Annotated in this window: 48 protein-coding genes and 1 pseudogene; 20 read left to right on the forward strand and 29 right to left on the reverse strand. The window is 43.2% G+C overall.

Going from position 1 to position 57,671, the window contains the following annotated elements; all coding sequences use genetic code 11:
• From INT03_RS14890 to lgt, 5 genes and pseudogenes are all read right to left on the reverse strand, one after another.
• Positions 1-840 (reverse strand): annotated as a pseudogene (locus INT03_RS14890) (site-specific integrase); the annotation flags it as partial.
• Positions 840-3,293 (reverse strand): tyrosine-type recombinase/integrase, encoded by a 2,454-nt coding sequence (locus INT03_RS01755; RefSeq protein ID WP_193007326.1) that lies wholly within the window; start codon positions 3,291-3,293, stop codon positions 840-842. The gene INT03_RS01755 and the pseudogene INT03_RS14890, both read right to left, overlap by 1 nt.
• Entirely contained in the window at positions 3,290-4,525 is a 1,236-nt protein-coding gene (locus INT03_RS01760; RefSeq protein WP_193007327.1) for a tyrosine-type recombinase/integrase, read from the reverse strand. Before INT03_RS01760 ends, INT03_RS01755 begins: the two co-directional genes overlap by 4 nt.
• Positions 4,526-4,567: 42 nt before the next feature.
• Positions 4,568-5,230 carry a thymidylate synthase gene (gene thyA, locus INT03_RS01765; protein WP_264298305.1) on the reverse strand — a complete coding sequence of 221 codons (663 nt, stop codon included), beginning with the start codon at positions 5,228-5,230 and terminating at the stop codon, positions 4,568-4,570.
• Between the two features lie 74 nt (positions 5,231-5,304).
• On the reverse strand, positions 5,305-6,189 hold the full coding sequence (gene lgt / locus INT03_RS01770) for a prolipoprotein diacylglyceryl transferase (protein WP_055125348.1): 885 nt from the start codon (positions 6,187-6,189) through the stop codon (positions 5,305-5,307).
• Between the two features lie 277 nt (positions 6,190-6,466).
• Between lgt and INT03_RS01775 the strand changes: the two genes are divergently transcribed.
• From INT03_RS01775 to INT03_RS01785, 3 genes are all read left to right on the forward strand, one after another.
• Positions 6,467-8,098 (forward strand): DUF4139 domain-containing protein, encoded by a 1,632-nt coding sequence (locus INT03_RS01775; protein WP_226950356.1) that lies wholly within the window; start codon positions 6,467-6,469, stop codon positions 8,096-8,098.
• 96 nt (positions 8,099-8,194) lie between these two features.
• Positions 8,195-9,079 (forward strand): NRDE family protein, encoded by an 885-nt coding sequence (locus tag INT03_RS01780; RefSeq protein ID WP_193007329.1) that lies wholly within the window; start codon positions 8,195-8,197, stop codon positions 9,077-9,079.
• A 232-nt stretch (positions 9,080-9,311) separates the two neighbouring features.
• On the forward strand, positions 9,312-10,406 hold the full coding sequence (locus tag INT03_RS01785) for an NAD(P)-dependent alcohol dehydrogenase (protein WP_193007330.1): 1,095 nt from the start codon (positions 9,312-9,314) through the stop codon (positions 10,404-10,406).
• A gap of 96 nt (positions 10,407-10,502) precedes the next feature.
• Here INT03_RS01785 and INT03_RS01790 read toward each other — a convergent pair whose 3' ends face one another.
• Entirely contained in the window at positions 10,503-11,024 is a 522-nt protein-coding gene (locus INT03_RS01790; protein WP_045452438.1) for an RNA pyrophosphohydrolase, read from the reverse strand.
• Between the two features lie 519 nt (positions 11,025-11,543).
• On the opposite strand from INT03_RS01790, the gene INT03_RS01795 reads away from it, so the two are divergent.
• Complete coding sequence (locus INT03_RS01795; protein WP_055125345.1) at positions 11,544-11,957, forward strand: OsmC family protein; 414 nt, start codon at positions 11,544-11,546, stop codon at positions 11,955-11,957.
• A 14-nt stretch (positions 11,958-11,971) separates the two neighbouring features.
• Positions 11,972-12,397, forward strand: coding sequence for an MAPEG family protein (locus INT03_RS01800; RefSeq protein WP_193007331.1), 426 nt, complete (start codon positions 11,972-11,974; stop codon positions 12,395-12,397).
• Positions 12,398-12,450: 53 nt separating this feature from the next.
• Here INT03_RS01800 and INT03_RS01805 read toward each other — a convergent pair whose 3' ends face one another.
• The 7 genes from INT03_RS01805 to INT03_RS01835 all read right to left on the reverse strand — a co-directional run bounded on the left by INT03_RS01805 (position 12,451) and on the right by INT03_RS01835 (position 18,762).
• Positions 12,451-13,476, reverse strand: coding sequence for a tRNA dihydrouridine synthase (locus INT03_RS01805; protein ID WP_193007332.1), 1,026 nt, complete (start codon positions 13,474-13,476; stop codon positions 12,451-12,453).
• Positions 13,477-13,580: 104 nt separating this feature from the next.
• Positions 13,581-15,080, reverse strand: coding sequence for a UvrD-helicase domain-containing protein (locus INT03_RS01810; protein ID WP_055125342.1), 1,500 nt, complete (start codon positions 15,078-15,080; stop codon positions 13,581-13,583).
• Between the two features lie 218 nt (positions 15,081-15,298).
• Positions 15,299-16,183, reverse strand: coding sequence for a twin-arginine translocase subunit TatC (gene tatC, locus INT03_RS01815; protein ID WP_193007333.1), 885 nt, complete (start codon positions 16,181-16,183; stop codon positions 15,299-15,301).
• Positions 16,183-16,878: a Sec-independent protein translocase protein TatB gene (tatB, locus tag INT03_RS01820; protein WP_193007334.1), complete on the reverse strand. Its 696-nt coding sequence runs from the start codon at positions 16,876-16,878 to the stop codon at positions 16,183-16,185. The genes tatC and tatB overlap by 1 nt, the downstream gene beginning before the upstream one ends.
• 41 nt (positions 16,879-16,919) lie before the next feature.
• The gene (tatA, locus tag INT03_RS01825) at positions 16,920-17,162 is read right to left on the reverse strand and encodes a Sec-independent protein translocase subunit TatA (RefSeq protein ID WP_045445916.1); all 243 of its coding nucleotides are present in this window, start codon (positions 17,160-17,162) and stop codon (positions 16,920-16,922) included.
• Between the two features lie 188 nt (positions 17,163-17,350).
• Positions 17,351-18,205 (reverse strand): bifunctional phosphoribosyl-AMP cyclohydrolase/phosphoribosyl-ATP diphosphatase HisIE, encoded by an 855-nt coding sequence (gene hisIE / locus INT03_RS01830; RefSeq protein ID WP_193007335.1) that lies wholly within the window; start codon positions 18,203-18,205, stop codon positions 17,351-17,353.
• A 113-nt stretch (positions 18,206-18,318) separates the two neighbouring features.
• Positions 18,319-18,762 (reverse strand): acyl-CoA thioesterase, encoded by a 444-nt coding sequence (locus tag INT03_RS01835; protein ID WP_055125338.1) that lies wholly within the window; start codon positions 18,760-18,762, stop codon positions 18,319-18,321.
• 598 nt (positions 18,763-19,360) lie between these two features.
• On the opposite strand from INT03_RS01835, the gene rpmI reads away from it, so the two are divergent.
• The 5 genes from rpmI to INT03_RS01860 all read left to right on the forward strand — a co-directional run bounded on the left by rpmI (position 19,361) and on the right by INT03_RS01860 (position 24,502).
• Positions 19,361-19,558 (forward strand): 50S ribosomal protein L35, encoded by a 198-nt coding sequence (rpmI, locus tag INT03_RS01840; protein WP_010197866.1) that lies wholly within the window; start codon positions 19,361-19,363, stop codon positions 19,556-19,558.
• A gap of 150 nt (positions 19,559-19,708) precedes the next feature.
• Positions 19,709-20,065: a 50S ribosomal protein L20 gene (gene rplT, locus INT03_RS01845; protein ID WP_025651520.1), complete on the forward strand. Its 357-nt coding sequence runs from the start codon at positions 19,709-19,711 to the stop codon at positions 20,063-20,065.
• A gap of 349 nt (positions 20,066-20,414) precedes the next feature.
• Positions 20,415-21,470: a phenylalanine--tRNA ligase subunit alpha gene (gene pheS, locus INT03_RS01850; RefSeq protein WP_193007336.1), complete on the forward strand. Its 1,056-nt coding sequence runs from the start codon at positions 20,415-20,417 to the stop codon at positions 21,468-21,470.
• A 71-nt stretch (positions 21,471-21,541) separates the two neighbouring features.
• Positions 21,542-23,956: a phenylalanine--tRNA ligase subunit beta gene (pheT, locus tag INT03_RS01855; protein WP_193007337.1), complete on the forward strand. Its 2,415-nt coding sequence runs from the start codon at positions 21,542-21,544 to the stop codon at positions 23,954-23,956.
• Positions 23,957-24,202: 246 nt separating this feature from the next.
• Positions 24,203-24,502, forward strand: coding sequence for an integration host factor subunit alpha (locus INT03_RS01860; protein WP_045445928.1), 300 nt, complete (start codon positions 24,203-24,205; stop codon positions 24,500-24,502).
• 234 nt (positions 24,503-24,736) lie between these two features.
• On the opposite strand, the gene INT03_RS01865 is transcribed toward INT03_RS01860, so the two are convergent.
• Entirely contained in the window at positions 24,737-25,093 is a 357-nt protein-coding gene (locus INT03_RS01865; protein ID WP_193007338.1) for a hypothetical protein, read from the reverse strand.
• 518 nt (positions 25,094-25,611) lie between these two features.
• On the opposite strand from INT03_RS01865, the gene INT03_RS01870 reads away from it, so the two are divergent.
• Positions 25,612-26,502 (forward strand): neutral zinc metallopeptidase, encoded by an 891-nt coding sequence (locus INT03_RS01870; RefSeq protein WP_193007339.1) that lies wholly within the window; start codon positions 25,612-25,614, stop codon positions 26,500-26,502.
• 202 nt (positions 26,503-26,704) lie between these two features.
• Here INT03_RS01870 and INT03_RS01875 read toward each other — a convergent pair whose 3' ends face one another.
• The 3 genes from INT03_RS01875 to trxA all read right to left on the reverse strand — a co-directional run bounded on the left by INT03_RS01875 (position 26,705) and on the right by trxA (position 29,646).
• On the reverse strand, positions 26,705-26,944 hold the full coding sequence (locus INT03_RS01875) for a hypothetical protein (protein WP_055125335.1): 240 nt from the start codon (positions 26,942-26,944) through the stop codon (positions 26,705-26,707).
• Between the two features lie 580 nt (positions 26,945-27,524).
• Positions 27,525-28,793, reverse strand: coding sequence for a transcription termination factor Rho (gene rho / locus INT03_RS01880; protein ID WP_055125334.1), 1,269 nt, complete (start codon positions 28,791-28,793; stop codon positions 27,525-27,527).
• Between the two features lie 526 nt (positions 28,794-29,319).
• Positions 29,320-29,646 (reverse strand): thioredoxin, encoded by a 327-nt coding sequence (gene trxA, locus INT03_RS01885; RefSeq protein ID WP_060491956.1) that lies wholly within the window; start codon positions 29,644-29,646, stop codon positions 29,320-29,322.
• 369 nt (positions 29,647-30,015) lie between these two features.
• On the opposite strand from trxA, the gene INT03_RS01890 reads away from it, so the two are divergent.
• Positions 30,016-30,729 (forward strand): RluA family pseudouridine synthase, encoded by a 714-nt coding sequence (locus INT03_RS01890; protein WP_193007340.1) that lies wholly within the window; start codon positions 30,016-30,018, stop codon positions 30,727-30,729.
• 54 nt (positions 30,730-30,783) lie between these two features.
• Complete coding sequence (locus INT03_RS01895; RefSeq protein ID WP_193007341.1) at positions 30,784-32,409, forward strand: flavin-containing monooxygenase; 1,626 nt, start codon at positions 30,784-30,786, stop codon at positions 32,407-32,409.
• 34 nt (positions 32,410-32,443) lie between these two features.
• Here the strand turns inward: INT03_RS01895 and INT03_RS01900 are convergent, their stop codons facing one another.
• The 3 genes from INT03_RS01900 to INT03_RS01910 form a co-directional block, all read right to left on the reverse strand.
• Positions 32,444-33,385, reverse strand: coding sequence for a D-2-hydroxyacid dehydrogenase (locus INT03_RS01900; protein ID WP_060491953.1), 942 nt, complete (start codon positions 33,383-33,385; stop codon positions 32,444-32,446).
• A gap of 199 nt (positions 33,386-33,584) precedes the next feature.
• Positions 33,585-34,541, reverse strand: a complete 957-nt coding sequence (locus INT03_RS01905; protein ID WP_193007342.1) for a response regulator — start codon at positions 34,539-34,541, stop codon at positions 33,585-33,587.
• A 79-nt stretch (positions 34,542-34,620) separates the two neighbouring features.
• Positions 34,621-36,933, reverse strand: a complete 2,313-nt coding sequence (locus tag INT03_RS01910; RefSeq protein WP_193007343.1) for a sensor histidine kinase — start codon at positions 36,931-36,933, stop codon at positions 34,621-34,623.
• A gap of 656 nt (positions 36,934-37,589) precedes the next feature.
• Here INT03_RS01910 and rapA point away from each other — a divergent pair.
• Together rapA and INT03_RS01920 are read left to right on the forward strand one after the other, a co-directional pair.
• On the forward strand, positions 37,590-40,478 hold the full coding sequence (gene rapA, locus INT03_RS01915) for an RNA polymerase-associated protein RapA (protein ID WP_173936729.1): 2,889 nt from the start codon (positions 37,590-37,592) through the stop codon (positions 40,476-40,478).
• 496 nt (positions 40,479-40,974) lie between these two features.
• Positions 40,975-41,877 (forward strand): acyl-CoA thioesterase, encoded by a 903-nt coding sequence (locus INT03_RS01920; protein WP_045452453.1) that lies wholly within the window; start codon positions 40,975-40,977, stop codon positions 41,875-41,877.
• A gap of 62 nt (positions 41,878-41,939) precedes the next feature.
• On the opposite strand, the gene mutY is transcribed toward INT03_RS01920, so the two are convergent.
• Genes mutY through INT03_RS01935 form a run of 3 tightly spaced genes read right to left on the reverse strand, consistent with a single transcriptional unit; the run spans position 41,940 to position 43,828 of the window.
• Positions 41,940-43,172: an A/G-specific adenine glycosylase gene (mutY, locus tag INT03_RS01925; protein ID WP_193007344.1), complete on the reverse strand. Its 1,233-nt coding sequence runs from the start codon at positions 43,170-43,172 to the stop codon at positions 41,940-41,942.
• A gap of 15 nt (positions 43,173-43,187) precedes the next feature.
• Positions 43,188-43,616 (reverse strand): PIN domain nuclease, encoded by a 429-nt coding sequence (locus tag INT03_RS01930; protein WP_193007345.1) that lies wholly within the window; start codon positions 43,614-43,616, stop codon positions 43,188-43,190.
• Complete coding sequence (locus tag INT03_RS01935; RefSeq protein WP_193007346.1) at positions 43,613-43,828, reverse strand: type II toxin-antitoxin system VapB family antitoxin; 216 nt, start codon at positions 43,826-43,828, stop codon at positions 43,613-43,615. The genes INT03_RS01930 and INT03_RS01935 overlap by 4 nt, the downstream gene beginning before the upstream one ends.
• A 258-nt stretch (positions 43,829-44,086) precedes the next feature.
• Here INT03_RS01935 and INT03_RS01940 point away from each other — a divergent pair, with 258 nt between their 5' ends.
• Entirely contained in the window at positions 44,087-44,788 is a 702-nt protein-coding gene (locus tag INT03_RS01940) for a tetratricopeptide repeat protein (RefSeq protein ID WP_193007347.1), read from the forward strand.
• Between the two features lie 295 nt (positions 44,789-45,083).
• Here the strand turns inward: INT03_RS01940 and ylqF are convergent, their stop codons facing one another.
• The 5 genes from ylqF to INT03_RS01965 form a co-directional block, all read right to left on the reverse strand.
• Positions 45,084-46,040, reverse strand: a complete 957-nt coding sequence (gene ylqF / locus INT03_RS01945; protein ID WP_045452455.1) for a ribosome biogenesis GTPase YlqF — start codon at positions 46,038-46,040, stop codon at positions 45,084-45,086.
• Positions 46,041-46,176: 136 nt separating this feature from the next.
• Positions 46,177-49,182: a DUF2339 domain-containing protein gene (locus INT03_RS01950; RefSeq protein WP_193007348.1), complete on the reverse strand. Its 3,006-nt coding sequence runs from the start codon at positions 49,180-49,182 to the stop codon at positions 46,177-46,179.
• Between the two features lie 153 nt (positions 49,183-49,335).
• Positions 49,336-49,806 carry a hypothetical protein gene (locus INT03_RS01955; protein ID WP_193007349.1) on the reverse strand — a complete coding sequence of 157 codons (471 nt, stop codon included), beginning with the start codon at positions 49,804-49,806 and terminating at the stop codon, positions 49,336-49,338.
• Positions 49,807-49,944: 138 nt separating this feature from the next.
• The gene (locus INT03_RS01960) at positions 49,945-50,736 is read right to left on the reverse strand and encodes an SDR family NAD(P)-dependent oxidoreductase (RefSeq protein WP_193007350.1); all 792 of its coding nucleotides are present in this window, start codon (positions 50,734-50,736) and stop codon (positions 49,945-49,947) included.
• A gap of 287 nt (positions 50,737-51,023) precedes the next feature.
• Positions 51,024-51,764 (reverse strand): dienelactone hydrolase family protein, encoded by a 741-nt coding sequence (locus INT03_RS01965; protein WP_193007351.1) that lies wholly within the window; start codon positions 51,762-51,764, stop codon positions 51,024-51,026.
• Positions 51,765-52,079: 315 nt separating this feature from the next.
• Here INT03_RS01965 and INT03_RS01970 point away from each other — a divergent pair, with 315 nt between their 5' ends.
• Positions 52,080-52,553, forward strand: a complete 474-nt coding sequence (locus INT03_RS01970) for a YcgN family cysteine cluster protein (protein ID WP_226950348.1) — start codon at positions 52,080-52,082, stop codon at positions 52,551-52,553.
• Between the two features lie 79 nt (positions 52,554-52,632).
• Here the strand turns inward: INT03_RS01970 and INT03_RS01975 are convergent, their stop codons facing one another.
• Positions 52,633-53,994, reverse strand: coding sequence for a DUF4105 domain-containing protein (locus INT03_RS01975; protein ID WP_193007353.1), 1,362 nt, complete (start codon positions 53,992-53,994; stop codon positions 52,633-52,635).
• A gap of 261 nt (positions 53,995-54,255) precedes the next feature.
• Here INT03_RS01975 and INT03_RS01980 point away from each other — a divergent pair, with 261 nt between their 5' ends.
• The 3 genes from INT03_RS01980 (at position 54,256) to INT03_RS01990 (ending at position 57,594) form a co-directional block, all read left to right on the forward strand.
• Complete coding sequence (locus INT03_RS01980) at positions 54,256-55,155, forward strand: CBS domain-containing protein (protein WP_193007354.1); 900 nt, start codon at positions 54,256-54,258, stop codon at positions 55,153-55,155.
• A gap of 243 nt (positions 55,156-55,398) precedes the next feature.
• Entirely contained in the window at positions 55,399-56,982 is a 1,584-nt protein-coding gene (lnt, locus tag INT03_RS01985; protein WP_193007355.1) for an apolipoprotein N-acyltransferase, read from the forward strand.
• Between the two features lie 180 nt (positions 56,983-57,162).
• Entirely contained in the window at positions 57,163-57,594 is a 432-nt protein-coding gene (locus INT03_RS01990; protein ID WP_193007356.1) for a hypothetical protein, read from the forward strand.
• The last annotated feature ends 77 nt before the right edge of the window (positions 57,595-57,671 follow it).

A 57,671-nucleotide genomic window follows, 5' to 3' on the forward strand; every position in this document is an offset into this window, starting at 1 on the left:
GTTGCTTGTATCAAATCTTTCTAAAGAGTTAGGATCTGATATCTTTGCTGAAGCTCCTATAGCACTTAAAAAGTCAACTATAATAAAAGAAGCCATTTTCGAGAGAGATTCAAATACTAGATCTGGCAGTACTTGTTCTTTTTTCGAACTATTAGTATTAGCGAGTTTTTTCCATTTCAGGCTATTTAACTCTACATAAGCGATAGGTTTTTCAAATACATACTGAACCGAAGCTGGACTGCGTAGATATTTGAAAAATTTATCTAGCTCTATATCTTTTACACGATCATAGTTTTCAGCGGCTTTGGAATACAGTTCGGGTGTTATATCGGAGAGTGTTCTGATTTTTTCCTGAACAAACTCATAGCCTAGCTCATGAGATGCTTGTTTAAATATTTCATTAATAAATGCTAAACCTCTTTCGAAAATTGCAATCAACGAGTTCGCTTTTAATGATTTTTTTATTCGGGTTTTCCCTTCTTTTCCCTGAGGTTTGAAAATCGAATTGTTTAGCAAGGCCAACTCGAATATAACTTTCATTTCTGTTAAAACGAATATTGGGATCTCTGTATGCTTTGAAAAATTAATGCGGAGCTTTGCACCTTGGACATTTTGTGCAGCATTAGGATAGTCGTTATTAAAATTCCAACACATGTCAGAAAACTTTGATAATTTCGATACAGGTTTGTCCATAAGGTACGTCACATACTCTATGTCATCTGTGTAATTATTTTGAAGGTGTTTCTTCTTTTGAACTGTAGCGTGGTCTAGAGCATCTAAAACATATAAACGATGTTCTGCAAAATCTGTTAATACATTCAGCTTTTTTTCATAGTCCATTAGATTACTCCATCAACTAGTGTGGTCGTTTCAATGTATTCTGCTAAACGCCGCCCATTTTCTAATTCTTCTAAGGAAAAATTAGATAGTTCTGGTTCTGTGATGCCTTTTATCAGCTCTAAATTCTCTGAAATGACATGCCTATAGGGTGTGTCCATGACACGGGAATGCTCTGTCAAAAGCGTATAGTCACGCTTCATTGCAAAGATTTCAGGGAGGTTTTTAGCTGTAATAATGACATTGTCACAGCTCAAGCACTTGTTATATTGTGAGCATGGAGTACCAGGTATGTAGGATGAAAGATTTTTTACAAAATCCGGCGGGTCAAAAATATTTCTGCACTCAGCTAATGGAGTATGAAAGCTCGTTACTAACTCATCATTGTTTTTGGACTTTATATCTTCTGGCAACTTCTCAACTTGTTTATCCAGAGTCGCTTGATGTATCTCTTTTAATTCATCATTTATCTTCATTCTACTCATGGAGTTAAAATCTAGAGAATCTATATAGCCAAGAGTCGTTTGGAGTGAGGAGTGGCCCAACATGAGCTGAATTTCACGTACAGTTACGCCATTTCTAAGCATCTCACTAACAAAGGTTGGTCTGAACCGACTTATTGTAAGAGTTAAGGGGTTTCCTGCATCATTTTTTAAATTATATTTCTCAACAAACCTAGACAAACTAGCTCCCAATGCTTTTGCATTTTTTTCTTTATTTCCTAATATTGGAGATACTCTGCCGTGCTTTTTTGTACTATCCGACTGATAGATGAACAATCTATCTTTAAAAGCATCATCTTTAATATCTTGTCGAAAACTACCAGTTAATTGGTCCAGTTCTTCAAAAATAACTTTTATTGACTCAGCTTGAGATGATGTAAGCCATGTCAGTTCTGCATTAAAAAGATCAAGGTGGTACTCTTTGTGACCATCAGATCGCTCTTTCCAATATCTAAGGCAAGGTCGTGATGTTGCTGGGTGGGAGTCTACGTAATCATTCATATTAAGAGAAAGTAAAGGGTCTGCATTTAAACCAGTGATTTGAGCAAGCCTTAAAATGTAAGGCGTTAGTGTATCCATATTTATCATTGGGGTAACGCCCCATTCATTGTATGTCTCTATTAAACCCGTACCTGAATTCTTAATAATTCTTAAGAAAGACTTCTCGATAGGTGAATTAGCTGTATTATGATGAATTGGTTTACACATTAAGGCATTTTCAAAGAGCCATCGCGCATTCTCTAGTGTCGAGAGACCTCTTATGATCGAACATTTCTTGTCCAAAGGATTCCTACCTACACCCGTCTTCTTGTAAGGTGTAAGGGCTGTTCTGGATTCACTCAATCCTTTTTCGATAGCATCTAATATTTGGAGCCGCTCGTTCATAGTAAATGGCTTTTTAACGTCTGTTTCTCTGCTTACAGAAAACCCCTCTATATCAAAAAAACTGTATTCCATATCGGGCACTTGTTCTAGTCTTTGTAATGCGTTGCGTGCAGCACTTAGATTCGTATTTGCGTAATGGCTTGAGGTTTCTTTTTTTTTTATTTTTTGCTGCAAATATTTCCGATATCTAGGCAAGAGATGCGCGTCAAAAGTTACCTTGATTCTCAACGGTCCAGGTCCGTAATAATTAGTCAAGAATTCTATAAGCTGACTACAGGCATTTCTATAGTTTTCCTTACCTGAATCTGAAGTTACAGTCACACTTTGAGCAGCAAAAAGCTGCTCTACCTGAATGAAAGGTTCTAATTCTGAAGGAACGAGAAAATCTTCAGCAGCATTTAATTTTCTTGCTGCAAGTCTATTAAAACGGTCTATCTGACTTTCACTGGAACTTTTTCTATTGATATTCGCTTCGCTTGTTCTTTCAGCAACGCTTTTATAATTAGCATCAATAATTCCAAGTTTCTCTAGGTCTTGATGAATGAATTCCCAAGCATCTTTAACAACATTAAATTTCAAGGATCCTTTTTTTATAGGTAGTTGTTCTGAAGACATTTTTCCTATCGAAATCTTATTGCCGAAAATAGGTAAAGTGTGCTTTTCCTCTACAGATAGTTGTCTGTACCAATTCAATAGTTTCCTCGTGTTTTCGATGCCAGCCGCTTCGTAGCTTTCACTTGGTATTACTAGAATACCTTCTTCAATCATTTTTTCAATTAAAGGAGTCGTAATACCCCTATGTGTTTGTGCAACAGAGTATGAGACACCTACAGCACTTTGAATATGATTAACAGCTACACTGAAGCCTAAAGCATTATCAGCTTTACTAATTGGTATTTCCCATAGTGCTTCTGTATCTCCAACTGTTTTCGATACCCATTCTATAACAGCTGCTTTGGCGTCTTTAATAGGTTGCTTTTCTTCAACTTTCTTAAAGTCTGCACCTGAAATCCCTGGCTCAGAAAAACTCTCATAAACCTTATCAATGGTTATTCCATCGTTTTTCATTTGATGTCCTTAATGCCAATTCTTAATTGCGTCTGTTCAGACAAGCGCCTCATCTTCTCGGCTCTAGTTAGTAAGTCACCGTTCTCGTCACACATGCTGTTATAGATATCTTGGGGAATGCTTGTATATATCTGTGTAGTATGGAGATGGTTATGTCCTAAGTTTTTCTGCACAATAACAAGCCGATCTAAGTAATCGGCACCTAAATCATTTGACTGCAATATTGCATAAGCATTACCGTGCCTTAACTTGTGAGGAGAGATGCTTCGATCAAGGCAACCTTTCTTTATTGCACGTTCACTTATACGTTCAAGCAATTTGTTGATCGCACTAGGCGTATAGGGAGTACCTTTAGCATTAAAAAATGCTGGGGTTTCAGACGGGTCTACATATTTACGGGCGTGTTTTTTATACAGAGGAGATGCGTGATATTTCTGCACACGTTTGATAGTTGCTAAGCTCAGCAGAGTCCAGCGTGGCTTAATTTGATTACCACGGCCCTTACTTCCTTTGACTTTTAAAGGCGCATAATCAGCATGGATAGGCTGATCATTATCGCAGGAAATAAACTTTTCAGAATTGAAATTGTTAATATCTTTAAAGTCTTGAAGAGTAACTCTAGGTAGTTCTGAACGACGTAAGCCAGAGTCGTATAGAAACTGGAGTAAAGCTCTTTCTCGTTCTGAATCAGTAAACTTAATCAATATAAAAAGGTCATCAAGTGTGCAAGAACTAATGGGTGTTCGCTTTGGTGGTTTTGATAGCAAGCCATCGCTATATGGATTATCTTGTCTAAGCTTATCACGGTCTTCTGTAGGGCTACAAAGATATTCAATGAAAGCATGTATTGTCTCATCTCGACTTCTAACAGTAGATGAGCTCTTATCATCTTCACGAATTAAAAATGTCAGGTATTCTTGAATTACGTATTTTGGAACTGTAATAAATACTTCATCAGATTCACTGTCATTGTAATCTGTACGACTACGAATATAACTTAAGAAGTAGCTTAGGTTTCTACCATAAGTAACTGCTGATTTATAAGAGATTATTTGATGTTTGGTTCGATACGACAAATACTCAGAAACAAGAGGAAGGATCTTGCCATCATCATCAAATACTCCAACACCATTCACTGTTACGGTTTTGTTCAATGATAAATTTGGAATCTCATTGAGTAAACAAGACTCAGATAAATCTAACTTTGTATCAGAACAAACTTTAACATCCATAATAATCACTATCTCAATACATAGACTAAATTATGTATTGCATTATATACGATCTATTACTCCGTATTGTGCATTATTGTTATGGGGGTATAATAGGAATAAATCTGCTGAACGCTGATATAGCTGGCATGACAGTTTATTATCCGCAACAAAGAACTGAAATAGCGTATGGCAAGGCGGCAACGCAACTTGATCTGCTTCACCGGGATTCCAACCAGACACAATCAAACGTCTTGAATTGGGATTGGTTTTTATTTGCTCAATGACTTGGGTGATTTGATCGACACCATCGTTATTGTAGCTCCCATCTTCACGCTGGCTTGCGCCATAATTGCGCCACTGATGACCGTAGACAGGGCCTAAATCACCAGCAGGGCGGTTAAAGCGCGCTGTCTGTTCAGCCGTAGACCACTCATTCCAAATACGTACGCCATTGGCTTGTAGATAATCAACATGCGTACTGCCACTTAAAAACCAAAATAGCTCATAGATGATAGATTTAAAGTGGACTTTTTTGGTGGTTAATAATGGAAAACCATCGGCTAAATTAAAACGTAGCTGCGCGCCAAAGTGGCTCAGCGTACCAGTGCCAGTACGATCGCCTTTTTCAGTGCCTTCAGTCAGGACAAGACGCAGCAAGTCAAGATAGGCTTGCTCATTTTTACTCTGATTGTTGTTACTAATAATGGAGTTGCTCATGGTCATAAAATTGCTCTTCTACGCTATTAAAACGCATAGTTGTATTGTTTTTTAACAGGCTACTTGATGTGAATTAGTGCTTAATAAGCCGACTGCTTACCCCAGTCATAGATACCACGTTTGTAAGCGTATACCAGCATAATGAAACCAATAACAATCATGGGAGCGCTGAGTATCTGCCCTTTGGTCATCCAGCCTAGTAATACAAATCCTTGGTCCGCATCGGGTTGGCGGAAAAACTCAATGATGAAGCGGCTGATGCCATAGCCCAATAAAAATACTGCCGATGCTGCCATACGTGGGCGCGGTTTTGATGAATACCACCATAGGAATAGGAATAATAATAACCCTTCAGCAAGTGCCTCATACAGCTGTGAGGGGTGGCGAGGTAGCAAATACTGCCCATTTACTTCAAGCATCAACTCTTGCAGCTCAGGGTTGGTTTGCAATTGCTGCATATCAGTAGCAGCCGCTTGCGGGAAGTAGGTAAGCCAGTTGTAGCCACCGTTAGAGACACGGCCCCATAGCTCACCATTGATATAATTGCCAATACGACCAAATAATAAGCCTGTTGGCACACAAGGAACGATAAAATCTAGCACCTGAAACGGGGTCTTTTTATACTTACGGGCAAAATATAACATGCCCAGTAAGACACCAATCATGCCGCCATGGAAAGACATACCGCCTTCCCAGACTTTGAAAAGGTAAGCGGGGTTTTGTAAAAATTCACCGAATTGATAAAACAATACATAGCCGACACGACCGCCCAAAATGACGCCAAGTGCGCCAAAAAATACCAAGTCGGACACCATGTCAGTATTCCAATTGTCACGTTTGGTGCTGCGATACCAAGCCAGACCAAAGGCGGCGGCAAATGCTAATAAATACATTAGGCCATACCAGTGCACTTCTACTGGACCCAAAGACAGCGCTACAGGATCGTACTGAGGATGTATCATCATAAGGGCATCATAAATTTGGTAATAGAATGCTGCTCATAATAGCAAAAATAGCCAGTGAGGCATACCAAATTACGGTGAGGCTCATCTCATGGTAACAACTTATCTGCTACGGGTAACATCTAGAAAGAAAGCCAGAAAACCGCTAAGATATAAAAAAGTTGCTGAAGATAAGTGCCATCATGAATATTGCCTCATTATATTTAATGAGGCGTTAGATACTGCGTGCTTGCGCTAATGCACCGTATTAATGGATTAACCGTATTTTTAAGGAATGATTATGCAAGCTAAGTTATCAAAAGTAGCAATATTACCTAATTTTTTACCCTCTAAAAAACAGTTGACGCCACTGGGTTTATTTAGCTTAGCGGCTTTAGCTTTGACTCCTGCTCAGGCAGCTAACAGTAGTATTGAGCAAGTGACCATTTATCAGGGCTTAGCCAGCGTAACTCGTGCGTTACCAATTAATGGTAGCGGTGAGCAGACGCTGGTTTTTTCTTGTCTGTCCCCTTATATCGATAAAGACAGTGTGAGCGTACAAGCAGCAAATGGCATCAATATTGGTGAAGTCAGTATCGAGACTTTAAGCGATGAGCAAGCAGCACAGTGTCAGTATCAAGGTGAGGCGAGAGTGCAGACACAGCAAGATAATTTGGCAGTTATCAATGCTGAGTTAGAAGCGGCACGCTTAGCTAAAGCTTACTTGCAGAATTTAACCAAGGTCACGCAAATCAGTACAGATGGCACGCTTGCCAATAATGCGCGCGATCTGGAAACCCAAGCGGTCAGTATCAATAAACGTATACTAGAAATTCAGCAGCGCCAAGCCCGTGCACAAGATGCGCTCAACCAACTAATGGCAGGCAGCGCGACTTCCACTCAAAATAGTGTGACTCAAGTGAGTGTACGTACTGCCAGTCGAGTACCAAGCAGTGTGAAACTGCACTATCAAGTACGCGGCGCGGGTTGGGAGCCAACGTATCAAGCAAGGCTGAATACTGAAACCAAGCAATTAAATATCATTGCCTCTGCGGTTATTGCCCAGCAGACAGGAGAAAACTGGCTCAATGTCCCTTTGATGCTAAGCTCTGTCAATCCCAATCAAAACACGACCAGCCAATTGCCACGAGTTGAGCGTTTTTCTTTATATGAAGAAGATAGAGAAAATCGGACTATATCTGTACCACCTATGGCGGAAAACATGCCTGTTGTGGTATCTGCAAGAGACAGCTATGACGGTGCCTCGACACCTAACATGGCGCCGCTGCCAAGCTTTACCGTTAGCAGTCAGAATAAAAACGGCATTACCGAATACCGCTTGCCGCAGCGTATTAGTATTCCAAGCGATGGCAGGCGCGTACGGACGGTCATTGATGAGCAGTCGGGCAGCAGCAAGCTATGGATTCGTAGTACGCCGAGTGTGGAGGCAGCTGGCTATTGGTATGCATCCGCACCGTTTTTGACACCAGCTTGGGTAGATGGTTCGCTACAGCTATACCGTGATGATAATTATGTTGGGCAGGCGCGCTATAATTATCAAGCGCTCAAAGAGCAAGGTATTGGTTTTGGTATTGACCCTAATACCATCGTAAAGCAGATAGCTGATGAAGATAAGCAGGGTGATAAAGGCGCATTTAATCGCACGCAAACCTTGACTAAAACACAAGCGTATCAATTTACCAATCAGCACAACCGATCTATGCATTTACAAGTATTAGGCAGTGAGCCGATTAGCCGCGACGATAGTCTTAAAGTAACCATCACTCATACACCGCCAGTGACTGAGCGTGACTGGAATGACAATAAAGGCATGGTTGCGTGGGAGTTCGATTTACCAAGTAAACAATCGAAAGTCATACAGTCGACCTCTCAGATTAGTTATCCTGCTAGCAAAAACTTATCAGTGAACTAATTTGTCAGTGAAATAAGTTTAAACTGAAATCAAGCTTGGCTGTTTGCTAAGCAATGACATGTTATTAAGCATATTTTTAGTAAAATTAGGAGTCTTATGTGTATTGTCGCCATTGCTTGGCAACTATTTGATGAGCTGCCTTTGGTGTTATTGTCCAATCGCGATGAGTTTTTGCAGCGTCCGACAGAACTGCTACATCAATGGGAAGATAAGCCTGTTTTTGCAGGACGCGATGTACAAAGTGGCGGTACTTGGCTAGGTATTCATCAACAGCCCCATCAAGCCAATCATCAATACAGTCATCAAGTGCCTCAAGAGTATTATCAGCAAAACGGACGTTGGGCTGCGGTATTGAATTTTCGCGATGGCGTGCAGGCAAGCTCTGATGAGTGCTCACGCGGGGCACTAGTCACGGATTTCTTAACCAGTGATATCAGCCCGATGGAGTTTGCACGGCAGATTAGTTTGCAAAACTATGCTGGGTTCAATCTCATTATTGGTGATATGACACAAGCCGTTATCGTCAATAACCGTGGTCATGCTCCTATGCCACTATATGCAGGACTGCATGTCATTTCCAATGGTCAGCCTGAGGATAGCTGGTTTAAAACTGAAAAACTGCGAGGCAGGCTGCGCCAAGAAGTATTGCCACTAATCGCTGAGAATAGCGAACCTGAGTACTGGCAAGAAGCTGCCTTTGCGGTATTGTCTGATAATACGCAAGCGCCAGTGAATAAGCTGCCGGAGACTGGAGTAGCTGTTGAGATTGAGCAGATTCTGTCTTCTATTTATATAGAGCCTGTCACTTTTAATCATACGCAAAATAATTTGCCCACTTATGCGACACGTACCCAAAGCATTTTAACCCTAAAATGTCATTCTCAGTTGGCAGATTCAGCAGTGGATGAGATTGCTAGATTAGTAAGCCGAGAGTGTCAGCATGATAATTATAAAGAATGTCGGCATGATAGTCATAAGTAGCCTATAGGCTTTTCATCTATTAGCTTTTTCATCTACTCTTAATGAGGCTCACGTACAATTTCTATGAGAAGTTTGATACTACAGTTTTAATATCTAACAATAGAGAATCAACAATCCCTTTATTAAAGAATGGATTTCACTTTAAATTACTATTTATATGGCGTAAGATAAATATAGATGTCACTAAAGTTTATACCAGCTGAGTAAATGATTATAAAACAAGGAGTGTGAAATGAGCATGATGAAGTCACTGATATTTATTGAACCAGGTAAAATTGAAATTGTAGATAAAAAAATCCCTGATGTAGGCCCTAATGATGCCTTGGTAAAAATTACGACTACGACCATTTGTGGTACTGATATCCATATCTTTAAAGGTGAGTATGCCGTTGCCAAAGGGCTAACTATTGGTCATGAGCCAGTAGGTATCATTGAAAAGCTTGGTAGCGCAGTCATGGGCTATGAAGAAGGGCAGCGAGTCATTGCTGGCGCCATTTGCCCAACGTTTACCTCCTATGCCAGTCAAGATGGTTTCCCTTCACAAGACGGTGGCTATCTTGATGCAGATGGTAGATGTTCTTGTCACGGTTATAAAGCCACAGGCGGCTGGCGTTTTGGTAATCACATTGACGGTACGCAAGCAGAGTATGTGCTAGTGCCAGATGCGCAGGCCAATCTATGTCCAGTGCCAGATGGACTGACGGATGAGCAAGTGTTGATGTGCCCTGACATTATGTCGACAGGCTTAAAAGGCGCAGAAAACGCCAATATTCAGATCGGTGATGTGGTTGCTATATTCGCACAAGGACCTATCGGTTTATGCGCTACTGCTGGGGCAAGGATTAAAGGCGCCTCGATGATTATCGCTGTCGATGGCAATAACGACCGTTTGGCCATGGCAAAAAAACTGGGAGCAGATATTACTCTAAACTTCACGGAAGTTGACGTGGTTGATGAGATCATGAAAATCACTGGTGGTCGTGGGGTGGATAGCAGTATCGAGGCGTTAGGTTTACAGTCTACGTTTGAGCAATGTCTCAAAATATTAAAACCAGGCGGTACACTCTCAAGCTTGGGTGTGTATTCTGAAGATTTAGTCATTCCAATGGCTCATTTCGCCTCTGGTCTTGGCGATCATACGATAAGAACGGCTCTCTGCCCAGGAGGTAAAGAGCGTATGCGCCGATTGATGAATGTCATCGAGTCTGGTCGAGTGGATTTATCAGAGATGGTGACGCATACCTATGCTTTGGATGATATCGTAGAGGCCTATGACTTGTTCATGCATCAGCGTGACGGCGTACTAAAAATTGCTATCAAGCCATAATTATTCCGCAAGATATAATCGCTATATAATAGAAGAGCCTGCATCTAAAGGATACAGGCTCTTCTATTACGTGTTACTTTTAATCAAAATGTCAGTTCATCCTATCAACAAGTGATTGTCTTGTTCAGGAATAATCAGCTCTTGTCTTAGAGGTAGCTCAGGCACTAGCTCTTGCAAGGCACGGCGATAAACGCCTCGTTTAAAATGAATCACTTGTCCAAGTGGATACCAGTAACTGACCCATTGCCAATGATCAAATTCTGGTTTGCCCTCATCAAAGCGGATATGTTGAGTGTTCGTCTCATCTAAGCGTAGCAAAAACCATTTCTGTTTTTGCCCAATACATAAAGGGTGCTGTCCATGCCGTACATAGCGTTTTGGCAGACGATAGCGCAACCAATCTTGCGTCACTGCCAATAAGTCTACATGACGCGGATGCAGGCCGACCTCTTCCCAGAGCTCGCGATACATCGCATCCATCGGCGTCTCCCCACGGTCGATACCGCCTTGTGGGAACTGCCAAGCGTTGTGACCAATACGTTTTGCCCACAGAACCTGCCCTTGTGTATTTGCCAAGATGATGCCGACATTGGCGCGAAAGCCGTCTGCATCTATCATGATTAAACCTTTTTAATTTATTTAAAATAGCTTATTTTGAGCTAGAACCGTGACAGCAATCATAATTATTATAAGGTGATGGTTGTCGATATTAGGTCAAAATAAGATTCATTACCGTTATTAAACCAAGAAACAAGCAAAATGTGTAACAGTATTTTGCTATAAAATGTTTCACGAGCTTAACTGTTTAAAATCAACCAGTTATAATTAAACTTTTGTAATGTTTTTTGGGGAATCTTACTGCAAAGATAGGTTCTAACTATAAGAGGATAGGTTTGAATAATAAACAGTAGGCGGTGTATGAATGTTAATTCACTGCTAAGAAAATTTTAGTAAAAAGATTTAATTAAAAATAAGGCTGCAAAAGACAAATAGGTGAGCCATTCATAATGATAATGATTTTGGATGATAAGGGCTCGATAAAATGTGCCATTGGCTTATGCTACACTAGCCAAGTAAAACATATTGCCAGAAAATAAAAATCGGGCAACGAGCTAATTAAAATAAGGAATGGTCAAGATGTCAGAGTCAAAAGCAAGTGTAACGTGGCAAGAAAACAAAGCATTTATGGGTGTGTCACCATCAGGGCATAATGTACAGATCGATGCCGATAAAGAAAAAGGCGCAAGTCCGATGGAGCTGATTTTATTGGGGCTTGGTGGTTGTGCTAGCTATGATGTGGTAGCAATTTTACAAAAATCGCGCCAAGAGGTGACAGACGTGCGTTGTGAGCTGACCGCTCAGCGTGCTGAAACTGTACCAGCTGTCTATACTGACATTCACATGCATTTTGTGGTGACAGGACAAGATGTCAAAGAAAGCCAAGTAGAGAAGGCCATAAAACTGTCCGCAGAAAAATACTGCTCGGCCAGTAGAATGTTGGTACAAGGTGGGGTGAACGTCACCCATGATTTCGAAGTGATTGCAGGGTAGGGGCAAGTATACTAATGAATGCACTTCTGGAATTAGTCTCTGATACCGCAGCGTCCGCAATTTGGGCGATGGTCGCAGCAAGTTTACTACCGCTTGCCATGGCATTGACAGCGAAAGCTATTGGCGGCTTTAATTTGGCTGACAATGCCCATCCACGTGATTTTTTACAAGGTACGACGGGCGCGGCCGCACGTGCTAACGCTGCCCAGCAAAACAGCTATGAGACGTTGCCAATATTTTTGGCAGCAGTACTGACGGCAATGCTGTTCTTCGTACCACAATCGATTATTAATATACTGGCTTGGTTGTACGTGCTGATTCGTATCGGTTTTTGCGTGGCTTATATTACTAATTTGGCGACGTTTCGCTCCATACTTTGGGCGTTATCGATGGCTTGCTGTTTAATGCTGTTTTATTTAGCGATTCGAGTGAGTGTATAACGCTTGAGAGTTAAATTCTATCGTGCCTAGATCAACCAAATATCAGTAGGTGATTATTGTTGTATGCTAGATTGTAGTGCACTGATAATCACCGCTTTATTTTTCTCTCGTTTTATACTGTCCCATAAAACTTTTGCTTCGCTATAGCCTTTGATGAGCATTGCTAACCACTGCTTGTAACGACCAACCAAGATAACTTCAGTTTTAGCCTGACCTTCCAAAAATCTTATCTGATGGGTGACCATTGCTTCCCACGACAACGTCGCTGCATTTAGCATGGCATCATCTGAACCGCAATCCACGCGAGCAACCAAATCGGGACGGGTAACCGCGCCGCGACCTAACATCAAATGTTTTGTACCAGCTTGCGTCATACAGTTTTGCGCGTGCTCGGCATTCCATATTTCACCGTTGGCAATGACTGGAATATCTAGCCCATTAAAACGTTGAATCTTGTCCCAATAGGCTGGTGGTTTATAGCCTTGGGTTTTGGTTCGTGCATGAATGGTCAGCCAATCAGTACCACTGTCGCTAATTGCAGCTTTGATATCCTCCATGCGACTGGTATCGGTGTAACCTAAACGAATTTTGGCTGATACTGGAATATGAACGGGAACAGCTTGCCGCACCGCGCTGATAATCTGATACATGGTTTCGGGTTCATCCAATAATACTGAACCACCACGGTGGCTATTGACAGTCTTGGCAGGGCAACCAAAGTTGATATCAATTGCTGGTGCACCAAGCGCGGCAGCATAAGCAGCATTTTCTGCCATTAATTGCGCTTCACTACCGAGCAACTGGACATGAATAGGCGTGCCAGAGGCAGTTTTAGCATCATGACGCAGTTCTGGAACGTATTTATAAAATACATGCGCAGGCAATACGTGCTGAGTCACACGGATAAATTCGCTAACCGACCAATCATAAGGGCGACCCAAGTCCGATGCAATTTGCGTGAGGATTTGCCGCATTAATGGGTCGGTCAAGCCTTCCATTGGTGCAAGGAGGCGGACGGGATTGGCGAATAACTGACGGATGGTATTTTGACGTATTTGAAGTTGCTGATTAGTATTCATGCTTGTTGTTCACTGCTAAAAAGGTGCTATTAAAGGATTGCCATAAAGACAGGTAGACTAGAGGTTTAGAGTGGCAAATACAGAGAGTGACTAACTGAGAAAAATTAAGTATTACCAAAAATCACTTTTTTACCTGTCTGCAAACCTGATATTAAGTCTTTAATATTATGGATGTCCAAATTGCTCTGGGCACGTGTGCAAGCGACGTAGAGCAAACGCAATTCTTCAGGGCTTATTTTGACCGCATTGGTCGTCACATCATAATAAAAGTCATCGTCCAGCTGTACCTTTCCCCATTCGAGCCCTTTCGCTTTATGGGCAGTGGAGATAACATAATCAGCATTTTCGATACTGGTCAAACTATTGACCGCTTGGCTCAGGACATTGGTGCCATGATCATCGACGAGTTTCACCAGTGTTTTTAGATCACTGCCTTCATTGGTTTCAGAATACTCTTGCACATCGCCCCAATTATAAAAATATGCCAGTTCGGGTACGCCATACGCCGATTTACCATTCTTTAAATTTTCAGCTGCCTGACAAAATTTAAGCATACGATCGGTATCGGCTTGTAGCGCTACCCTATGACCTAATTTTAAACCAGTTAATAATTGCGACATTGCGGCGGCATTAGTGCGGCAAAGGATGGCATCTTTTTTACTATGTACCATACCCTTATCAGTAGAAGACTGCTTATTAGGATTGCCTTTTAACGGGACGTCTTCTTGCAATGCTTTGAGCAAAGTATTGGCAATCTCAGCAATCGGTTCGCCAAAACGAAACGACTGCGTCAATAAGGTTTGCGGTAAGGGCAGTTTTTTCATCGCATTGACTGCGCCGCGCCATTCATAAATCTGCTGATGAGCGTCACCCACATAAATCACTTGCCGTGGCTGCTGGGTCAAAATTCCCATCATCAAGGGATCGGCATCTTGGGCTTCATCAAACAAAATAAAATCAGCGGGAATACTGGGTTTAGACAGTGCCCAAAGTTTCAGATAAATATCATGCCCGATACCAGCGGGATGGCGCGCATCAATCGACTGTAGCCAACGCTGCTCGACGGCTGGATAGAGCATTTCGCGCAGCTGCTCGGCATCAGAATCATCGAGCCAGCTGGGAAATAATATATGTCTAGGTGCAGGATAACTGGCATGGGTACTACAAAAATTGCTGACAGCATCACTGACGAATCGCGACAGTCGGGCTGGGGTGAGGGTGATATATTTGTTTATACCATCCATTTGCCGACGTACTTGGACGGGCTGCAAACCCAAATCATCACCCAAACGCTTGGGTGAAAAACGCGGCAACGACAGCTTAGCAGTGATATCACGGGCGACATGCCGATAAGCAAGCGAATGAAAGGTGCGACATTCTACATGCGGTGGAAACTTTGAGCGTGCATCATTAGCAATGGTTTTGTTAAAGGCTAAGTATAAGCCGCGGCCACGCAAACGCTCACCAATCAGTTTTAAGGTCGTCGTCTTACCAGCACCCGCATAAGCCACCACTTTAAATGACTTGTGATCCATCGCCATGTTAAGCGCGCTCAGCTGCTCATCAGTGGGATCGCTCATATAAGCTGGCATAGATGCGGACATAAAAAATTACCTAAAAGAGTAAAACGGATCAAAAATGACGGGGGTAAAAAAAGCCACTGCATAGACAATGGCTGACTCATCATGTGCACTTGCAAAATTCTCGCAAGCGCACATGACAATAATACAAAAATTCATAGAAAATAAAGGTGGAAATCAGCAGGTTATAGTAACAGATTAGCGCGTTGGCTGTTTTTGGAATAAGTATCTGATAAGTGATGTTATTCTTTATTTAACCCTGTATCGCTTGCTAAAGCAGGGCTGTGCTCTTCTTTAATTAAAATTTTCGCTAAAAACAATCCTAGCTCAAACAACAACCACATCGGAATGGCGAGCATCAACATCGACACCCCATCAGGCGGTGTCACGACCGCAGCAACGGCGAAACAGCCGACAATAATATAACGGCGTTTATCTTCTAGGCTCTGAATGGAGACGACACGAGTCAATATCAATAGCAAGGTGACGACTGGAATCTCAAAGGTTAAACCAAAGACCATAAAGAGTTTGAGTGCAAAACTTAAATAACTGTCGATGTCGGTCATCGGCAAGACGTTCTGCGGCGCGAACATAATAAAGAATTTGAGAACGCCTTTAAGGACAATAAAATAAGAGAAAGCCACACCCGCATAAAATAAAAATATAGAGGACATTAAAACGGGAATGGCGATTTTTTTCTCTTTTTTATATAAACCGGGTGCGACAAACGACCAGATTTGATACAAGATGTAGGGCATTGCAAAGAATGCAGCGACAAAAACAGTCAGGCGTATCGGTGCCATAAAGTTAGAGGTGATATCCGTCGCGATCATCGTTGAGTTGGCAGGCAACTGGGCAACCAATGGGTTGGACAAAAAATCATAGAGCTCGCGTGAAAATCCGACCAATGCTAAAAATATTACCAGTACCGCGACGCATATCTTTATGAGATGTCTACGTAGCTCAATCAAATGCTCGGTAATCGGCATATCGCCAAGTGAGCTTAGGATATCGCCAGAGTCCTCAGTATTGCTGTCGACATTACCATCAATGGTAGCTGTTGAGGTCTCGATATCTGAATCCGCGACTTTTTCTTGACGGCTTTTTTTACGTTTAAATAAGCCCACTAATGACTCTCCTGCTCATGAACAGAAGCCTGTTTAGGTAAAGGACTGTCTATATGGCTGTTTAGTAAGATATCGGCTTTATAATTTGGTAAGTAGGGCGGTTGCGGCAAACGACGCGCTTTATCATAAGCACCAAGACGAAACCACATATTTTCCCACGGTCTAGTTGTGATGGTTTGAGACACTGGATTGGCGTTATCACTACAGTCAGTTTTTAGACTATCATTATCGCCTTGTGCCGATGACTGCTCAGGGCTTTCTGGTTTCTCAGCCTGTCTATTACTGTCATAGGCGTAGTCAAACGCTTTTGGCTGCACTGGTCGATTATCATCATTCTCACTACTGGCTTGACTATTTTGTCTAGGCGTATTGTCATCGCCTGGATCACGCGATGCTTTTAAATGCTGGTTTTGCGAGGATTCAAACTCTTGCATACTGCCGCGCATCTCCGCCATCTCGCGCCTCATATCTGCTTCAGTCTGGCGAATTTTGGCCAACTCTTTTTGCATAAGCTGGCGGGTCTCTGCCAAATCAAGCTCAGCTTCGATTTCAGATTGCAGGGTGGATACCGTGCGGCGAATTTTGGCATACCACTGCCCAGCGGTACGCGCTGCCTGTGGCAGTTTTTCTGGGCCCAAGACGATTAGGGCGATAACACCAAAAAGGAGTAGTTCAGAAAAGCCGATATCAAACATAATGTTCCGATGTCATTGTCTAAAAGGTCACTGTCTAGAGGCTATACATTATGCGTGTCATCAACCTTGGTGGTTGTTGGGCGCTCTTCAGTGTGTGCATTGCCATCATGATCGAGCACCACATGCTTTTTAGCATGCTCAGTATTTTCGTCTTTGACCGCTTCTTTGAAGCCTTTGACTGCGCCGCCCAAATCTTTGCCAGCATTTCTAAGCTTTGAGGTGCCAAATACGACCACCACTACCACCAATAAAATCAGCCAATGCGTAATAGAAAAACTACCCATAAAGGTATCCTTGTGTCTTGGTTTTCAGTCTTTGTATGCCTACTTTGGGTGTATCGAATATCGTTATACTCAATAAAAAGCCTCGACATACAATGCGAAGTAAAACAGAGCTATATTATAACCTGCACTTGTGACAAAAAGGTGAAATCAACAATAATCAAACAGGGCAATCGTCAAGCTTATAGAAACTATCGCGCCGCCTTTTCATCGATACCTGATAGACCAAAACGTCGACCTAGCTCGTTTAATACCGCATCCGACTCAATATCGAACCACGCCAGTCCAACCAATGTATGAAACCAGACATCGGCCACCTCATAGATGAGCTCGTGACGAGCGTCATCATATTGCGCTTTATTGCTATTTTCGTCGCAATTGGCAAAATCTTTGGCGGCAATGATACTTTCAGTACTTTCTTCACCAACTTTCTCTAGGATTTTATTTAAACCCTTTGCGTATAAGCTTGCCACGTACGAGCTATCAGCATCCGCTTGTTTACGCTCTGCCAATACGCCATCAAGCTGCTGCAAAATAGAGCCATTGATAGTGTCGTTGTCATGGTGACTGTGCTTGGCATCTGAAGGGATTACATCATGAGCCTGCGTCTCGTGAGTTTCAGGAGTGGCTTTTCCTGCATTGCTTGAATGATAAATATCAGCAGGGTCTTTTAATACCTTATCGATGGTTTGCCATTCAGGCGTTTGACCCGACAAATCTAAACGCTGATAGAAGCAAGACTCGCGACCAGTATGGCAAGCGATACCGCCAGCCTGAGTGACACTAAGTACAATCACGTCTGCATCACAGTCCAAGCGAATATCATGTACAGTCTGAGTATGACCCGATGACTCGCCCTTATGCCACAATTTGGCACGTGAGCGCGAAAAATAAACCGCTGTCTGCGTTTGCGCAGTTAACTGTAGTGCTTCGGCATTCATCCAAGCCATCATCAAAATACGCCCAGACTTATGATCTTGAGCAATTGCAGGAATCAAACCATCATCATTAAATTTTATGGCAGCCAGCCAAGCAGGTAAAGTCATAATATATCTGTCTTCTTATTTATATAGAAATGAAAGGGGAATAAGTGAATCGTAACGGATTCTATTTATGGTCTGAATAAAAAAGCGGTTGGCATTAGGGCATGTCCTCAATATCAAATCCTGTAGAGATGTGGGTACAGCGCTTCTTTCATAATTTTATCAAGCGCAATCGACTTATTGAGGCGAAAGTCATAATTGACAAAATGCTGCCGCGCCTTGGCTACTGTTTCTCCATTATGCATACGGGTGATTTTTATCACTATAGTGCCACCATTATCGTATAACGGCTCAACGCCTACTTCAAATAATAGCTCTTCACGCGCCCGTATGCGACTGACAATACTTAGCTGTAACTCATCGATAATTAAACCGTGATAATCTGCATCGATCTCTTTAATACCTTTAGAGTAAAAAAATCTTTGCCGCGCCTCACATAGCAATGCCGTCAATGATTCGAGCGTCAGGTACTGAGCCATATCAAGCTCAATATGACGCACACGCATCACTGTTTCAAAGACAAATATGTCGTTATCAAAGTCTAATTCTTGTTTTGACACGTTATCTCCTAGATTGATTGCAGGCTATGAGTGCTGCTAATCATGGTGTAGGTTGGTAGCGTCATCATCGTACGATAGACGCTCGATAAGTGTTATAAATAACTTTGTATTATTAGCGCTCAGCTTATACTAAGGTTCAGTCTCTACTTAAGCACAGCTTAAGCTGACATTCAATCTATTTGGCGGTAAATCCGCAGTTTTATGAGTGTTTTGACTAAAATCTTTATAAATGGGCTCATACCCATTATCCACTGTCATGCCTACTAGGGCGTGTCCTCATTTTAAAAATGATGATAAGAATGAGATAAATTGCCGTCAAACAAGGAAAATAGCACAAATAATATCGAGATATTGATAAGCTATTTGACGTAGCTTGGCAAAATCTAACCGTTTTTAGTCCATTTATTTGCTTTCGTTCAGATTGAGGACACGCCCTAGGCGAGGCGTAAAAGTTTCCTTGGCAAAACAGTGCATTATCTGCTAAAATACCGCCTCCCACCTCGAGGCAAATAGAGGTTTAGTGGGTGTTTTTACAGCCACTATTCGTTATTAACTATTTGACGACCAGGTTCTATCAAAGACAAAGAGGCAAATCATCATGAAAGTTAAGATGAAAACCAGAAGCGGTGCAGCTAAACGCTTCAAAAAAACAGCGAACGGCTTCAAGCGTAAGCAAGCAAACAAAAGCCATATCTTGACCAAGAAATCAGCTAAGCGTATTCGCCAGTTGCGCGGTCTAAAGATGGTGGACAAGTCTGACGAAGCAGCAGTTCGTCGCATGTGCCCATACATCTAGTAGGCTATCGTCATTTATCTTTAATTAAGTGCTGTTTAATTTATAGCGACCGGATTAAAAATATCTGACTTTGCAATCTGATAGCGATGTCTACTATTCGATGACATCGTGATTCGTTTAATAATGATTAAAGAAATCTTGGAGTAATTTATGGCCCGTGTAAAACGTGGTGTACAGGCGAATCGTCGTCACAAAAAAATCCTAAAACGTGCAAAAGGCTACTACGGTGCCCGTTCACGTGTTTACCGCGTAGCGGTACAAGCAGTGACCAAAGCTGGTCAATATGCTTATCGTGACCGTCGCAACAAAAAACGTACCTTCCGTCGTCTTTGGATTGCACGTATCAATGCTGGTGCACGCTTAAACGGTTTAAGCTACAGCCGCTTTATCAATGGCATGAAATTGGCTAACATCACTGTCGATCGTCGCGTACTTGCTGACATCGCTATGCATGATGCAGCGACTTTCACAGCGTTGGTCGAAAAAGCAAAAGCGGCATTAGCATAAATATTAACCTTCCTTTAGGGTTGCTGCTTGTTTAGTCAGAATTTACAAGTAGTTATCTATATGGACAGGAATAATATTGATTAATAGTATGATATTAATAAAAGCTACCGCTGGTCGGTGGCTTTTTTTATATCACATTATATTATCTAATGTCACAGCCTTGTTTTAGCACCAGCGCTAAATATGCTTTGTTGAGATAGCTTTTATTATCGTCTAAATATTCAAGCCATTCATATCACTAGTATTATTTTTGAATGACTGGGTAAATGGTTTGCAATATTTGGTCAAATCCCTACAATTACCAATCACTATTATTAATAGTCCGTTTAAATCAGGAAGAATGCATCTTATGACTACCCCTGCTGCTACCACCGATTTGTCGGCGCTACCGACCTTGTCCACAGAGCTAAGCGAGCTTAATGAAGCTCAGCTAAATGAGTTGGCCAGTGCCGCTGAAGCCTTGGTTCTACAAGTAACCGATGTGCGTGCGTTGCAAGATTTGCGTGTGCAATTGACCGGCAAAAAGAGCCCATTAACTGGCTGGTCAAAGCAGATGGGTAAACTCAGCAGCGACGATAAAAAAACCTACGGCGGCTGGTTACATCAAGTCCGTAGCCGTATTCAAGATGCGTTAACCGCGCAGCAGCAGCAGCTAGAGGTCGCAGCGTTAAACGCTAAGCTTGCAAGCGAAAGTATTGATATCACCTTGCCTGCTCGCGGTGGTCAAAAAGGTCATTTGCATCCTGTGACCATGATTACCCAGCGTATGCAGCAGTATTTTATACAAGCGGGTTTTAACGTTGCTACTGGTCCTGAAGTCGAAAGCGATTATTATAACTTTGAGGCGCTTAATATTCCGTCGCATCATCCAGCGCGCGCGATGCACGATACCTTCTATTTTGATGCGCATTATTTACTGCGTACGCATACCAGTCCTGTGCAGATTCGCACGATGGAAAAGAATGAACCGCCTATTCGCATTATTTGCCCAGGTCGCGTTTATCGCAATGACTCGGATCAAACGCATTCGCCGATGTTCCATCAGCTAGAAGGTTTAATGGTCACTGAGTCGAGCACTTTTGCCGAGCTAAAAGGCTTGATTAGTGAGTTCTTGGAAGCATTCTTTGCCAAAGAGCTGACTGTACGTTTCCGCCCGTCATTTTTCCCCTTTACCGAGCCGTCAGCTGAAGTGGATATCCTCGATGATAATGGTAAATGGCTTGAGGTTATGGGCTGCGGTATGGTACACCCACAAGTACTGACCAACTGCGGTATTGATGCCGAAAAATATACTGGCTTTGCTTTTGGGATGGGGATTGAGCGCTTCGCGATGTTATATTACGGCATCGATGATTTGCGTTTATTTTTCCAAAATGACGTACGCTTTTTAAAGCAGTTTGGCTAGATTTTATTATTTAATAATACCTCTACCTTTACTCCAAAACCTTTATTATAAAATTCTGATCTGAGATATTTATGAAAATTAGCGAACAGTGGCTACGTCAATGGGTAAACCCCAACAATACTAGTGAGCAATTGGCCGAACAACTCACGATGGCAGGACTTGAGATTGATGATCGCTATGCGGTTGCCCGTGCCTTCAGTGGTGTGGTCGTCGGTGAAGTCATCAGTGTTGAGCAACATCCAGATGCCGATAAACTGCGCGTCACACAGGTAAATATTGGTGCAGCTGAGTCATTACAAATCGTCTGTGGCGCACCCAATGTCACCGTTGGTATGAAAGTACCGGTTGCGACCGTTGGTGCCGTTTTACCATCTAACGACGCAGAAGGCTTTAAAATTAAAAATGGCAACCTACGTGGTGTCGACTCTAACGGTATGCTTTGCGGCGCTTCTGAAATTGATTTAGTCGATAGCATCGATGGTCTGCTTGAATTGCCAGCAGATGCACCAATCGGTATGGATATCCGTGAGTATTTAGGCTTAGACAATCAGATACTAGATATCTCTATCACGCCAAACCGTGGTGATTGCTTTAGCGTACGTGGTATTGCGCGCGAGATATCAGTCATTAACGATTTGCCGATGCAGCAGCCTGAGATTCTTACGAATGTGGTAGTTACTGATAACGGTGCTGATACTGCTACGCCAGCGGTAACGGTCAGTGCAATTGAAGCGTGCCCGCGCTATTTACTACAATCAATCAGCAATATTGATCGTAGCATCGACACCCCAAAGTGGATGCAAGATGCGCTGGTTCAGTCAGGATTACGCTCGCACAACTTTTTGGTTGATGTGACCAACTATGTATTGATGGAATTGGGTCAGCCGCTACATGCTTTTGATGCCGATACTATCGAGGGCGATATCGTTGTGCGTTTGGCACAGCCTGAAGAAACGATTACTTTATTGAATGAACAAACCATTACCTTAACCGGTGATGAATTGCTCATCGCTGATGATAAAGGCGCATTGGCACTTGCCGGAATCATGGGCGGTCAGCGTAGTAGTGTGACTGATAGCACCACCAATATTGTTGTAGAAAGCGCTTTCTTTGGTCAGCTAGCTATTGCCGCGCGCGCACGCCGTTTTGGGTTACATACCGATGCCTCACAACGTTTTGAGCGTGGAGTAGACTTTGAGTTACCAGAGCTAGCCCTGGCACGTGCTGTTGATTTGATTACTAGCGTTACTGGTGGGCAAGCCGGACAAATAGTAAAAGCAGAAAGCAGTGAGCATTTACCAGCTCGCGCACCGATCACTTTACCAATTGCTAAAGTTCGTGATGTCATCGGTATTGAGATTGAGCCAGCAGTGATGGTTCGTATCTTAACCCAATTGGGCTTTGAGATAGTGCAGCAAGCCGATAGCCTGATTTGCACGCCGCCATCGTATCGCTTTGACATGAGTATCAAAGAAGACCTCATCGAAGAAATTGCGCGTATTTATGGCTATGACAATATTCCAAGCGTGTTGCCGCATTTGCAAGTGAGCATGGATTATGACGATACCGCAGATTTAACCCATGAGATGAAGCTGGCATTGGTCGATAATGGCTATATGGAAGCGATCAGCTTTAGCTTTAGCGATGCCAAAATAGAAGCATTGCTCGATGATAAAGCGTTAGGCGAGGTATTGGCATTGGCCAATCCTATCTCTAGTGACTTAGCCGTGATGCGCCGTACTTTGCTATCAAGCTTATTGCCTTGCGTGCAGTACAATCTCAATCGTCAGCAGCCACGCGTTCGTTTCTTTGAAACAGGGCTTAGTTTTATTGGTCAAAGTATTAGTGAATTGGTACAAACGCCAAGTATTGCGTTAGTAGCAGTTGGCGACGTCTGGGACGAGCAAGCGTATCAAAACCGTGCGTTAGACTTTTATGATCTTAAGCATGATATTGAGCAGTTATTACCTGCACAAATGGATAGCGCCCGTATTCGCTATGAGCGCAGTGAGCTTGCTTTCTTGCATCCAGGTCAAAGTGCTAAGCTCTATATTGATGATGAATATATTGGTTGGTTGGGTCAATTGCATCCTAACACGGCTAAGCAGTTAGATTTGCCAGCTACGTGGGTTGCTCAATTATCACTTGCGCCATTACTGACCCTTGCCCGTGAGCAACATACTATCAGCACCCCAAGCAAATTTCCACAAGTACGCCGTGATATTGCCATTTTAGTAGACAGTGAGATCAGTTTACAGACATTAGAGTCGACGATACGCGCGGCAGCTGGTGAGCTATTGGCTGATCTGTGGCTGTTTGATGTGTATCAAGGCGACAAAGTGCCAGCTGGTCAGCGCTCATTAGCTTTTGCGCTAATATGGCAAGACAATACACAAACGCTATCTGATGACGCCATTAAAACCGCGACTGACAAAGTGGTGCAAGCACTAACTGAGCAACATGCTGCAAAGTTGCGTGACAGCTAACATATAACTCTTATCATAGACATGCTCTGTAGCCTCACTCTTCAAGAGGCTATAGGGCATTGCTATTTATAAGAATTATAATTTTATAAATTTTTTTTCATAAAAATAGTTAAGTGGTTATTAATAAAGGATTTTAAAGCAGTCTTTGTTAAAAAGAGGTTAGAAAACCTTTATAATAGCTAGTATTAACCCTCATACCGCTAAACCATGATATTCGACATCACGACATAGCATAGGAGTCGTACTGTGAGCACCTTAACCAAATCTGACATGATTGAGCATTTGATGAGTCATCTTGACCTAACACGCCAAGAAGGCCGCTGTTTGGTAGAGAATTTCTTTGATGAATTGTCAGAGAGTTTAATTGATGGCAAAGAGGTCAAGCTTTCAGGCTTTGGCAACTTCGAGCTTAAAGATAAAAATAGCCGTCCAGGTCGCAACCCTAAGACAGGGGAGCCAGTCGCTGTATCAGCACGCCGCGTGGTGACTTTCAAAACAGGGCAAAAATTCCGTCAACAAGTTGATGAGCGTCTATTTGACGAGTAGCAGTAACTGTCAATCATATGAAACTGAACATATAAATATATCATGACTTCATGATGGTTGTTAAAGTTGCGCTTTATTGTTAATGTGAGATGGTTGATCTACATCTGATCAGAGACATTAACTATCATATTTAGCTATGAATAACCATGAACGATGGTAAATGACACGCACAAAAAAAGAGAGCTTAGGCTCTCTTTTTTTTACTACAGTATTTCTATCATATAAACGATAAAATTACTGAGCTGGTTCTTCAATAACTACAACTTCGTCAGCTGCGTCTACAGCTGGAGTTTCGCTAGCTACGTCAACGCTAGTAGTAGTACCGTCTACAGGTACTTCAGCATCGATTTCGTCAGTAGCAGTAGCAACTTGAGCATCAGCGATGTCAGCTTCAGCTTCAGCAACAGCAGCGTCAGCATCAGCAGTTACTTCGCCTTCAGCAGCAGCTTCGTTTAGCTCTTTTGATGCATCTTGCACTTCTTCTTGTGCGTCAGATAAATCTTCAGCAGCGTTTTCTTTGTTGCTGTCACAGGCAGTAAGGCCCATAGTTGCAGTCATGATACCAGCTAGAGCAAGTAATTTTAAGTTCATAAGGTTTTCTCCGGGAAAATGAAATGATCAGTAGCAGCAAAAAAGGTTGAAAGCTGAGATTTCTCAGAATTCAACTAGTCTTAGTTACAGCTACTCAGCTTTCACGCATTCTATAGGATTTCTATATAAATAGAAATAGGCTGTACAATTAAGTAACAATAAAATTGTAAATAGTGTTTTACATCACTTATTCGTTATAATTTTTAATACAACGAGCCAAATTAATAGACGTATAATCAATGACATCACCCTATTCTGATGACTTATTCGATGTCTTGATTTCTACTATGTTTTTAAGCATCTATTGTATCTATTAGGAGTTTAATAGTCATTAAATGTCTTGATTAGTGCGATATCAAGAGCCCAGTAAAGTAGAATTTATCAAAAATACTTTGGTACTACTTACGTATCAGAAATCGGATTTGATCAAAAAAATAAAGAATTGAGTCAAAATTACACTATATAAAAAGTCATCAATACGAGTAGCAATATATATCGTATATTTGAGGAATGAAACAATGAAATGGCAAGGTAGACGCGGCAGTTCCAATGTGCGCACCAGCAGTGGTGGCGGCAAAATGATAGGCGGTGGTATCGGTGGTATTATTATTGCTGGCATTTTATGGCTGGTATTTGGGGTAAATCCAATGACCGCTTTACAGACGGGTCAAGTAGTAGCAGGCGGTGGCAATAGCAGTGCCGCTACCGAACCTGCGACAAGTAACGATCGAGATACGCAGTTTGTCAAAGTAGTCTTGGCTGATACTGAAGAAGTTTGGTATCAGATATTTAAAGAAGCAGGCAGCACCTATCAGGAGCCATCATTGATTCTCTTCAATGGTCAAGTTAGCTCAGCCTGCGGCAGTGCTAGCTCCGCGACGGGCCCGTTTTATTGCCCAGGCGATCAGACTGTCTATTTAGACAAATCTTTCTTTGTAGAAATGCGCCAAAATCTCGGTATAACGGGTGATAAGCAAGGCTCTGGCGACCAAGATAATCAAGGTAAAGCGGGTGATTTTGCGCAAGCTTATGTTATTGCGCATGAAGTTGGTCACCACGTACAGACGCTGTTAGGCATCAGCCAGCAAGTTAATGAAGCCAGCCGTCAAGTCACTCGTGCACAAGCCAATAAGCTATCAGTACTACAAGAACTACAAGCTGATTGTTTTGCTGGGGTTTGGGCACAACGTAACCAAGAGCGTGTACAGTTTTTGGAGGCAGGTGATATCGATGAGGCCATCAATGCCGCTGGTCAAATCGGTGATGATCGTTTAGCGCGCGCTAGCGGTGGAGCAGTCGTACCTGATAATTTCACTCATGGCACCAGTCAGCAGCGTGTTCAGTGGTTCACTCGTGGTTTGGAAAGTGGCAACGTGCAGTCTTGTGACACTTTTAGCGGGGCATTATAGTCATTATCGCTATGATATTTTAGCGTAGTCACTATCGCCTAGAAAAGGCGATCCAACAAAAAGCCTGCAATATCGATTGCAGGCTTTTTGTATTTTAGAGCGTTTTAGACATATTCAATTTAGACATATTCAATGAATTTAAAATACACACAGTTGAAATGCTTAAAAACGGTCTTGATAGCACCAAATAATCATTTAGCGATTATCTGCTGTTGTTAAGAATGTAAGCACCAGCGCCACCTACTGCAGCACCACCAAGTGCGCCACGAGCGATGTCTTTGCTATCGCCGCCACTTCTAATAAGTGCACCAGCAGCAGCGCCGGCAGCAGCACCTTTAGCGGTATTGCTCAAGCCACTATTGTATCCATTAGTTGCACAGCCACCCATGATAAGGGCAGAGCTAGTAAGAGCAGTCATTGCGATAGTTTTAGCAAATTTCATAGTATCACCTGTTAGGTTATCAAGTTAGTTTATCAAAATCAAAATACGATATTTTTATTACCACTAATTTTAATACCGATAGTAAGCTGTATTAAAATATTTGGGCAAGTATCTTAGAATAATCTATTGTGCTACCGCAAGACATACAAAGGTCTGCATTAGTAAGGATTACATCAAGGATGTTAAATATCTCGAAAATTATACTGCTATTAACACGTGATAGCAGAATATATCTATACTGGCTCCTATACTAACCCATATAATAATTTCTAGGCGTAGTAAAAGCGCTAAGCTTTGCAAATAGCCTGTAAAGGATGTTTCTCCACTGTATCGTTGGTAGGGGTTTTGCTTAGGGTTATTGTATTTGTATTGATAGTAAGCTAACTGTTTTTAAAAATAGTACTTTTGGCGTTTAATAGTGAGGTATTAAGGTTTGTTCTCATTTTTATTGCCATTTTTAAATTCAGGACATGCCTGAATATATATAAAATGAATACAAAACGAAAAGACCGCACGAGTGCGGTCTTTTCTACGTAAGTTGCTTATCTATTGAGTATGGCAAAGCAGCACGGATCTATCATTAGTTCTGTGATTTGCGTTTCATCTGCTCAAAGAATTCATCATTGGTTTTCGCTTCTTTTAAGCGATCCAACAAGAATTCAGTCGCTTGTACGCCATCCATCGGCTGTAGTAGCTTACGCAATATCCAAACTTTACGTAGCTTATCTTCATCAAGCAAACGCTCTTCACGGCGTGTACCAGATTTTTTGATATTAATAGCGGGGAACACGCGTTTTTCAGCCAAATCACGCTCAAGCGTAATCTCTTGGTTACCAGTACCTTTGAATTCTTCAAAGATAACGCTGTCCATTTTACTACCCGTATCGATAAGGGCACTGGCAATAATGGTCAAACTGCCACCTTCTTCAACATTACGAGCAGCACCGAAGAAGCGTTTTGGGCGCTCTAACGCATTGGCGTCTAGACCACCGGTTAACACTTTACCTGACGATGGAATGACGGTGTTATAAGCACGCGCCAAACGAGTAATCGAATCCAGTAAAATAACCACGTCTTGTTTGTGCTCGACCAAACGTTTGGCTTTTTCGATAACCATTTCAGCGACTTGTACATGACGCTGTGGCGGCTCGTCAAAGGTAGAAGCAACCACTTCACCGCGTACCGTACGTACCATTTCGGTGACTTCTTCTGGACGCTCGTCAATCAATAGGACGATGAGATAGCATTCAGGGTTATTACGGGTAATCGACTGTGCGATGGTTTGTAGCAGCATCGTTTTACCCGCTTTTGGCGGTGCAACAATGATAGAACGCTGACCTTTACCAATCGGCGCGATTAGATCGATGATACGACCCGTCAGATCCTCAGTGGTGCCGTTCCCAAGCTCGAGTTTTAAATGCTCAGTTGGGAATAGGGGTGTCAGGTTTTCAAAGATAAGCTTATGACGTGAGCGATCTGGGGTATCAAAGTTGATTTCGCCAACTTTCAATAACGCAAAATAACGTTCAGAATCTTTTGGTGGACGAATCGTACCAGCGATACTATCACCCGTCTTCAGACTAAAGCGGCGAATTTGGCTAGGGCTGACGTAAATGTCATCAGGACCGGCTAAGTATGAGCCTTCTGATGAGCGTAAAAAGCCAAAACCATCCGGAAGAACCTCAAGTACGCCGTCACCATAAATGGCTTCACCGTTCCGCGCATGGGTTTTTAGGATAGCAAAGATGATGTCTTGTTTACGGCTACGCGCCATATTATCAAGCCCCATTTCTTTGGCGATAGCCAATAGCTCAGCGATTGATTTTTTCTTTAATTCAGTAAGATTCATAGATAGGTCATTAGCAATTGATCAGATGAGAGATGCCATTAGCAGCACAAGTCACGACAGTGATTAAAACAACGATAGTATGGTGATAGAGGGTGCGTGCACAGAGCTGGATTTATGTAGTTTGGATATTACGTGTCAGCTTATATACGAATTGCAATCGTTTATGCAAGGTAATAAGAAATAAGGATAAAGAAGTCTACATAAGAGTCTGCGTCAAAAACTCAATATCAGTAATTGTGTTTAGTCATTTCGTTCAGCAATGGTGTTTATAACGACGATTGTGTTTTTGTTGATAAACACGAGGAGAATAGCGATAAGACAGTTAGGAAAACCGTTAGTTTTCTGTTGTCAGCAGACTATACGGTCTTCACAATAGCATTGTCAATAAATTTTGCCAAAAAAGTCGTCTAATTGAGTTTTTTGCATAAAAAACAAGCAAAAAAGCCATTATCTACGTTAGATAATGGCTTTTTCGACGGTGTTGCTGTCTCTTTAGAATGCTTATGCAAAACGAGCAAGTCTCGACTTAGAGATGCTTGTCTAACACTTTTGCCAATTCAGCTTTTGGCTGTAGACCCATCACTGAGTCAACTTTTTCGCCATCTTTAAAGACAAATAGTGTTGGGATATTACGGATACCAAAACGGCTGGCTGCTTGTGGGTTGCTATCCACATCAACTTTGACGATTTTAACTTTGCCTTGGTACTCAGTGGCTAGATCTTCTAAAATAGGGGCAATTGCTTTACAAGGACCACACCATGCTGCCCAGAAGTCTACCAATACTGGCACATCTGATTGCAATACGTCTTTGTCAAAGTCGGCATCGGTAGTATGTAAAATAAGGTCTGACATAATTTATCTCTCTTGTTTTATTATTTCTATCGCCATCCATCAACTAATATATTTGTTGCATAATAGAATGATGAGTGACCAAAGAAGCGTTTAGAAGTGGTTAAAATGTGCCATTATATTAACATGTTTGCTCGAGGTTAACAGATGCAGGCTGGTTAAATTGTTTAACAATTACGATTAGCACAATAAATCGACACATAACGACACAGGCATGGTTTTATCTGTCACTTGATAATACTGTCTGTGTTTTTTGCTCAAAAATGAGCGGTTTATAACACTATATCTATACTCTAATATCTACCACTTAAGACAGCTTTCATATGTAAGCTCATTAATCATTCAAGCCCATTTATATAAGTGCCCATTTTTATGCCTTTTACTGCTGAAGAAGTCAACGCCCTCAATGCTCAAGAAAACGCCTATCCGCTTGAGTTTTTTCAAGCATTTGCGCAACAGATTACTGTTTACGAAGATGATGATATTTGGGTGGTTGATAAGCCTGTAGGTCTGTTGAGTGTCGATGGCAAAACGCTCAAGGTCAGTTTGCTGGCGAGACTTGAGCGTGCCAATCCCGCAGTCAAGCTGATTCATCGTCTGGATATGGATACCTCAGGGCTGCTCATTTTTGCCAAAAATGCTGCCGCACAAACCCATATTAGTAAGCAATTCATTGAACGTTTGCCACAAAAAAAATATCAGGCACGCGTCTTTGGAGAGTGGGAGCGTGTCGGCGCAACGGGTGAAATATCCGTACCAGTGCGCTATGAGCCAGAGACGAAACCGCGCCATATCGTCGATCCTAGCTGGTCAAAGCATGCCTTAACTTTATATGAAGTCATCAGCCATGAGCAATGCAACGGTCAGACAGTCACACGCGTAATGCTAAAGCCTGTCACCGGTCGTAGTCATCAGCTGCGCGTCCATATGGTGCATGTGGGTCATGTGATGATTGGCGATCCCATTTATGCAGAAGGCACGGCTTTAGCGATTGCGCCAAGGCTTAATCTCCATGCTCAGCAATTGCGTCTCAAGCATCCTACGCTTGGTGCGTGGATGGATTGGGAAAGCCCAAGCCCTTTTTAAATGAATTTATGTCAAATTTTTTTAAACCCATCATGCAAAAACAAGGAACGTATTATGCTTGATATGACGGCAGCCAAACAGGCAGTTCAGAAACGCTTTAAAGCTAAATCGGCACTCTCAGACACACCAGTGGATTATGAAGTACTGATTATCGGTGCAGGAATTGCTGGTATTGGTATGACGTGCCGATTGCAGCAGCAAAAACACAAAGGACTGTTTGGTTATAAAAGTCCAAGTAAGCAGAAACGCAAATCATCAAAGCAACAGCAGAAAAGTGCACAGCGATTTTTGGTGTTAGAAAAACGAGCAGATTTGGGTGGTACATGGGATTTATTTACCTATCCTGGCATCCGCTCTGACTCTGATGCCTTGACGTTTGGCTACAGTTTCAGACCATGGCTAAATCATAGGATTTTGGCAAAGGGCGGTGATATTAAAAACTATATTGCTGATACGGCGCGTGAGTTTGGTATCAGCGAACATATTCGCTATCAGCACGAGGTGCAGCAGCTGTCTTGGTCAAGTAGCCATCAACAATGGACGGCGATGGTAAAAAATCATGCCAGCGGTGAGGTGTTTACGGTAACGGCAAAGTTCGTCGTTGGCGCCACGGGTTACTACGATTATGAACAAGGTTATCGTCCTTCTTTTAATAAAGAAGCAGATTTTCAAGGTGAGATCATTCATCCGCAGAATTGGCAAAATGTGGATTATGACGATAAAAGGGTAGTCATTATCGGTAGCGGTGCCACAGCGATGACATTGCTGCCAGCTTTGGTGGATGAGACCGGTGGGCAATGCGCGCGTCACGTCACTATGCTACAGCGTTCTCCCACGTATGTGGCAAGTGTACCGGGCGATGATTATACGCTTGATTGGCTAGCAGGTAAATTTTCACCGTTGTCAAAAGAGCAAGCGTATACGCTGCTGCGTACTCGTAATGTATTGATTCAACAAGGCACTTATCGAGCGGCTATATTGGCACCCAAGCTTATGAAAGCGTTATTAAAACGCGGTGTCAAAACAGAGCTAAAGGGTAGCGGTATCGATGTGGCGCATTTTGTACCGGACTATAATCCTTGGGATCAGCGAATATGTGCGGTGCCAGACAGTGATTTATTCAAAGCATTGCATGGCAAACGCGCCAGCGTCGTCACCGATCAAATCAGCCATTTTACCAAGACGGGCATCATGCTCGAATCGGGTAACTCTCTCGATGCTGATATCATCGTCACAGCGACAGGACTAAAGCTACAGATGCTCGGCGGTGCCAAAGTATATATTGACGGGCAGGCGATAGATATTGGTTCGCGCATGACTTATAAAGCGGTCATGATTGAAGAGTTGCCAAATATGGTGGCGCTATTTGGCTATACCAATGCCTCATGGACGCTAAAAATCGATTTGGCGTGTCAGTATGTGATGCGACTGCTGTGCTATATGCATCAGCATCGCTATCAAGTGGTATTGCCACAAGCGCATACTAAAGATGCCAAAGCGCTTACGCAGACAGATACGGTGATGGGCGCACTATCCTCAGGATATGTCAAGCGCGCTCAACACGAGCTACCCAAGCAAGGCGATGTCTATCCTTGGCGGGTGACAAACAACTACCTAAGCGACCGCATTATGCTCAAACATCGCAAAATAAAAGATGATTGGTTACGTTTTAGTCGTTAAGGTCGCTTGGTTACAGTCGTTTGCTCAATGTTTTTTAATGGCTATTAATAAAATCAGCAACTTGTTTGCTTAAGATTTGCCACAAGGTTTCTTGGGCGCTTTTGCTGCCCCACGCATTATGCGGGCTGAATATAACGCGCGGATGCTTGGCAATGGTCAATAAAGGGTCGTCAGCGGTGATGGGCTCTTGCTCAAACACATCGCTGGCGTAGCCAATGATTTGCTCATTGTTAATGGCATCAGTCAGTGCTTGGCTATCGACAATACCGCCACGGGCGACATTGACGATGAGCGGCTGTTTGACCATTTTTGCTAAAGTATCTGCATTAATCAGATGCTGAGTTTTCTCGTTTAATGGGCAGTGCAAGCTCAGTACATCAGACTGCGCCAGTACGTCGTCAAACGCAGTATAGTCGTCATTGCGCGGTGCGCGTCCTTGTTGCTCCGCCCACAATACTGTCATTCCAAAAGCGCGCGCAATGTCGGTCACGCGTTTGCCGATGGTACCGACCCCAATAATACCTAGCGTTTTATCTTCCAAATCTATTAGCGGAATATCCAGTAGGCAAAAATTACCGTTTGCCTGCCATGTGCCATCAGCGACTTTTTGATGATAATAAATACCCGCGCGCATGGCGTTGAGCATGAGCATAAAGGTATGTTCGGGCACACTTTTGACTGCATAACCTGCGACATTATAAAGCGCCACATGGTGCTCAATACAAGCGTCTTGATCGACGTTGTTCATACCAGTAGCGGTCAGTTGAATGAGCTTGAGCTTGGGCAATTTGCTTATCACTTCAGCGCTGATTTGCACTTTATTGGTGATAATGATGTCAGCGTCTTTGCAGCGCTCTACAATAACAGCAGCATCTTTTGGGGTGTCATCATAAGTGAGGTAGTCGCTGATGCCGTCTGGGGCTGGCAAGTCGATGCCATCAGAAAAAGTGCCTTTATCTAAAAAAACCGCGCGCATGGTTATTCCTTATTAAATAGTTATTTTTAAATGATTTTAATAATGATCGACTTAATGTAGCACGTTGGTGATTTTAGTCAAAAAGGTCGTCAAAAAATCCATCAAAAAAGTACAAAGCAAAAAACCTCTACTTCAATATTGAAATAGAGGTTTTGTTGATTGAGACGGTAGTCTTTTGTGCTTATTTGGTTTTATGCACTTATAAAGAAAAGCGTTTACGCAATTTGCCAATAAGGCTACGTACGCGACTACTCAAGTCAATACGAACGTCGTTTTCAGGGTCATGCTCGACTTCATAGCGTTTGACCAAGTCAGGGCTAGCTTTGAGTTTCGCATGATGCTGAAACGCACGGTTGACGCTAATCTCAAGCAGGCTGGCGCGCATCGGTTTCGGCAAGCAGCGATAAACCTGACCTTTATTAATCAAATCAATCAGCAAGCCAGCGTCTTGAAATTCAGTCTGTACCAAAACCACCAAATGCGGCGCATCTTGTTTTAAGGTAAAGATAATCGGCGCGATATTCTCACCGCTGACATTGATATCGGTGATACAAACACCGATATCTTCATTCGCCAAATAATCGTACGCTTCTTCTAGACTCTCAGCATGCAGTACTTTATAACTGTGAGAAAATTGCTTACGTATTTGCTCAATCAACTCATTGGTTTCATCGATTACTAGCAGCGTTTGCTTATTACCTGAACTGTCGAATTGGTCGGCATCTTCGTCTGGATTATAGGTCACGGCGATTTCGGTAGCGCGTCCGACCACGGTGATCAGCTCTTCAGATTTACAAGGCTTAGTCAAATAACGATAAATCTCACCATCGTTAATAGAGCCAATAATGGCGTTTAAATCGGCATAGCCCGTCAATAAAATACGCATGGTAGACGGTGAGACATCTTTTACTTCGCGTAAGATATCCACACCGACTCGCTCAGGCATCCGCTGGTCACTGACCGCCACGTGTACATGGTTGTTCTTGATATAGTCAATATACTCAGTCGGGTCGGTGGTGATAAAGACGTCATGGGTCTTACGAAACAGCAGTTTCATAGACCGTAAAATGCGTTGTTCATCGTCGATAAATGCCAACTTCGGCTTTGACTCAGCGCTGGTTTCAACTGTGGTTAAGTCATTTTCTAATTCATTCATGATGAGTTCCTTATGATGATGAATAATAGTCGTTAAATATCTAAATCTGTTCTACGTAACAGGGCAGCTGATCCAGCGCTTACGCGACTAGGTTTTGCTCTGTTAAGTTATTATTAATCGGCAGTATTAACGTAAATGTGGTGCCAACACCTTCAGTCGATACGACTTTGATATCGCCATTATGTTGCTCCATAATTTGCTGACTGATTGCCATACCAAGACCAGTGCCTTCGCCTGCGCCTTTGGTCGTAAAGAACGGCTCAAAGATTTGATTGAGAACTTCTGGACTCATGCCTTTGCCGTTATCGATGACATCAATATAAACATGGTGATCATCGGCACGGGTGCGCACTTCGATTTTGCCATCAGGTTTTTCTCCCATGGCTTGCGCGGCATTGTTCAGTAGATTGACCAAGACTTGGTTAATTTGCGACGGTGAGCATTTCACTTCAGGCGTGGGCGCAAAATCAGTCACAATCTCTTGATGTCTAATGGAGTTGCCAGCGATTTTAAGCGAGGCTTCGATACATTCGCGCACATCGATGGTTTTCACTTTTGACTCATCAAGACGGGCAAAGTTACGTAGATTTAGTACCATTTCAGTGATTTGCTCGACGCCAAATAACGAATCTTTAATCAGCTCTTTTAATTCAGCTGATAGGTCATCTTCTTGGATTTCATCAGAAGCACGGATAATATCCGCCAATAGCTTGTCAATTTTTCCATCAGCCGCCGCGTCAGTTTTAACGCTTTTTAATCCTTGTACCAATTCAATCAGCTCTTCGTATTGCTCCGTCAACTGGCCAATAATTTCAAGATTATTTTGCACGTATGATAAAGGTGTGTTCACTTCATGAGCAACGCCTGCCACCATTTGTCCCAACGTTGCCATTTTTTCTGAACGAATCAATTGCAACTGCGAGTTTTTCAGCTCTTTTAGCGTTTCTTGCAGCTCAGCAGTACGTTCTTCGACTTTAATCTCTAGCTGTTGGTTAATGTTGGCAAGCTTACCTTCGTTAGACTGGATTCGGTCTAGTAGGTCATTAATAGAGCCATTCACCAGTCCAATCTCGTTGCGACCTTCTGCGAATTTAACCTCGCTCAGCTTATTGTACTGCTTATTATTAATTAAGTTTTCCGCTTCAGAGATTTTATCAGTGGTTTCTTTCAAGGGTTTGAATGCTAAGAAAGTCAGCATGAAGTAAATGACGCCAGCCGTAATCAATAGTGCTAATGCAATCCAGTTAACCAAGTTTTCACTGAGATTATCGGCAATGGCGTTAATTTCAGCATCAGGTTGGACAACGATCAGCTTCCAATAAGTCTCAGGAATCTCAAAGACATAGGCTTGACTGCCGTTATAGTAACTGTCTTTTGCCAGCTCGAAGCTCTGTAATAAGCGGCTGTCCATGGCGTTTTGCTTGTTTTCACCATTATTTAGGTAAGCAGCGTAGTTAACAAGATAATAACCTTTTGCCGTACCAGTCTCAGCTTTATCAAGCGTGGTCAGTACCTGCTGAACTTGTGGTGAGACGCTAGCGGCGACTTGTTCGATGATCTCATTACGTTGGACATCTAAGAAATCAAGCACGGGTTGCCAAGCAGGGTCTGAGTTGATGACTTGTTTGATATCAAGCGGCGTACCCGTTTTCTCATCAATATAGCTTAAGCGTTCAGGGTTAGAGGAGGCGATCACCTTGTCACTATTATCCAAGAGTAGAATGTAGCCTGAGCCTGAGCTTTCGCTTAACTTGACGATGTTTTCTTGTAGCTGATTCAGCGTAAAGTTAACCGTGCTGGCACCCCAAAACTGATTGTCACGCTCGATTGCCACACCGCAGCTCATCGCAAGCTCGCCTTTGGTTTGGCTGGCGCGCACATGGTTCCAAATACAGCTCTCAGGTTTGAGCAGTTTTAAGACGCTAAACCAATCTTCTTGATAATAAGGATTGGTAGGATTTGGATCGCTCAACACCGCTTGATAATCACCGTTTTGGCGAACCATCAAAAATGGATGGGTCGCGGTATTTGCCCCAAGTGCGCCTTTTTCAGGCCAAATACCACCACTACCTAATAGGCTATAATCACGCTTATCAAAGGCATTGGCAGTACTGATTTGTAAAATCGCCTCTTCTGTGGGCAAGGTTTGCGCGCTTTGCTGTAGTAGTAAGGCACTACGCATCACCCGATTGATATCGGCTGAAATACTATTTACCGCGGTATTGCCACGTTCAGCCACCAGTTTTGCAGATTCAAGGCGGATTTTCTCATAGCCCTCTTTATCAACAACATAAACGACGACCGCCAGTACGACCGCAAAAGCAATAAATAAAATAGTGGTTACTTGGGTACTGACTTGATTAAAAAAGCCAACTTTTTTGGAGGCACTCATGATGGTGATAGTCCTTGGATAATAGTGACCACGAAGAAGAGTGCCAATGCTAGGTATTGGTGGCAATCAATTAGGTGGTAATGCGTAATCTTAATTAAAATGGTCTGTACATAATGGCAAAAAAATTAAAAGTATAACTTTACTCTTATAACTTAACCGACTTAACTATTGATGTTTTTATAACTTAAAGGACTATAAAAGGCCATACTGTGCCCATAAATTCTTAAGGATAATTAATCATGAATACTAGGCGGCAAAAGAGTATGTGTAGACGTGCGTTTGAATAATTCAGGTAAGAAAGAAGAAATGTTCTATTGCATTTCTTAACAATACAGAATCAATTTTATAATGACAATATTTTTTCTTTACTTGCGAGTCGTTATCTTATTGTTTTATATGACCAACTTATGCTTGGCGTTGATATAATCTTGCAATAATCTGCTCTTGAAAAGTCAACTTAGCGCACTCATCTAGCTGCTAACGTTATATAATGGTCGGCTTTATCTTGCGACCTAGCTAATGAGCTGACGCTGCCGGTATGGCCGGTGACCTCTCAGACTATTAAGTAATGACATCGCGCTAGTGATTCACGCTAGCAACTCTCATTATGAGCTATCTATTTTTTCCTATTATCTGAGTACAAAAGACATCGCCCTATGACTATCTCTATCGCTTCATTGCACAATACTGAATTTGCCGTTGGTCAACGTTATTTATCTGATACGGAGTCCGAGCTGGGCTTGGGTGTGGTCATCGATGTAGATGACCGATGTGTGCACATTCTATTTCCACAAAGTGAAGAGACGCGCGTCTACGCCAAAAACTCCGCGCCATTATCACGCGTGGTGTTTAAAGTCGGCGATAGTATTTCTGATCAAGCGGGTAAGAGCTATACCGTAACCGCGGTCGAAGAAGTGATGGGTGTACTCAAATACAGTGTCGATGAGCATGAACGAGGGATAATGGAAACCCGTCTTGCTGCCAATATCACCTTGGCTAAGCCGCTCGAGCGTCTGCTGGCTGGTCGTATTGAGCGCGGCGATTGGTATGAGCTGCGTCAAGATATCTTGCGTATGCAATCGGCGCTAGCGGGTCATCCGCTTAAAGGCTTGATGGGTGCGCGTGTCGATATCATTGAGCATCAGCTCTATATCGCTCATGAAGTTGGCAAACGTATTGCACCGCGTGTGTTGCTTGCTGACGAAGTTGGTTTGGGCAAAACCATCGAAGCAGGTTTGATTATTCATCAGCAGCTGTTAACAGGCAAAGCTGAGCGTGTACTCATTCTTGTACCAGACAGTCTACAATATCAGTGGATGATTGAGCTGCGTCGTCGTTTTAATCTAAATTTTGCCTTATTCGATTTGGTACGTGCAGCAGCCATTAAAGAACACGATCCTGAGCAAAACGTCTTTGCCACTGAGCAATGTATCATTGCGGGTATGGATTTATTACTCGATCACCCTGATTTGTACGACCAAGCGATGGATGCAGGGTTTGATTTATTGGTGGTCGATGAAGCGCATCACCTGCATTGGGATGAGGCGCAAGGCGGTAATGATAAATATGACTTGATTGCTGACTTTGCTGAAGAAACGCCAGGGGTCATGCTATTGACAGCAACGCCTGAACAGCTTGGGGCACAAAGTCACTTTGCCCGTTTGCGTTTGCTCGATCCGGATCGCTTTGATGATTTGGATGAGTTTATTGATGGTCAAGAAGCCTTTGCTGAAACGGCTGCCGTTGCTGGTGTATTGATAGAGGATAAGCCATTAAGCGACAGTCAAATTGCCGCTTTAAGCAGCTTGTTAGACATCAGTCTTGATGAGTTGGCAACGATTAATGATGACGAAAAACTGCGTACTTATGCGCTTAATGAATTACTTGACCGTCATGGTACAGGTCGTATTCTATTCCGTAATACCCGTGAAAGTGTGAAAGGATTCTATGGTCGTAGCAGCCAGCCGTACCCACTGGCATTACCTGCCGCATGGAAAGATAGCTATCAAACCAATGGTAAATTGCGAGAGCAGCTATGGGGCGAAGAAAACCAACCTGATGGCGGCTGGCTAGAAGATGACCCACGCGTGCCTTGGTTGATTGATATTTTGCGCGGCGAGCTTAAGCACAAAAAAGTGCTGTTGATTGCCCGTAGTGGCGCGACGGTTGAGAGCTTGGAGGCGGTATTACGCTTACATGCTGGTATTAAAACCGCTATCTTTACTGAGCAGATGACCTTACTGGAGCGTGACCAAGCAGCGGCGTTCTTTGCCGATAGCGAAGGCGCACAGATATTGTTGTGCTCGGAGATTGGTTCGGAAGGTCGTAACTTCCAGTTTGCAAGCCAGCTGATATTGTGGGATTTGCCAGCCAATCCAGATACCTTAGAGCAGCGTATTGGTCGCCTAGATCGTATCGGACAAACGCAGCAAATTATGCTCCATGTGCCTTATGTACAAGGCACGGCGCAAGAGCGTCTGTATAAATGGTATCACGACGCGCTGAATATGTTTAATCAAATCTCTCCAACGGCGCAGAGCGTGCAAGAGCAGTATATTCAAGAGCTAAAGCCCATGCTTGAAGGCGCGGATACTGACGAGAACCGTGCGATACTACAAGATATCATCGAAGAAGCGAAACAGACGCGATTGGGGTTAGAGGCACAGCTACAAGCGGGTCGTGATCGCCTATTAGAATACAACTCGTGTCGACCACGTGTTGCCAAACGTATCGCTGACGCCATGCGCGATTTTGATGGTCATAATCTATTGCCGCAGTTTATTGAGCGCTTTTTTGCCTCAGCCAATATCGATCACAATATCCAGCGCGATGGTTCGTGGGTAATTGCCCCGATTGATAGTACTGAAATTAGTGATTATATCGATGGCCTGCCACTCGGTGACGAAGATGGTATGACGTTGACATTCGAGCGTGAGCAAGCACTACAGCGTGAAGATATCGAATTTATCACTCACGAACATCCATTGATGCGCGCGATTTATGAGTTGGCGAGTACCAGCACCTTTGGTAATACCACGGTGGCGATGCTAAAAAGTTCTGCTGTACCACAAGGTATGGTGCTGCTCGAAGTGAATTTCCGCGTTGAAGCCATTGCGCCAAGGTTACTCAATTTACCCGCGACGCTGACCACGCAAAATATCCGTGTATTTATCAGTGAGCAGGGCAGTGATTTGTCCTCGCGTATCAGTGCGGAGATGATTATGCCGCATATTGAACGTCTGGATAAAAACCGTGCTCGCCAAGTCATTAAAGTACGCGGTGATGTAATTGAGCAGCGTTATTATGAAGCGGAAGAGATTGCCCGTCAGCAGCTTGCTGAGATTGGCGAACAAGCCAGTGCCCGTTTTAGCCAGCAGTGGTCACGTGAAATCAAACGTCTAAAGCATCTACAAACGATTAATCCTAACGTACGTCCTGCCGAGATTGAGCGCTTGGAGCAGCTAAAAGCCCAAGGTGAGCAAGCACTAGGTAGTCTGTTATTAGTCCCAGACTCCATCCGTGTGTTAGTGGCAGTGAAGCCATAAATGTAAATGATCAAAAGAACGAGATGTTTAATAGCATCTCGTTTTTTTATGATTAATATCGTTTATATTAGGACGCGCCCTAAGGCATGTTAAGCAAAAATATCAACATGATATTGCCAAGTGAGCGTCGCTCTCTAGTCAAAGCCATCGATATTGGGTAAGATGTTTATCTTTTCGATTTATAGCCCATTTGCTATAAAAGGGTGAGCGCGTCTCGTGTGAAGTATCACATATACCTTTGTACTCGATTGCTTTGTACTTCTTTTAAGCTGAAACAACGATATAATAAATGCTGGTGATAGCGCTGCTATGACCGTGTTTTTTGCGCTAAAATTTTCGTGTTAAATCTCTCTTGTGCATTTTTAGCAAGTGATTTCATATTATTTTACATTCAAATGCAAAGTGTCTTTTGTCTTTCGCGATATCATATCGATATCTTTAGGTGCGTATTTTCAGATGCTTAGCGTTTTTGATAAAAATAAGGAAACCTATCGTCATGTCCGATTATTCGCAATTGATTGATGAGCTGCTAGCTACTGTAGCGCTTATTGAAGTGACCCCCGATGTCTTTGAGGGTAAGAGCCATGACTATGTTGGCAGTCGTATTTTTGGTGGACAAGTGCTCGCCCAAGCCATCATGGCGGCGGCGCATACACTGGATAAAGACAAACCCTGTCATTCACTGCACGGCTATTTTTTGCGCGGTGGTGATATCACGCAGCCAGTGATTTATCAGGTACGCCGTTTGCGTGACGGTCGTAGTCTGTCTGCGCGTGAAGTGACGGCGATTCAGTATAAAGAAGTGCGTGGTAAAGCGCCCATTGAGCAAGTAATATTTTCAATGATAGCCTCGTTTTCGCCGATGGAAGAGGGTTTAGAGTATCAAGAAGATATGCCTGTCTATCCGCCACCAGAGGATTTACTGGCTGAGCAAGATTTAAAAGAAGAGTATGTCGGAAAAGTCCCAGACGCACTCAAAGCCCGTTTTATGCGGCGTCGCCATGTCGAAATTAAACCGGTTAAACCGCGTGATCCGATTCATCCAGAGCCAATGAAACCTAAGCAAGCCAACTGGTTGCGTATCCGCGAATTGGGTAATCAGCCTGTTGCGATTCAACAAGCGCTATTGGCATTTTCGTCCGATTTTTATCTGGTTGGTACAGGGCTGATGTCACATGGTGTTAGCTTTATGACCAGCGGCTTGCAAGCGGCTAGTATTGACCACTCGATGCATTTCCATCGTAATTTTGATCTAAACGGTTGGATGTTATATGACATGTGGAGTGATACCACGTCTAATGCCAAGGGCTTAAACCATGGGCAGTTTTGGCAAGATGGTAAGCTGGTTGCTACGGTACAACAAGAAGGCCTAATGCGTTTGCGAGTGCCGAAGTCTTAGCATTAACCGTACTACAATGGCTAAAGAAAAAGCGACTCACTATTGATAATGAGTCGCTTTTTTTATTCTAAAATTTTAACCATTGCTCGTGGCAATCCAAGTGTTGCCTGAGCGTCAACAGCATTTAGCCAATTAATATTAATTTGTGCTGCTTCTAAGGCTTCGGTTATTTCGGTAATTTGCTCAGCATTTAGAATCAGCGATTGCGGTGTCAAATACCAATGAAAATGGGTCAGTGAATGTTTAATAGGGGCGTCATCGAGCAAGGTATTGCTGACGGATTCTGCTATCAACTGATTTTTTGCCAACCACTCATTGATAATTTGCTCGGCAGTGGTAAATTCTGCTTCGTAGACTTTTTCATTACTAGCAACTTTTAATGGTTTATCATCGCTGACTTCCGATTTTTTAGCAGTCGTCTTATTACTAGCTTTACCTGCAATTTTCTCAACAAACTGTAATGGCAAGCTCCACAACCCACCCCAAATGCCATTGTCAGGGCGTTGTAGCCACAGTATTTTGCCATCAGAATTTTTAATTAACAGTGCATTGCTAAACTTGCTGGGTTTAGGCTGCTTTTTTGCTTTGACTGGGTAATCCGTTTCGCGCCCCTCAGCATGTGCTAGGCAGTCATCTTGAAGGGGACATAATAGGCAGGCAGGCTTGCTACGCGTGCATAACGTCGCGCCCATATCCATCATCGCTTGTGCGAACAATCCTGAGTCATCGACAGGCGTTAAACGCTCTGCCAATGCCCACAGCTCTTTGGTGGTGGCAGACTTGGTAATATCACCATCAATCGCTGCCCAACGCGTCAAGACACGTTTGACATTGCCATCACAAATGACGCCATAACGATGTAAGCCCATCGCCATAATCGCGCCAGCGGTCGATGGCCCGACACCAGATATGGCTTCCCACCCTGCTAGCGTCTGCGGAAAGTCGCCCGTCTCATCAATGACTTCGATCAGTTGTTTCGCGCCTTTATGCAAATTACGCGCACGCGCATAATAACCAAGTCCTGCCCAATGCTCCGAAATCGTATCCCATTCTGCGGCTGCTAAATCTTGTACCGTTGGAAACGACGCCATAAAACGGGCAAAGTAGGGCAGCACTGTCGTTACTTGCGTTTGCTGGAGCATGACTTCGGATAGCCAGACGATATAAGGATTGGGCGCGTCGGTTTGGTGCTGCTGCCACGGTAAATCGTGGCGACCATTTTCAGCGAACCAAGCAAGTAGGCGCGGGGCGAAAGAGTTTAGCGATTGGGTAGAGTGAGGGGAAGGGGTTGGCAATGACTTTCCTAAGTATTAATGAGCTTTGAGCTCTAGCGCTGAGATTAAACCGAGATGCTTTACAAAAGGAGCAAAATCTTTATCACTAAAGAGTAGAGGTATTTGGGTATCGATACAAAACCCAGCAATCATAACATCATTAGATTTACGAATAGTTATGCCTTTTTTGCGCAGTTTTCGATAATAAGATACATAACGCACAGCATTATCCTTACCTAAAATATCGTAACAGGCAAGCTTATTTAACGCTGAAAATGCCTGCGTGTAATGCTTATCTTCTTTAAATCCTTGAAGTACTTCCATCAAAATAATGTCTGTAATACCGACCTTTGATTGAGACAATAGGGTATCTAAGAGGTCGGTATGTGCGGTTACGATACCATTAAAGTAATCTATCCAAACACTCGAATCTACGATAATTGTAGGAATGATGTTCGCTCTCATAAAGAGGACTCAGTCGTATCGATGCCTTGACGCATCTGCTCTAAATCACCGTCCCACTGTAGTTTGCCACGTAGCTGTCTGATGCTTTGTTGTTCATGCATTTGCACCAGTAACTTTAGACCTTGCTCAACGGCTTCTTTCTTAGTTTTTGCACCAGATAGGCGCTGAGCGTCAGACATTAGACTATCGTCAATATGTATATTAGTACGCATACGGGTACTCCTTTAATGAGTGTGTATGGTTTCTATTTATTATACACATAAATAGGTATTTCTAATAAAAAAATGGCTCAAGTTATTTAGCAAAATTTTGTAACGTTGATAATTATAATTATTTATGGGGTGTAATTTGATTGATGCAAGAAAGTAGCCGCTAAGATAAGTAAGGAGAATGGCCTACTTTAGTATCCTAATATAAAGTATTATTAGCTTTCCAAGTATCATTCTTTGAATAGTAGTTAGAGACACGCCATGACCTTGACCTTATTTAAAACCTCACTTGTCAGTAAAATAATGACCTTTTTAGTAGCTGCACTATTATCTATATCGGCTATAGCTGCTGATTTTGATGAGACATTACGGCTGGCTAATCAAGGCAATGCTTTTGCTCAATTTTATGTTGGTAATATGTATAGTAATGGCCAGAACGTTGAGCAGAATGATGCCAAAGCACGCGAATGGTACTTAAAAGCCGCTAACCAAGGACAAATACATGCTCAGTATAGTCTTGGAATGATGTATGAAAGAGACCAAGATTATGCTAAGGCGATTGAGTGGTATGAGAAAGCAGGTAACCAAGGAAATGACTATGCCCAGTACCATCTTGGAACGATGTATTATGAAGGTTATGATATTCATCAGGACTATGCTAAAGCCTCTGAATGGTTTGAAAAAGCGGCGAAACGAGGTGATGTCAGTGCTCAGTCCAATCTTGGGTCAATGTATTATTACGGTGAAGGCATGCCTCAGGATCATATCAAGGCGATTGAGTGGTATCGCAAGGCTGCCAATCAAGGAGACGCTTATGCTCAATACGCTCTTGGGTGGATGTACCATTACGGTGAAGGCGTGCCTCAAAACCTGACTACTGCTAAAGAATGGCTTAGTAGATCTTGTAATAGCGACTATTCAGATGCTTGTGAGGAGTATCAGATTTTGAATATAGAAGAGTAAGTAGGGTGCAATTTACTGTGTTAAATATCTAGATACTGTTATCGGAGCATGGAGTGCACCCTATGCGCCTTAAACCCTATGTTAGTTTAAATTAACGTAACGACCTTGCTATAGGCGTGTTTTAGCTCCGATTGTAGCGGATATACTGACGGTTTAGGCGAGTTGCAGTAGCTAGGTTTTGAGGGGCTACGCGGAGCAAGAGCCACATCAAACCTAAGCTAATGCCTCGACTAGACTGGCAGATAGTAGCGAAAAGCGGGAACAGCTACTTGTTTTATTGCTATTTGTTTAACCCCTACTTTCGATTCTTCCGCGTTTTCAAACGACGTAGGCGCTTCTCTTCCTCTTTAGCAATCCTTTTTTCTTCTGCAGCCAGACGTTGCTCGGCGACGACGAGTTCTTCAGCTTCAGACATGGCAGGCGTCTCAAGCGTAATACGCCCAAGCTTAGCGCTACGTAACTCATTGATTAAAATCTCAGACATGCGGTAGGTATCGACTTGATTGCCCGAACGTACACAGCCGCGATTGCGTCCAGCGACTTCAAAAAACTCCCAATCAGTCTTTGGTAGCGCTTCAATTTTATAGCGGGTTTTGAGCAGCTCAGGATAGGCTTGCATCAAGTATTCAGCGGTATAGCTGGCAACATCAGCGAAGTCAAAAGCCGTATCACGAATACCACCCGTCGCTGCCAGACGATAGCCAGAGTTTTCGTTTTCGACTTTTGGCCATAACATACCGGGCGTGTCATAAAGCATGATGTCATCGTCAAGTTTAATCAATTGCTGCGACTTAGTGACCGCTGGCTCATCGCCAGTTCTGGCGACAGCGCGCCCTGCTAAGGTATTAATCAATGTTGATTTACCAACGTTTGGAATACCCATGATCATGGCTTTGATTTGGCGACCCGTGCCCACTTTATTGGGCACAAGTTGTTTACAGATGGCGATGATACGTTTGACATCATTGGCTTTATCAGTATCACAAGCAATGGCTTTCACACCGCTTTGCTGCTCAAGATAGTCCATCCACGCTTGGGTCAATTCAGGATCAGCAAGGTCAGCTTTGTTCAGGATTTTGATGACGGGTTTTTCGCCGCGCAATGCCGCGACCATTGGGTTTTCACTACTATATGGGATACGCGCATCGATCACCTCGATGACCAAATCCATCTGCGGCATGATTTCTTTGATTTCGTTACGGGCTTTGTTCATGTGCCCAGGGAACCACTGAATACTTGCTCTCTTATCCATCTGCTTTCATAACCTTTTATAAAAAATGCGCAAAGTAAGACGATCGTCATTTACTTTTCATGGTGTCCAGTTTACTACAGAACCACCTTGCTCACGCTACAATTTCGCCCAACCAGATGCGCGGCTACTCTTGAGCTTAATTTTCTATTTCATCGCGGGCAGGAGGTAACGGTGCAAGATAACCAATTAATAGTATTAAACTGCCTGCGCCGAGGAAAGATATCACCCGCCAAATCGCTTCTGTCTGTGACAGGTCAACCAATACCAGTTTAAGTACGACAATACCTAGTAGCCCGATGCCCATAAACCAAAGCGTCCGCTGCCAATAGCGACTGGCGACGATGGTGGCGACTAAAGCCAAGAGCGTCCATAAAATGGTCAATCCTGTCTGTACTTGCTCGCTATTCCATGCGCCGCCCTGAGCGCTGTCCCACAACGGTGTACCGATAAAGGCGTGTAATGTTCTGACCAACATACTGGATATCAGCCAAAAGCTGATAAGCCCTAATATAATCAGTGAATTATCAGTAGTGAATATGCGCTTAGATTTGGCAGCTGCACTTGATTCGATACTACTCTCATCGCGGCGATGTTGGCTCATGTAATATAGACTAAACCCAACCAATAGCGTCAGCAATGAGGTAATGTCGTATAAATTCAGTAGTGGGAAGTAGGACAGTCCCCAAATTACACCATCATATGACCAATTGGTAATGATGACCCAACTTAAAGCAATGGGCGCAAAGATAGCCGCGCAGCTCAATAGCGCTTGTTGCCAATCAAACCAGTATAGTGGGCTTTGCTTGCATGCCTTATTTGTACGCGTATTTTGCTTGAGATAGCTGGCATAACGATGACAGCACCATAATCCAGCCAATATTAAAATGGCTGGCATCAAGACAGCCATCACACCAGCGGAATCTGCGAGTCCATAGTGGGCGGCGGCAGCAATTATTAGAATGCTAGCTCCTAGCCAGCTTTCGCCATCATAGCGTGACAGCTCGGAATGGTCGTACCACGTCTTTAACCACGATTGTCCGATAATCAACCAACCAATAATTAGACCAGTCAATAGTAGCCAATCTGCTCTTTGCCATATTAAATGAAACTCGAATTTTTGCGGTAACTGTATGACGAGCATGAGATAAAAGACGATCGATAAGCCATGGCTAAGTTGTCTGATTTCTATCCACGAGCGATAACGATTGATTGTCCAATATATGGCAAGGCTGATTAGAGCTGCGAGTGCAATCATGGTCGTCGTTGCCAGTGTCCAACTGGTGAACCACTGGTTAAAATCAAGCAGTAGCACTTGTAGTAGCCACGCTATAGCTGTAAAGGTCAAAAACCTTATAAGTATAGGACTGTGCCAAACAAGATTAAACACGGTGCTGTGGCTGTTGATTGAGGTTAGCCATTGCTGTGCGGCATGAGTGCTGATCCCCAGTGCGTCGGCATAGGTCGCTATCGCATCTGGCGTGGCGTTTTGCTCTTGAGAATATGTTGAATGATTATCTAAGCTATCATTTAGCATAGCTGGCGAGTTGTTCGTGCGTAAAATAAATACAGTGGCTAGATAAGTCATAGCCGAAATGGTTAAGGCCAATGTCGGATAATCTTGAATGGCGAAGACCACTTTTACCATCAGCATACCTATACTGATTAGCTGCAATAACAAACCAAATAACACTGACCACGCTCGCAATGAACGCCGTCCAAACCAGACCAGCGCCAGTCCTTGTACTGACCAGCCAAAGGCAATCCATTCAGCATCGAATGCCAGCGGAATGACCAACGCCAAAAAGCCAAACCCTAAAGCCAGCATGCCTTCGGTGATTAAGGCATAACGTTGGCTACGCTGCACAAACAACCAGCCGAGTCCTAAATAAACAGTGGCTAAAATAGCACTAGCGATGGTTAAAGCGTTAGGAATGTCATCTAATAATGCCGCAAATAAACCAAAGGCTAATATCGGCACTGAAAACAGTAAGCCAGTATCAATAGGAAATACATAGCTATTATTTCTTGCGTGAACGCTATCTAAATGCTTTACGTTATCTGTCTGGATGATGTCTATTTCATTAAGGGTATTGTAGGCAATGATTTGTTGGGCGTAGCGAATGACGACAAACAGATATAGCAATAAGTGTAAGGTGACCAGCAAGACTAAAGACCAGCGCTGCGCCTCAATGACCGTGCTCAAATTCTCACTGATGCCCCAGTAGTACGCCAACCCAAAGGTCACAGTGACACCGAATAAATTCAGTATTTTCCATGGGCGGTAATGCGCAATAATCGCAATCGTCACGTTCAATAGTAGATAGTAACTAAACAATACCACCAAACTGCCCGTGTCTTCACTGGTCAAAATAGGCGCAAAAAACCCACCCGATAATGCCAATAAAGCCAGTGGAAAAGCGTTTTGACGCACGGCAAGGGCAATGGTAATCGCAGATAATAGCCCAAGCCCAATAAAGCTCGGTAGACTAGGCAAGACTTGGTAAACGCTATAGGCAAAAAAGGTCGTTAAATACGCAATCGCTAAGCCTGCGCCTTGCAGGGTGATGCCATAAGCAAAGCGATTTTTTGCCAATTTTAGACCTAATGCTGCTAGACCTAAACCGAGGATGCCTATCGCTAAAAGCTTGGACGCTATCGACACTTCGATATAGTCGCTTAACAAGCGAAGTAGTAGCACTACACCGATAAGTAGGACGATCACGCCAACGCGTACGACTAGATTACCGCCAAAAAACCAGTTTTTGATGGAGTGAATCAATGAAGTGACGATAGGTAGTGAGCGCTCATCCGGCTCTATGGGCGATGGTTTTTTTGGAGAATGGGCTGGTTTCGGGTGAATCGTAGCAGTAGATAAAGGAGGTGCTGAGTCAAATAGCTCCTCGATAATAGGTTGAAGCGAGTGAGTCTCAGCTAGCGTTTGAGTCATTGGTTCAGTATGAACGTCTACGTCATTATCGGCGTTATTATTCATAGAGCTGACACGGTGTTGCTGCGCTTGTAACTCATCTTGCAGTTGCGTGATGTCTCGTTGAAGCTGATCAACGCGTCGCTTTAGTTTATTGTAAAAAACGATAATCACTACTAGACAAACAAGCAATACAAATCCGCTGATATCAGACATAGCGCTACCACACCGTTACTCAATATTTGATGGCTTGATGATGACTCGATTTCAAAGCAAACACAAGTAAAGCGCTCATCAAGAAAAGGGCTAGCCCAAGATTATTCGTTCACGATCATGGAGCTGACCTTGATGCTTTATAAACTAAGATATTTAAGCGGCATATAATTTATGTCTTTCTGATAATGTACATTCACGCAAGGTTAGATAATTCACCATACCTGAGACGATACCTGCAATAACACCGATAATAATTAAAGCTGAAATCAAAGATACTTCGACCGTACCTGCGTATTTTTGCCATAGTACAGCAAGAGAGGTCAATACCCCAAAGGTAAAAAATCCATGCTTTATCGTCAACCAAAAAGCGGTTGGGAAGAAGGCTACTTTTTTTTCTTTGATACCAAAATAAGCCACCATAGTTAAAATCATGGCTAACGTAATCGATAAGGTAACGGAGGTACCGAGCACCGTGTCTTCATTATTGGTAATAGAGTCAACAGATATTGCGATTGATGAGTATGCTTTTAAGAAGAAATATTGTATGCCGCCGTTAATGAAGGCATTGATTACGCCAGTAAGCATAGCGCCTTTTAGCAATTTTGCGTTTAATGTTGTTGTCATGGTTTATTTTCCAAGTCCAAGCGAATAGGTTTATGCATAAAAAATACTGAGTAGATAAAACTCTACCCAGTATGGTCAATGCTTAACATGCCCTAATATTTGTCGTTTATAAATTTATGATTAAAGTGATGGCTGAGTTTATGAGGTTGGCATTTTGCTTTTGTAAACACCGCCACCATTGACTGTCAGTTCAGCACCAGTAATCCAAGACGCTGCATTACTTAACAAAAACGCCATCGCTTGAGCGATATCTGCTGGCACGCCACGTCGTTTTAGGACGATACCTTTGACCACATTATCGATCATCTCTTGGGTATAACCGGCTTCTTCAGAGGAAGCACCATTATCTACTGTACCAATAATTAATGAGTTAAAGCGCACTTCAGGACCTGATGCGACCGCCATACTTTTCACCATATTTAGCAAGCCCGCTTTAGCTGTACTGTATTCGATAAATTCTGGCGATGGTGTATTGCCAACCATGGACCCAGAAAATACCACAGAGGCGTTTTCTTCTTGTTTTAAATACGGCATACATAAACGAGTCAAATGATAAGATCCCAAGGTGTTGAGCTTATACGCATTGACCATTTTTTCGGTGGTAGATTCCCACAAAGGCGTATTTGCACCCCAACCGACGTTGTTGACTACTGCAGAAATCTTACCGAATTTTGCAATAGTTGCATCCACCAAGGCTGCAATTTGCGTCTCGTCAGTAAAGTCGGTTTTCATGCCTAAGGTTGCATTGCCTGTTTCTTTTTCGATATCAGCGGCAATTTGCTTCACTTTATCTTCATTTAAATCAGCGAGGACAATGTTGCCTCCTAATGAGCTTAAAAACCGTGCCGCCTCGCTACCAATAGCGCCTGCTGCACCACTGATAATGATGGTTTTATGATGAAAGTCGAATAGTTGTTGGATGGTTTTCATGGTTTTACCTTATTATTAGTGAGTGATTAGAGAGCTATCAGCAAGTGGTGTGACCGATTTTATGAATCACGACTGTGCAATAACCATGTTAGCGTCTTAAATCCTTACTAATAGTAAGCCTTTGTAAGTGTGTAATGACCAATATGGATTTGTTTACGATAAAAAAAGCAGAGTGCGGCGGGCGCACTCTGCTATATGTTGGGTTAATAGATAGGGGTTAATAAATAGTGTGTTAATAACCTGAAAACAGCTATTGATATGCCTGATTCAAAGATTATTTACCTAAGTTATTTACCTAAGTTATTTTCCATAAATTCAAGCATGTTTTCCCAGCTTTGCTTGGCAGCGGCTTCGTTGTAGCCGAGATCAACATCATTTTTAGCAGCGCGCTCATCGGCATGTGGATTGGTAAAGCCATGCTTAGCGTTGTCATAAACATCGATAATATAGTCAACACCAGCAGCATCTAGTTCTGATTTTAGACCTTCTATTGCTTCCATTGATACCATTGAATCATCGCGACCGTGAGCAACCAATACGTTAGCGGTGAAGTTTTTATCCGCTGGCTGTTTTGGTGTTGGGTTGCCATGGAAAGTGGCGACCGCTTTTAATGGCATGCCTTCGCGAGCCATATCAAGCACGACCTTACCGCCGAAGCAAAAGCCAATCGCTGCTAGATTGTTACCATCAACGGCTAACTGGTCGCTAAAGTCATTAAGGATTAAACGGCAGCGCGCCATCAGCATATCTTGGTCTTCTAGTACTTGCTCCATCCACATATTCGCTTGTGCAGCATCGGTGGTCAGCTTGCCTTCACCGTACACGTCCATTGCGACGGCGGCATAACCTGCTTCTGCCAAGCGCTCGACCACTGATTTTGGGTGATCAACGATACCCCACCATTCTGGCGCTACTAAAATTCCCGCAACAGGATGGTCGTCAGATGCATTTTCTGGCAATGCCACATAGCTGATAAGCTGGACACCGTTTTCGGTTGTACTGATTAATTCGAAAGTCTTAATTGACATATTATTATCCTTTTTTATGTGAGGAGTTTTACGTTATAAAGGTTATTTTTCTGTGTTTTTGCGACATTGTTTTTCTTACTTTTACTACCTTAACGCTCAACCTAGGCAAAAACAGCTATAATACTGTAACGCTCTTTATCAAAATGCTACGGCACCTTTATGACACTAAACTTGTTAGACAACTGTGCAGCCCACCTAGACTCTGACGCAACTTCTCCGCTAAAATTCACGGAAAAATCAGCTGTGAGCTTATTTCCTGACAGTGGCAATCAAAGCAGCAGCAATAGCGACCATGACAGTAAGCTCAACCACACATTGCGTCCGAATTTTTGGTCGCGCTTTGCACTGTCAGAACTCAATCATAGCGAATGGGAAGCATTGTGTGATGGCTGTGGTAGTTGCTGCTTGATTAAGTATATTGACGAAGATGAGCATGGCGATGTGGATGAAGAGTTGGTCGAGTATACCGATGTGACTTGCCAGCTAATGGACTGTACGACGGGTTATTGTCAGCACTATGACACGCGTCAAGAGCATGTGCCAGACTGTATTCAGCTGACCATGGACAATCTGCCGCAGATGATGTGGTTGCCTTCGCACTGCGCCTATAAGCGTTTGTATAAAGGACAAAATTTGCCAAGTTGGCATTTGTTATTGACCCAAGATGCAGTGGTAACGCAGCAACAAATGCGTGCTGCCAATGTTGGCGTGGCAGGGCGCTGTGTTTCTGAGACTGGTATGTCTGATGAAGCGATGGAGGAGCGGGTGGTCAGCTGGGTGAAGCCTTGATAATACTGAGAGTTATTGAAATCAGTGAAATCAGTGACGTTGGTATTATTGCAGGATAAAAGTACAATGCTACTTAATTTTAATAAGAAGCATGAGCTGCAGATTTGGCTTTTGCCTCAGCATCTTCTTGCGTGTCAGCCAATGGCGGGATAGGAATATTCTGACGAATTTGCTCAGAAAACTCGCGGCTGTTTTCGTTGCTATTAACGTCAGACACTAGATTGATTTGATTATTGAATTCTTTAACCTTTGAGTTGATATGGGTACGCTCGTACCATGTATCCATTGACCACGGCTGTCCAGTCTTTTCTGGATTAGCGTCAAGCATACCGACATCATATAGATAATTTGGCAGCCAGCCAGAGACCCAAATCCGATAATCCCACGGCAGGCGATCGCCACTGACGATACGCGCCATATAAAAAATGATATTGGTGCAATTACTGAGTAATGTGTTGTACCAAGCAGGCTTGGTATTCAATTCATCGGCAGCGGTTAAGTAAGATTCAAATAGTGACTTGACCTCGTGCTGCTGCAAGTTGCTAACGGGAAATAGATAAACTTGCTCGCCACGCGCATTCGTTCGGGTATAAATAATATCGCGCTCTTCTGCGGCAATCAGGCTCAGCTCATAGCGTCTAAAAAATCCTGCCAATGCCGAAAACGACTCGCCTTCTTCTTTACGAATCTCAAACGAGAAAGCAAGTGGTCTATCATCTTCAAAACGAAAGCTGACCAAAGTATGGGCAATTAGTGGACCCATCCAGTAAGAGTTGGTGACATCGACGCCAGATAGTTTAGACATATCAATGGTACGTGTGTCCCAGCGTTCGGTCGCCTCCGTGTCGGTATGCCAATCAAAGTTACGTACATTGGTTAGGGTCACTAAATTAGGGTTGGTTGCATCGCGCTCATAAGTGACCCTTTCACTTACCTCAGCCATCCAGTCGCGCTCTTGCTGGGGTTCAATAGAGAAGAACCAGCCAACGCCTACCAACCAAATAGCACCATATAAAGCGGTTAACCATTTAGTTACTGACTTGCTATTTATGGTTGCTTTGTTGCTCCATGGTTTACTGCTGCGTTGTTTATGATCAAAGCAATGAACTATTTTTGGCCAATAGCGAACGCTCAGTAAGGCTGTCAGTACACCAACAATGAAAATTGCGGTTAACCAAGTAATGGCAGAGCCTGCCCCAAACTGATACCAAATCGCCAGCAATAACCAAACGGCTGACAGTAGCAAGGTAATAATGATGAAAAACTGTACAAGATAATATCGCCATGTAGGTGTCGGTTGGCGACTATTCGCAGTGTTGTTTTTTAAGCCGTGTCTATCCGAACCATAATTATTTGGCTCAAGCGTGTCCAAGCCGTTATCTGAACGATGGCTGTGTGAGTGCGGCGTGAGCAGGCGAGAGAAAAAGGAACGTAGCGACATAGGGTGTGCTTTGGTGTGTGAAGGCTTTGACCATAGCAAAGTTTATAACGTACTGACAATACAATTTGAGTGAATTTATCGTTGAATGTCGGTGAGCCTTGCGCTAAAGTGAAGCTACTTTGATCTGCTCTATTTATAATTTAATAATCAAAGATCTGTTTTATTTGCTGTATTCATCCCCATCTACGTCTGTTATTACGTATTATTGTTTTTACGTATTACTTTAATTGTTATTAACTAAAGAGGTTAAATCACATCACCATGTCTGACGACACTCCCAGCCCGAGTAGTTGGTCGATGCGCGGCTTAAAACGCTGGCTATCGACCGCCCCCGAAACCCGTGACGAATTGATTCGTCTGGTACAAGACTCGCGCCAGTTCTTAGAGCCTGATACCGTCGATATGTTAGAAGGCGTGCTGGATCTGCCTGCGACACAAGTGCGCGAAATCATGACTCCGCGCCCGCAAGTGGTTGGGCTGCACGAAAGCACCAGTCTCGCTGAGGTGATGGATATCATCCTTGAGACCACCCATTCGCGCTATCCTGTCTTTGACAGTCAAGATGATGATGCCGTCATTGGCATTTTATTGGCCAAAGATTTGATTCCTATTCTTGTGCATATGGTGCGCGATCAAGAAGATAAAATCGATAGCAAACGTTTGAGAGATCTGGTACGTCAGCCGCTATATATTAGTGAGACGGCACGTTCTGATACCTTGTTACGCTCATTGCAGCGTACCCAAGTACATATGGCGATTGTGGTCGATGAATTCGGCAACTTTGGCGGTGTCGTTACCATGGAAGACTTGCTTGAAGAGATCGTCGGCGACATCGTCGATGAGCATGATGACTTCGATGAAGACAGTGATATCAATAACATCGTCGCTGATCCTGAAAAACCAAATACGTGGCGTGTGCAAGCGTCTACCGTGATTGAAGACTGTAATGATGAGCTTGGTAGTCATTTTGATGATACGGATGTCGACACCATGGGTGGTCTAGTCATGCAGGCGCTTGGTTATGTGGGCGATTTGGAAGGTGAAAGCGTGGTGATAGATGATTGGAAAATCACTATTACTGATGTTGAAGGGCGTTTTATCCAAAATCTTGAGCTCACCAAAATCAATCTTGATCAGCAAATATTGATAGGCAGTCATTGATGTGTCGATAGCGACCTAAACATTGTTTGATATACTCAAAAAAACACGATTGCGGTCGTGTTTTTTTGTGTTTGCTATTGGGTATTTGCTACGCAATGTTACCTATTAATGGGTTGAGACTGGTATCATGGGCGGGTTTAACTTTTAGATACTGTACAAAACACAATACGGTCTGCTTCAGCTTGGTTTTCATCTGAATGTTGACGCTTAAAATTTTGAAAAATATGGTTTTGGATAACTGCTATGCGCCTGTCTACTGTTGATTTACAAAAACGCCTGAACCCTGATAAGCCAAAGGGTTTGCCTATAGCGCTGACGGTATTGATTGCGTTGTTGGCAGGTGCGGTGTTTATATTTGCACTGGCGCCTTATGGCATTTGGCCACTGGCGCTAGTGTCGCCTGCTATTTTATACGCCTTACTGATGCCTGATATGAGTGGCAAGCGTGCTTTTCTTATCGGTCAGGCTTACGGTACGGGACTTTGGTGCGTTGGTGCATTTTGGTTATACACCTCTATTCATGTCTATGGCGATACGCCAGCATGGCTTGCGCTGATTATGATTGCGCTGATGGGTCTGGGCATGGGGTTATTCCATGGCTTTTTGGCGTTGGTTTTCAACCGTATGGTCGGTCGTCAGCCGTTGTCGTTTGCGGCGCTATGGATACTCCAAGAGTGGCTGAAAACGTGGCTGTTCACTGGATTTCCGTGGTTGTTTGTCGGTTATGCCTTTACGGAGCAGTATTGGTTATCATCATTAGCACCAGTCGCTGGCGTCTTTGCAGTGTCTTTTGTGGCGGTATTATTGGCAGCTAGTTTGGTTGAGCTATTGCGTCGCCGTGGCGGATATATGATTCCGTCGATAGCATTGTTGGTCATTAGCAGCGCGTTATGGTTGATTAATCCGCAATGGACGAAACCAAAAGGCACGCCTGAGTTGTCCGTGTCCTTAATCCAAGGTAATATTCCACAAGATTTAAAATGGCTCACCGAATATCAAATAGAAACCCTGAAAATTTATGCAACTCTGACCAGTACTGAGTGGGATCGCGATATCGTCTTATGGCCGGAATCCTCTATTCCTATGTTTCAAGATGAAGCGATTGGCTTTATCAGTGAAATGGTTAAAATGGCCAAAGAAACAGATACCACATGGGTAACAGGTATTCCTTATCGAGATTTAGAAAACTTTGACCCAAAAACGGATAAATATCCGCCATTTTATAATAGCGTGGTTGCGCTAGGTAGTGATGCTGAGGGGATGTATAAAAAGCAGCGTCTGGTACCATTTGGTGAATATATTCCCTTCGAAGGCATGTTAGATATCTTGCCAAACCTTGCTGGTAGCCAAGAAATCATGAGCTATAGTCGTGGTAGTGACAACCAATCACCGCTGCGTGTACGTGGTCATAATTTGGGCTCAGCAGTCTGTTATGAAGTGGCTTACCCTGATACCACCCGTAAAAACGCGATTGGCACGGACTTCTTATTGACCATCTCAAACGATGCTTGGTTTGGTACGTCGGCAGGTCCATTGCAACATCTGCAAATGGTGCAGATGCGCGCGCTAGAGAATGGGCGTTGGTTTATGCGCGCGACCAATACGGGCGTGACCGCTATCATCGACCACAAAGGTCGTATCGTCGAGCGTGCACCGCAGTTTGAGCGCACAGTATTGCGCGGTGATATTCAGGCGCGGGTTGGTAATACACCTTTTATGAGCTTCGGTAATTATCCGATTCTCTTTATCATTACGCTGTTACTTGTCTTGAGCTACTTTGGTAAGCGTGGGATGCCGCAACCGCGTTTGGGTAAGTCGCTAAAATAACTGGCTATTATTACCAGTGATAATGAATCGCTCGAATGGGTTATGATAATTAACCACAAAAGCGAGTGGCAAAGTTTGTTGATAATAAATCCTTTAAATACTTAAGGGTTTTAACAAATCGGTACGAATTGCGATATAATAGACCAATATTTTAAATATTTTGTGCAAGGTGGATAAGGTATGTCAGAACATATTGTCGAAAACAACCCTAAGAAAGAGTTCTTATTTGCTTTAGGCGGTGTTGCCTTATTTTTAGGTATCGTCTTACTTATTGGTATTTCTGGATTTTTGCGTCCAGCAGGCGAGCACATTACTGCTGAGACGACCGAAACGTCAGCGGCAGCTGATGAAGCAGAAGCGATTGCTGCTGAAGACACTGCGCCAGCTGAAACAGCACCTGTAGCCGCGGATGCTACAGCGACTGATACTGCTGCAAGCGTCACCCCAGCGACCGATACTGATAGTGCTGTGGTTACCGCAGAAGCTGGTACTGCAACTGCTTCTGGTACAGTTAGTCAAACTGCGGTTGCTGATGCTGATCTAACGGCTGAGCAAGCAGACGGTGATTTGGAAGCGGGTGATGCCACTGATGAAGCGGTAGCCGCACAGTAATATACGTAAGTCGATGCTACCTTTTTAAAGTATGGCTCGACAAACCGCTTCGCTTAAAACCTAAGTATTATGGTAAT

Source organism: Psychrobacter sp. PG1 (genome assembly GCF_014897815.1).
Classification (GTDB): Bacteria; Pseudomonadota; Gammaproteobacteria; order Pseudomonadales; family Moraxellaceae; genus Psychrobacter.

Bases quoted from the DNA above. Each gene is read 5' to 3' on its own strand.
- INT03_RS01935 (WP_193007346.1), bottom strand. From the start codon at position 43,828: ATGCGTACTAATATACATATTGACGATAGTCTAATGTCTGACGCTCAG.
- INT03_RS01905 (WP_193007342.1), bottom strand. From the start codon at position 34,541: ATGAATGAATTAGAAAATGACTTAACCACAGTTGAAACCAGCGCTGAG.
- INT03_RS01990 (WP_193007356.1), top strand. From the start codon at position 57,163: ATGTCAGAACATATTGTCGAAAACAACCCTAAGAAAGAGTTCTTATTT.
- lnt (WP_193007355.1), top strand. From the start codon at position 55,399: ATGCGCCTGTCTACTGTTGATTTACAAAAACGCCTGAACCCTGATAAG.
- INT03_RS01910 (WP_193007343.1), bottom strand. From the start codon at position 36,933: ATGAGTGCCTCCAAAAAAGTTGGCTTTTTTAATCAAGTCAGTACCCAA.
- rapA (WP_173936729.1), top strand. From the start codon at position 37,590: ATGACTATCTCTATCGCTTCATTGCACAATACTGAATTTGCCGTTGGT.
- pheT (WP_193007337.1), top strand. From the start codon at position 21,542: ATGAAAATTAGCGAACAGTGGCTACGTCAATGGGTAAACCCCAACAAT.
- INT03_RS01950 (WP_193007348.1), bottom strand. From the start codon at position 49,182: ATGTCTGATATCAGCGGATTTGTATTGCTTGTTTGTCTAGTAGTGATT.
- INT03_RS01975 (WP_193007353.1), bottom strand. From the start codon at position 53,994: ATGTCGCTACGTTCCTTTTTCTCTCGCCTGCTCACGCCGCACTCACAC.
- tatB (WP_193007334.1), bottom strand. From the start codon at position 16,878: ATGTTTGATATCGGCTTTTCTGAACTACTCCTTTTTGGTGTTATCGCC.
- thyA (WP_264298305.1), bottom strand. From the start codon at position 5,230: ATGACCATGAGCAACTCCATTATTAGTAACAACAATCAGAGTAAAAAT.
- trxA (WP_060491956.1), bottom strand. From the start codon at position 29,646: ATGTCAGACCTTATTTTACATACTACCGATGCCGACTTTGACAAAGAC.
- INT03_RS01755 (WP_193007326.1), bottom strand. From the start codon at position 3,293: ATGAAAAACGATGGAATAACCATTGATAAGGTTTATGAGAGTTTTTCT.
- tatA (WP_045445916.1), bottom strand. From the start codon at position 17,162: ATGGGTAGTTTTTCTATTACGCATTGGCTGATTTTATTGGTGGTAGTG.
- INT03_RS01775 (WP_226950356.1), top strand. From the start codon at position 6,467: ATGCAAGCTAAGTTATCAAAAGTAGCAATATTACCTAATTTTTTACCC.
- rplT (WP_025651520.1), top strand. From the start codon at position 19,709: ATGGCCCGTGTAAAACGTGGTGTACAGGCGAATCGTCGTCACAAAAAA.
- INT03_RS01785 (WP_193007330.1), top strand. From the start codon at position 9,312: ATGAGCATGATGAAGTCACTGATATTTATTGAACCAGGTAAAATTGAA.
- INT03_RS01870 (WP_193007339.1), top strand. From the start codon at position 25,612: ATGAAATGGCAAGGTAGACGCGGCAGTTCCAATGTGCGCACCAGCAGT.
- rpmI (WP_010197866.1), top strand. From the start codon at position 19,361: ATGAAAGTTAAGATGAAAACCAGAAGCGGTGCAGCTAAACGCTTCAAA.
- lgt (WP_055125348.1), bottom strand. From the start codon at position 6,189: ATGATGATACATCCTCAGTACGATCCTGTAGCGCTGTCTTTGGGTCCA.
- INT03_RS01865 (WP_193007338.1), bottom strand. From the start codon at position 25,093: ATGAACTTAAAATTACTTGCTCTAGCTGGTATCATGACTGCAACTATG.
- INT03_RS01760 (WP_193007327.1), bottom strand. From the start codon at position 4,525: ATGGATGTTAAAGTTTGTTCTGATACAAAGTTAGATTTATCTGAGTCT.
- INT03_RS01920 (WP_045452453.1), top strand. From the start codon at position 40,975: ATGTCCGATTATTCGCAATTGATTGATGAGCTGCTAGCTACTGTAGCG.
- INT03_RS01805 (WP_193007332.1), bottom strand. From the start codon at position 13,476: ATGAATACTAATCAGCAACTTCAAATACGTCAAAATACCATCCGTCAG.
- INT03_RS01795 (WP_055125345.1), top strand. From the start codon at position 11,544: ATGTCAGAGTCAAAAGCAAGTGTAACGTGGCAAGAAAACAAAGCATTT.
- INT03_RS01960 (WP_193007350.1), bottom strand. From the start codon at position 50,736: ATGAAAACCATCCAACAACTATTCGACTTTCATCATAAAACCATCATT.
- INT03_RS01900 (WP_060491953.1), bottom strand. From the start codon at position 33,385: ATGCGCGCGGTTTTTTTAGATAAAGGCACTTTTTCTGATGGCATCGAC.
- pheS (WP_193007336.1), top strand. From the start codon at position 20,415: ATGACTACCCCTGCTGCTACCACCGATTTGTCGGCGCTACCGACCTTG.
- hisIE (WP_193007335.1), bottom strand. From the start codon at position 18,205: ATGACTTTACCTGCTTGGCTGGCTGCCATAAAATTTAATGATGATGGT.
- INT03_RS01790 (WP_045452438.1), bottom strand. From the start codon at position 11,024: ATGATAGATGCAGACGGCTTTCGCGCCAATGTCGGCATCATCTTGGCA.
- rho (WP_055125334.1), bottom strand. From the start codon at position 28,793: ATGAATCTTACTGAATTAAAGAAAAAATCAATCGCTGAGCTATTGGCT.
- INT03_RS01890 (WP_193007340.1), top strand. From the start codon at position 30,016: ATGCCTTTTACTGCTGAAGAAGTCAACGCCCTCAATGCTCAAGAAAAC.
- INT03_RS01780 (WP_193007329.1), top strand. From the start codon at position 8,195: ATGTGTATTGTCGCCATTGCTTGGCAACTATTTGATGAGCTGCCTTTG.
- INT03_RS01965 (WP_193007351.1), bottom strand. From the start codon at position 51,764: ATGTCAATTAAGACTTTCGAATTAATCAGTACAACCGAAAACGGTGTC.
- ylqF (WP_045452455.1), bottom strand. From the start codon at position 46,040: ATGGATAAGAGAGCAAGTATTCAGTGGTTCCCTGGGCACATGAACAAA.
- INT03_RS01800 (WP_193007331.1), top strand. From the start codon at position 11,972: ATGAATGCACTTCTGGAATTAGTCTCTGATACCGCAGCGTCCGCAATT.
- INT03_RS01875 (WP_055125335.1), bottom strand. From the start codon at position 26,944: ATGAAATTTGCTAAAACTATCGCAATGACTGCTCTTACTAGCTCTGCC.
- INT03_RS01980 (WP_193007354.1), top strand. From the start codon at position 54,256: ATGTCTGACGACACTCCCAGCCCGAGTAGTTGGTCGATGCGCGGCTTA.
- INT03_RS01810 (WP_055125342.1), bottom strand. From the start codon at position 15,080: ATGTCCGCATCTATGCCAGCTTATATGAGCGATCCCACTGATGAGCAG.
- INT03_RS01955 (WP_193007349.1), bottom strand. From the start codon at position 49,806: ATGACAACAACATTAAACGCAAAATTGCTAAAAGGCGCTATGCTTACT.
- INT03_RS01895 (WP_193007341.1), top strand. From the start codon at position 30,784: ATGCTTGATATGACGGCAGCCAAACAGGCAGTTCAGAAACGCTTTAAA.
- INT03_RS01940 (WP_193007347.1), top strand. From the start codon at position 44,087: ATGACCTTGACCTTATTTAAAACCTCACTTGTCAGTAAAATAATGACC.
- INT03_RS01930 (WP_193007345.1), bottom strand. From the start codon at position 43,616: ATGAGAGCGAACATCATTCCTACAATTATCGTAGATTCGAGTGTTTGG.